Genomic DNA, 55955 nt, shown 5'->3' on the forward strand with positions numbered 1-55955 from the left:
CCGCCCCTGCACACCACAACCGCCCGCAACAGTCGGAATCAACAACAACCGACTCCAGACAGCTTGACATTGAGCGTGGCCCAGGTGGCCGCGTGCCGCGATGCCGCCGACGCTCATATGGCCGTGTGTCGCCGACGCCGCCGACACTCATATGGCTGCGTGCCGCCGACGCCGCTGCCTCCTCACCTCCGGCAAACGCGCGCGCGTTCGTGAAACGCGTGCGGAATAGTGGCGGATACTGGGGCGATTCCGCGCGCATCTGGCAAACGCGCGCGCTTTTGCGGCCTGGCCCAGGTGGCCGCGTGCCGCGATGCCGCCGACGCTCATATGGCTGCGTGCCGCCGACGCCGCCGACGCTCATATGACCGCGTGCCGCCGAAGTGACCGCGTGCCGCCGAAGTGACCGACTGTCTCAGGGTTGGGTCATCCGAAAGGATGATGCAACTGACGACTGTGGGTCGATGTGCGGACGCTGTCGATGGGGGAAGGTTGACCCATGATCGAAGTGACAGGACTGACCAAGCAGTACGGCGCGGTGACGGCGGTCGACAACCTCACCTTCACCATCAAGCCCGGCATCGTGACCGGATTCCTCGGCCCCAACGGCGCAGGCAAATCGACCACGATGCGGATGATTCTCGGTCTCGACCGCCCCACCTCGGGAACGGCGACCATCGAGGGCAAGAGCTACAGCCACCTGAAGCAGCCACTGCGTACCGTCGGCGCTCTGCTCGACGCCAAGTGGGTGCACCCCAATCGCTCGGCGCGTGCGCATCTCGAGTGGATGGCGGCCTCCAACGGCATTCCGAAGTCGCGCGTCGACGAGGTACTGCGCCTGGTGGGCCTGTCCGAGGTCGCGAAGAAGAATGCGGGCGGCTTCTCGCTCGGTATGTCGCAGCGGCTCGGACTCGCGGGCGCATTGCTCGGTGACCCCAAGGTGCTGCTGTTCGACGAGCCGGTCAACGGACTCGATCCCGAGGGCATCGTCTGGATCCGAAAGTTCATGCAGCGCTTGGCAGCCGAGGGCCGCACCGTTCTGGTCTCGAGCCACCTGCTCTCGGAGATGGCGCAGACCGCAGAGCACCTCATCGTCATCGGACGCGGCAAGTTGATCTCCGATTCCACGGTGCAGGAATTCATCGACCATGCTTCCGAAGCATCGGTACGCGTGCGCAGCCCGCAGCTCGACGGACTCCGCCAGGCCCTGACCACCGCCGGTCTCACCGTGCGCGAGCCGGACAAGACAGACGAACTTCAGCCCTCGTTGGTGGTGCTGAACTCCACGACCGACGCGATCGGCGACATCGCCGGTCGAGCTGGAATCACATTGCACGAGTTGGCCTCTCAGCGCGGCTCGCTCGAGGAAGCATTCATGAAACTCACCGGAGACACAGTGCAATATCACGGCGCGGGAGCCGAAAACCCCAACAATCAGCAAGCAATGGGCGGTGCACTCTGATGGGCGTCTTGGCAGCAGAAAGAATCAAGTTCACCTCGACCAAGTCGCCGTGGTGGTGCAGCGCGATCATCGTGGTGCTCGGTCTCGGGTTCGCGGCAATACTGGGGTGGGCTGCACAGTTGGCCACCGACACCGATGCGCCCGAGGGCATTCCGCCCACGACGGCAGCCGACGTCGTAGGACTCGGCGTCGGAACGTTCGGTTCGATGGTGCTGATGATCCTGGCCGCGTTGACCGTGACCAGCGAGTACCGTTTCGGACTCATCCGCACCACGTTCCAGGCCGTGACCAACCGAGGATCGGTGCTGGCGGCCAAGGCCCTGCTGGTCGGTGTCTACGGTGCGATCCTGTCGTTCGTGCTCGCCGTCATCGGGCTCTACCTCGCCAAGGCGCTCGCCGGTGAGCAGGCAGGTGCGCTGCTGGGCTTCGACATCGATGGAACCTGGCGCATCCTGTACGGCACCGCCATCCTGGCGTTCGTCCAGGTGGTTCTGGCCATCGGCGTCGGCGCTCTCATGCGGCAGTCCGCCGGAGCAATTGCCATCCTGCTGCTGTGGCCACTGCTCATCGAGAACCTCGTCGGGGTGATTCCGACGGTCGGCGACAAGATCCAGCCGTTCCTGCCGTTCCTCAATGCCAACCACTTCCTCGGCTCCAGCGGCGGAATCGACTTTCACTGGGGCCCGATCGGCAGCCTGATCTACTTCGTCGTCTTCACCGCGGTGGTTTTCGGCGCAGCAGTGTTGGTCGTCAATCGTCGGGACGCCTGACGCGCGAGGCCTCTCTGGGTATGGTGTCCGCTATGCGGATTTCCTTGCTTGCAGGTAGCGCCGTCACTGTCTTGATTCTGGCCGGTTGCTCGTCCACCTCGGACGAGCAACCGGCCAGAGTTTTCGCGACACCCGACGGGCAGGGCCTGTCTGCCGCGGTCACCGAGGACGCCTTGGTGGGCCACCTTGAAGAGCTCGAGAGCATTGCCGCCGAACACGACGGCAACCGCGCCGCCGGCACCGCCGGATACGACGCGAGCGTCGATTACGTTGTCTCACAACTCGAATCGGCCGGGTTCGAGGTCACCACCCCGGAATTCGAGTTCGAGACCTTCGAGGCGCAGACCCAAACTCTGTCTCTGGCGGGCACCGAGATCCCGGTGTTCGCGCTCAGTTACTCACCCACCACCACCGCCGAGGGGATCACCGCACGCGTCGTCGGTGCTCCCGCCGATGCAGACGGCTGTGAGGCAACCGATTACGCCGGCCTCGACCTGGCCGGAGCCGTTGCGGTGGTTCCGCGCGGCGTGTGCCCGTTCGGGGTGAAGCAAACCGTCGCAGCAGAACTGGGTGCGGCCGCGGCGATCATCGTCAACAACGAACCGGGTCCGCTCGATTCGGGGACGCTCGGTGATGCCGAGACCGCACAGATTCCGACCGGCGGCGTGAGTCAGGAGGACGGTGCGGCCGTTCTCGCCGCACCCGAGGTGACGCTGACCCTGGTGACCGAAACCGACACGACCATGAGCCGCAACATCATTGCGCAGACCACCACCGGGTCGACCGAGAACGTGGTGGTCACCGGCGCGCACCTCGACAGCGTCCCCGAGGGCCCCGGCATCAACGACAACGGCACCGGCACAGCGGCAGTGCTGGAAACCGCACTGCAGATGGGTAGTGCACCCGAGGTCACCAATGCGGTGCGCTTCGCGTTCTGGGGTGCCGAGGAGAACGGTCTCGTCGGTTCCACGAAGTACGTCGAGGGCCTGTCCGACGAGGACAAGCGAAACATCGCGCTGTACTTGAACTTCGACATGATCGGCTCCAACAACGCCGGCTACCTCGCCTACGACGGAGACGATTCCGACCAGGTGGGTGAGCCCGCCGGACCGGCCGGATCCGACGCCATCGAGCGGACCTTCGTCGAGCGACTGGCCGACGAGGGCACCGCCGTCGACGGAACCGATTTCGACGGCCGATCGGATTACGGCCCGTTCATCGAGGTCGGAATCCCGGCCGGTGGCGTCTTCAGTGGCGCGGACGAGAACAAGACTGCCGAGCAGGCCGAGAAGTGGGGCGGCACCGCGGATCAGACGTTCGACGAGAACTACCACACAGACCAGGACACCTTGGCGAACGTCGACCGCGCCGCACTGGCGAAGAACGGCGCGGCGGTTGCCTACGGAATCGGCGTCTACGCGCAGTCGGTGGAGGGCCCCAACGGGGTACCGGTCGGAGCCGAGCGCGAGGCCGCACGTGCCGAAGGATGAGGGTAAGTATGTGTAACCGTGGGTTACGCTCGATGTTGTGAACGCAGTCGTCGATTCGGTGGTGAAGTGGGTCCGCACCACCAACCGAGCGCCCACGGTGGTCGGGGCGGTTCGGCGTGTGCGTCGCGCCTTACCCGGTGACCCCACGTTCGGTGATCCCCTGTCGATCGACGGTCCCGGACGAGCACTGGCCGTGGCCCGCGTCGCAGACAGATTCCTGGCTGCGAACGGACTCGACGACGAACCGGGCGCATCCCGCGAAGTGGGACTCGGGGCTCTGCAGCTGTGGCAGGCGATTCTCGAACGCGCAGGGCGAGGTCGCGGCGAACGCGACGTCACCATCGTCTTCACGGACCTCGTCGGATTCTCGTCGTGGTCGCTCCGCGCGGGGGACACCGCCACACTGACGCTGCTCCGCAGGGTCTCCAAAGCCGTCGAACCCGAGGTCACGGTCCGCGGCGGGCACGTCGTCAAGAGACTGGGCGACGGCATCATGGCAGTCTTCGCCGATTCGGGCAAGGCCGTCGAAGCCGTGTTCGCGGCACGAGAAGCACTGACCGGCGTGAACGTCGACGGCTACACCCCGACGATGCGGGTCGGTATTCACACCGGCAGTCCGCGTCAGGTCGGTTCGGACTGGCTGGGCGTCGACGTCACCGTCGCCGCCCGCGTGATGCAGACCGGCGGGAACGGCAACATCATGATCTCCGCCGCCGCACTGGACGCAGTGTCACCGGAGGTGCTCGACGCGTTGCGCGTGGTCTCCAAGCCCTATCGCCGCAGCTTCTTCGCCCCGAAGATCAAGGGCGCACCCGACGACCTACGCATCCTCCGACTCGTGCAGTCGCCACAGCGGTGACACCGGGCCGTGGCCCGCGCCCAGGTCGTAGGACGCGGCAAGGCATCGGGTGACCCATTCCTTGCCGAACGCCACCGCGTCGGGCATGGAGTATCCGTGTGCCAGCGCCGATGCGATCGATGCGGCCAGGGTGTCGCCGCCGCCGTGATCGTTGCCGGTAGCGATGCGCTCGCTGGTGAACTCGAGGAATGTGTCGCCGTCGAACAGCAGGTCGGTGCTGTGTGTGGATGTTCTCAGGTGACCGCCCTTGACCAGGGCCCACTGCGCGCCCAACCCGTGCAGGGCCTCGGCGGCGCGGCGCGCGGTGGAGTCGTCGACCACGTCGATGCCGGTGATGAGCCGAATCTCGTCGAGGTTGGGGGTCACCAGCGAGGCGATGGGAAACAGGGTGTGGCGGATGGCGTCGAGGGCTTCGGCGTGCAGTAGTGGATCGCCGTGCATCGACGCGCACACCGGATCGACCACCAGAGGGACCGGCTGATCCCGCCCGATGCCCACCTCGGTGCAGACGGCCGTGACCGCCTCGATGATCGCGGTGGAGGCCAGCATTCCGGTCTTCGCTGCGCCGACACCGATATCGGACACCACCGAGCGAACCTGCGCTGCGACGACGTCCGGCGGGATCTCGTGGAAGCCCGTCACGCCGACGGTGTTCTGGACCGTGACCGCGGCGACGGCAACGCACGCGTGGACACCGAGCAGCGCCATCGTCCGACTGTCCGCCTGGATTCCGGCACCGCCGCCGGAGTCGGTTCCGGCGATGGTCAGCGCGCGGACAGGAGTCTCGCCGTTGGGCGTGAGCGGTAGGAACTTCACGAGAGAAGACAGTACCGGCGGGCAGGGGGACGGTGGTCTCGGCAGGTTGATCGGATTGTCGAAGACGTGGAGAAAACATGGGCCGGTCTTGAATGTTGTTGTATCACAACGGCGAACAGGGACGCTTATGATCCGTACCAGCATTCGTGTCGTGTTCGACGGACAAACCTACGCATCCGAAGGTTTGTTGGTAGAAAAGGTGACAGAGCCACCGCGCGCATGTTTAATAGTGGTGCACGTCACATCGATTTCATTCGTTCATCACTCCACACACAGCGAAGGAGGCGTCCCATGCTTGCAAGCTCTCCTAGCGCTGATGTCTCGATCAACAAGGATCAGAACCGTTTCGAACTCCGATTGAACGGCGATCTCGTCGGGATCGTCGGGTTCTACGAGGTGGAGGGAAACGGCACGCGCGCAACGCGCACTCATGTCGTGTCCTTCATGCACACGGTCGTCACCGAGGACTTCGGCCACCAAGGGCTGGCCGGCATTCTGGTGCGTCGCGCACTCGACAGCGCCCGCTCCTACGGCTGGAAGGTCAAGCCGGTCTGCACCTACGTGCAGCGCTTCGCCGCGGCCAATCCGGAGTACAACGACATGCTCGTCGCGCTCTGACATCCCCGACGACATCGCTCGGTCACGAGTAGGGCTGGTTACATCAAGGCTGGTCACATTAAGGCTGGTCACATTAAGGGCACGACTCGGCGACGATCGATGCACTCGTCTCGCGTCACATGGGCAACACTGGTCTCATAAGTGACATGAGTCACATTCTCCCCAGGCGGAACCGTGAGGCGGCGCCGCTCGATCGCCCCGTCGTTCGTATCGAGGACGACGTCGATCACAACAGGTTCGACCTCTTCGTCGACGACGAACTCGTCGGCATTCTCGGTTACCGCTTCGGTGAGGGTGACGACGGCGGCGTGGGCCCCGTTGTCGCGCTCATGCATACCGTCGTCAAGGAGGAGTACGGCGACCGCGGGTGGGCCGGCGTACTGGTGCGGGCGTCGCTGAACACTGCGCGCGATCGACAGTGGCGCATCGTTCCGATCTGCACCTACGTCCGGCGATATGTGGCGCAACACGAGGAATTTCTGGACCTGATCGTCGAATAGAGAGCGGTGCTCTTGCACTGTCGACCCATCGAGTGAATACTGCTTCCTGTAGAGAGCGTCGCTCTCGAAAGGTGTGGTGTCTCCCGATGCGTACAGCCCTGTATCTGTTCGTCGGCGTCATGTTCGCCGCGTATCCCGCACTGCGCCCTTACTCGGACGAGGTGGGCAGCGCGGGGGTCGACGCCTTCGCATCCTCGAACTGGGTGCTCGCCCATACCTTCGCCATGCTCGGATTCATCGCGCTCGGGCTCCTCGTCCTCTACGCGGGTCGACGGTCCGATGTTGCCGTCATGACCACCTGGATCGGCGTCGGGTTGGTACTGCCGTACTACGGAGCGGAAACCTTCGCGCTGCATGCGCTCGGTGTCGACGCCGCGCAGACCTCGAACCCGGGCCTGATCGAGCTGGCCGACCCCATTCGATACTCGCTCGTGCAGTCCGTCATGTTCGGGCTCGGACTCGTGCTGATCGCCGTCGGGCTGGTGGTGTTCGCGCTACGCAACCGCTATGCCATGGTGTTGGCTGCTGGGTTCGTGCTGTTCCTGCCGCAGTTCTACACGCCACCGGCCGTGCGGATAGTGCACGGACTGTTGATTGCGGTCGGGGCGATTCTCGCCGCCAGGTCGGTGGCGGGCAGGTCGGTGGACTCTGCTCAGCCGATCTCCACGATCACCGGAGCGTGATCGCTCGCGCCCTTGCCCTTGCGTTCTTCACGGTCGATCGACGCTCCGGTCACCCGAGCCGCCAGGGCAGGAGAGGTGAGTGCCATGTCGATGCGCAGACCCTGCTTCTTCGGGAACCGCAACTGCGTGTAGTCCCAGTAGGTGTACGTCCTGGGCTCGGGGGTGAACTGCCGCGTCACCTCGGTGAAGCCGGCATCGCCGAACGCGGTGAAGGCGTCTCGCTCGGCCTGTGAGGTGTGGGTCTTGCCCTCGAACAGCGCCGGATCCCAGACGTCGTCGTCGGTGGGCGCGATGTTCCAGTCGCCCACGAGCGCGATCTGCGCCTGCGGATCGGCGGTGACCCACGCCTGCGCATCGGCCTTCAACGCGGCGAGCCACTCGAGCTTGTAGGTGTAGTGCGGATCGGCGAGCTCGCGACCGTTCGGCACGTACAGGCTCCAGACGCGGACCCCGTCGCACGTGGCCCCGATGGCGCGGGCCTCCTGAGCGGGATCGATCTCGGGATCCTTGCTGAACCCGGGCTGATCTTCGAAGCCGACCTGCACGTCGTCCAGGCCGACGCGCGACGCGATCGCGACGCCGTTCCACTGACTCAGCCCGACGTGGGCGACCTCGTACCCGATATCGGTGAACCGCTCGTACGGAAACTGTGCGTCCTTGCACTTGGTTTCCTGCATCGCCAGGACATCGACATCGGATCGCTGCAGCCAATCGACGATTCGATCCTGACGAGAGCGGACGGAGTTCACATTCCAAGTAGCCAAGCGCACGGGAAGGAACCCTATCGAATGCCCCCGACAGGGTTCGGACCGATCGCGTTCTCGGGTCGGGCATAGCGATAGTGATGATGGTCGACGAAACCCAGATCCCGATACAGGGCAACGGCTTCGGTGTTGTCGACGGCCACCTGCAGATAGGCGTGCGTCGCGCCGTGCCCGCGTCCCCAGCGCACCAGTTCTCCGCACATCAGGGTGCCGAGGCCGTTGCGGCGATGCTCGGGAGAGACCCAGAGCGAGGTCAATCCCACCCAGCATCGACCGTCGGGGGCGGTGGTGACGGCTGCGCGACCGACGGCGGCTGCCGACGACGAGCGTGCGCCGATCATGCCGAAACCGAGGGTGCCGCCCCGGATTGCGGATGCCACCTCCGCTGCGCCCTCGGGTGCCTCGCGGCCCTGGTAGCGCAGGGAAGTCAGCCACTCCTCGGTCGGCTGCGCGGTCACATTGATGGCCGATTCGCCTTCTCGCAGAACAAGATTCGAGATATCTGCAGCCATGACGGCGGTTTCGTTGTATGTCCGCCACCCCGCCGGGGCGCTGCCCAGACGGTCGGGGAGAGAGAGCGTCGGGGGCAGTCCACGAGCGGCGTATCGGTCGATGATCTGCGTGAGAGTCTCGGCCGTCATCGACGCTCCGGGCTCGAGCGGTATCGCCGAGTTGGCGCGTCCGGTGAATCCGTGACCGAACCGCAGTTGCCAACCGTCCAGCCATTGCCGCTCGACGCCCGGCCAACCATCGGCAGCGGCAGCCTCGAGGGAGCGAATCTCCGAGGTGCGGATCGGTTTGGGGCCCAGGGGTTTCAGCGCCACGACTCGTTCGGCTGCGACCTGCACCAGTGCGCCGTCCCTACCGCGCACCGAGACTGCATCGGCGTCGGCCGACACCAGTTCGCCGATCACGTCCGTCATCGGGTGGGTGTGGCCGGGTGGCAACCGGTAGCGCAGCATCACCCGCGTACCCACCGGGACGGTCAGTCGTCGTCCTCGTCGTCGTGGCCGAACGGGTCGTCCACCGTGCCGGGCGTCCAGCTGAGCCCGGGCACGCCCCATCCGGCGCGCTTGATGGCCTTCTTCGCGGCCCGTGCATGTCGGCCGATGAGCACGTCGGTGTAGAGGAATCCGTCGAGATGACCCACCTCGTGCTGGAGCATCCGAGCGAAGAAGCCGCGGCCCTCGATGTCCACGGGATCGCCGTTGGCGTCCGTACCGGTCACGCGGGCCCACTCGGCGCGGCCGGTGGGGTGCTGCTCGCCAGGGACGGACAGGCAGCCCTCGTCGTCGTCGTCCGGATCGGGCATCGTCTCCGGAATCTCGGACGTCTCGAGCACCGGGTTGACGACCTCGCCGCGGCGGCGGACGATCTTGCCGTCCTCGCTTTGATCGGGGCAGTCGTAGATGAACAGACGCTTGCCGAGGCCGACCTGATTCGCGGCGAGACCGACGCCGTTCGCGGCGGCCAATGTCTCGTACATGTCGGCGATCAGCTCGGCCAGCTCGGCGGGTGACTCGGTGACGGGAGCGGTTGCGGTGTGCAGCACCGGATCGCCGACGATCCGGATGGGAAGAATTGCCATGGTCGACAAGGATAGTAGGGCGAGGGTGGAGCCTGCGGAACGACCCGAGGGGGTCGAGAGTGGAGCCTGCGGAACGACCCGAGGGGGTCGAGAGTGGAGCCTGCGGAACGACCCGAGGGGGCTGGCAGTGAAGCTTGCGGAACGGTCCGAACACGTGGTGCATGCGGGTCATCGGGTGGAACACGCCACGCGCCGGTAGCTCGCGGGAGCCGTGCTCGAGCCGTCGAGCATGGTTGAATGATGCTCGAAGTACAACTGTGTAATTCGGTCGGTGCTCCTGTGGGTGCCGGCAGTGCTGGGGGAAGCAGATTTCTCCGGGTAGGTGATCGTGCAGACCCTGGAGAGTCGAGATGTCGAGGAGTGGGATGGACAGCGCAGCAGCGCGTGACTCGAACCAGTCTCAGCAACCGGGAAGTTCGGACGGCTCTCAGGATCCGAACGAGGTCGGTGCGGACGGACTGAGTCGACGAGAGCACGACATCCTGTCCTTCGAGCGACAGTGGTGGAAGTACGCCGGGGCGAAGGAAGAGGCCATCAAGGAACTCTTCTCCATGTCGGCAACCCGCTACTACCAGATCTTGAACGCGTTGGTCGATCGTCCCGAGGCGCTCGCCGCGGATCCAATGCTGGTCAAGCGTTTGCGCCGGTTGCGTGCGAGTCGGCAGAAGGCTCGCGCTGCCCGCCGGTTGGGTTTCGACGTCTGAGTAGGTTCCATCGTTCCGTGTTCCGAGTGGCCGTCGACGGTCGGCTAGGGTCGAGTACGTGAGCAGCCCCAACCCGGAACAAACCGGGCCACCACTCCGTGCCCTGGCCATGGTGTTGATCTCGCTCGCGATTCTGTTCGCAGCGATCGGCGCACTGTCGCTGACCGGGTCCGATTCCGACGACGCGGCCGCCGAGACCACCGCCGAGACGACGAGTGCGCCGCCCTCCGTGGCACCGACCGCCCAGGCCCCGGCAGCGCAGGCCCCCGCAGCCGACGCGTCGACCGGCACCGCGGCACCCACCACTACCTCGGGTGCCCCCGCCGACGTCGAGGTGCGAGTACTCAACAACTCCAACGTCTCCGGCCTGGCGGCCGGCACCGCAGACACGTTGACCGCCGAGGGGTGGAACGTCGCCGAGACGGGCAACTTCAGCGCAGACCAGTTCGCGCAGACCGCGGTGTACTACGGCACGTCGGCAGGCGAGGAACAGGCCGCGCAGACGATCGCCACGCAGCTCGGCGTCCCGGCCGAACCCAAGCCGACCTCACTCGAATCCACGGCAGGCGTTGTCGTCATCGTGACCCAGTAGCCCTGCGGCGACCAATTCCACAGCGTCGACCTCCGTGCCCGATTCGGCACGATCGGTCGGCACGTTATCATTTTCGAGCCCGGCGAAACTGCCTGAAAGAGGAGCGATTTCCGATGGACATGTTCAAGCGACGCACTGCTGCGACCCGATCGTTGCGTTACGTGGCCCCGGTCCTCGCGATCGCAGCGCTCGGGCTCTCTGCCTGCAGCAACGGCGAGGTTCCCTCCGACGTCCAGGGCACCGTCCCGCCGGTCTGGACCGGCGAGGCCGACCCGGAGGCAGAAGCCGTAGCAGGTGACAGCCCGGCCGAGTCGGGCTCCGGCGACACCATCGAGGGCACCCTGCGCAACGCCGACGGTGCCGAGGTGGGCACGGTGTCGTTCGCGTCCGAGGGCGACAAGGTCGTCGTCACCGCCGAGGTCGAGGACATGGCCCCCGGCTTCCACGGCTTCCACATTCACACCGTCGCCGCCTGCGAGCCGAACTCCGTGGCACCGACCGGCGGGGAGCCGGGCGCGTTCCTGTCCGCGGGCGGTCACCTGCAGGTCGACGGTCGCACCGAGTACCCGGCCAGCGGTGATCTGACGTCCATTCAGGTCGGCGAGGACGGCACCGGCATGCTCACCACCACCACCGACGCGCTTACGCTCGACGATCTGCGTGCGAATGGTGCCGGAACAGCGGTGATCGTGCACGAAGGTGCCGACAACTTCGCCAACATCCCGCCGCGATACACCCTGCCCGACGGTGCTGCTGTGCCGGACATGACGACGCTGATGACCGGCGATGCCGGCTCGCGGGCGGCATGCGCGGTGCTGCAGTAGTTTGAGCGCTCCGCGGATCGACTTCGCGAGTTCACCGCGCCCGACACTGGGCGTCGAGTGGGAGATCGCACTGGTCGACAAGAACACGCGAGACCTGGTCAATTCCGCCGAGGCGGTCATGGACGGAGTCCACGATCTGGCCGGGGACACCCCGCGGGTGACGAAGGAACTGCTGCGCAACACCGTCGAGCTCGTCACCGGAGTGTGCGAGAACGTCGGGGAGGCGATGGCGGACCTCGGTGAGTCCCTGTCGTTGGTCGAGCGCGCCGCGGATCCACTGGGAATCGATCTGTTCTCGGCGGGCACCCACCCGTTCGCCGAGTGGTCCACTCAGCAGCTCACCAGCTCGCCGAGCTACGACGAGTTGATCGCTCGGACGCAGTGGTGGGGCCGGCAGATGCTGATCTGGGGCGTGCACGTGCACGTGGGAGTGTCGTCCCCCGACAAGGTCTTTCCCATTCTCAATTCACTGCTGCTGCAGTACCCGCACCTGCTGGCACTGTCGGCGTCCTCGCCGATCTGGGCGGGCAACGACACCGGCTACGCCAGTAATCGTGCGCTGATGTTCCAGCAGCTGCCGACGGCCGGTCTGCCGTTCCAGTTCGAGGACTGGTCGCAGTTCGAGGGGTTCGTCCGCGATCAGCTCAAGACCGGCGTCATCGAGCAGCTCGGCGGCATGCACTGGGATATCCGGCCCGCTCCCAAGTGGGGCACGATCGAGGTCCGAGTGTGCGACGGGGCGTCGACCAAGCGGGAACTCGCGGCGCTCGTCGCGTTGACGCACTGCCTCATCGTCCATCTCGACGAGCGGCTGGAGGCGGGGGAGACATTGCCGTCGATTCCTCCGTGGCACGTGCAGGAGAACAAGTGGCGGGCCGCCCGATACGGTCTCGATGCCGAGATCATTCTGGACTCGGACAGCAACGAGCGGCTGGTCACCGACGATCTGAACGACCTACTCGAGAAATTGACGCCGACGGCCGTCCGACTGAATTGCGTCGACGAGCTGGCGGCGGTGGCCGATATCCCTCGGCTGGGGGCGTCGTATCAGCGTCAGCGTGCGGTGGCCGCGAAATCCAACGGTGACCTGCGCGCAGTCGTCGAATCGTTGGTCACCGACCTCCGATCCTGACCCGATACGCTCCGCGCTACTGGTCGGATTCGTTCGGTTCCATCTCGTTGACGATCAACAGTCCGTCGCGGCCGCGCTGCTCTCGGTATGCGACGCGACCGACGGTGTGCGCGATCACCGGTGCGGTCACCAGGGTGAAAATACCGACCAGCACGAGCATCCAGATGTCGACATTGCCGCGCAGGCTGATGATGGCCCCGATCAGCACCATGATCAGCCCGACCACCTGCGGCTTGGTGGCCGCGTGCATCCGCGAGAGAGTATCGGGGAAGCGCACGATGCCCACGGCGGCCGTGAAGGCGAACATCGCTCCCAACAGGATGAAGACGGAGGCTATCCACTGGGCTGCGGTCATCGTTCGGCCCTCACTGTGTCGATCATTCGTCCCTCACTCGGAATCGTGCGATGCTGACCGACCCGACGAAGCTGACCAGTGACAGCGCGACGATCGCCGGCACCAGGGTGGTGTCGCGGCTGTAGACGGCCCAGACGCCGAGACCGCACATCGAGACGGCGAGGATCGTGTCCATGGCGACGAGTCGATCGAGCGTGCTCGGTCCGTCGAGCAGTCGGTAGGCGGTGAGGATCGCGGCACCGATCAGGAGGGCACCGGCTATGGCCAGAACGATGGTCACGACCACTTCCCCTTCCTCTTGTCGTCGGTCTTCTTGTCGTCTCGAGGGGCGTCGCGATCCGCCGATTCCGGATCGTCGCCGAGTACACCGTGGTACTGCTCGTACTCCTGGTAGTGCAGTGGACTCGGCTTCCAGTCGGAGTCTCGCTCGAACGCCGCGATGAACAGTTTCTCGAGGTTCCGCACGTAGGCGTAGAAACCGTCGACGGCCTTCTGGGTGCCCATGTCCAACACGTGCACGTAGAGCAGGCGTCTGGTTCGGTCGATCTCGAGCACCATGGTGCCGGGCACGAGGTTCATCGCGTCGACGAACAGCGTGAGCACCAGATCGGACTTGATCGCGATGCGGCAGCGCAGCACGCCGGTGACCGGCGGAGCCTTGGGCCGGACCGCCAGCCAGGCCACGCTGAGGCTCGATTCCATCGCGTAGTAGAGGAACACGACGGCCAGCTTGACGAGCGAGAACACGTGGATGCGGCCCTCGACCGGTACGCGAGGCAACGGCAGCAGCACCATGATGAGCAGGCCCACTGCGATGCCGCCGAGGATGTTCGCCGCAGAGACGTTGCCCCACAACAGAACCCAGATGGCAGTCAACCACGCGAGAGTCCACAGGCGGAGCAGGAGGGAACGGTTCATCTTCATCGAGTGCCTTCCTGGTTCTCGCGTGCCTGTTCGGCGGCCTGATCACCGACGAATTCCGCACCGCGCACCGCATCGATGTACATCGAGCGATCGCGAAGGTCTGCCGCAGCGCGGTCGCTGATGTCGATGATGGGGCCGGCGAAGACCGTCATGGCCAGGCCGACGGCAACCAGCCCGATGGTGGGGATCAACATGAAGGCAGGCATCCGGCCGACGTCCTCACGATCGCCGAACGCGATGTCCGAGGAATCGTCGAGCAGTGCCGACGGGCTGTTGTCCGCAAGATCGCCCTCGGGAGCGTCGGCGCGGGCCCGCCAGAACGCCTTGGTCCACACACGCGCCACCACGTACAGCGTCAGCAGGCTGGTGACGGTTCCGCCCGCGACGAGCAACCAGGCCAACACACTGCCCTGCTCGCTACCGGCCTGCAGTAGCGCCACCTTGCCGATGAAGCCCGAGAACGGCGGGATACCACCGAGATTGAGGGCGGGCACCAGGAACACGATCGCCAGCACCGGGCTGGCCGCGGCCAGCCCACCGAGGCGCCGGAGCGACGACGAACCGGCCTGTCGTTCGATGAGACCGACGACGAGGAACAGTGTCGTCTGCACCAGAATGTGGTGGGCGACGTAGTAGATCGAGCCCGACAATCCCGATTGTGTCGACAGCGCGACACCGAAGATCATGTAGCCGATGTGGCTGACGAGCGTGAACGACAGCAGTCGCTTGATGTCGCTCTGTGCGATGGAGCCGAGGATGCCGACGAGCATCGTCAGCAGGCCGCAGACCATGAGCACGTTGTCGAGCGAGCCGTCGGGGAACAGCAGGGTGTGGGCGCGGATGATCGCGTACACACCGACTTTCGTCAGCAGGCCGGCGAACACGGCGGTGACCGGTGCCGGGGCGGTGGGGTAGGAGTCGGGCAGCCACGTCGAGAGTGGGAACACCGCGGCCTTGATGCCGAACGCGACCAGGAGGACCGCGAAGATCGCCGTTCTGGTTCCGGGGTTGATGTCGTCCATCCGAACCGCGATGTGAGCCAGGTTCAGTGTCCCGGTCGCGCCGTACACCAGCGCGATGCCGACCAGGAAGATCAGCGAGGAGACCATCGACACCATCACGTACGACACGCCTGCGCGTACCCGGTCCGCGCTCGCACCGAGCGTCAGCAGGACGAACGAGGCAGCGAGCAACACCTCGAAGCCGACGAACAGGTTGAACAGGTCGCCTGCGAGGAACGCGTTGCACACGCCTGCGGTCAACGCGAGATAGGTCGGCAGGAAGATCGAGACGGGCTGGTTCTCGCTGCCGTCGCGGATGCCCTGGCCGATGGAGTACACCATGACCGCGAGCAACACGATGGACGAGACCACGAGCATCATCGCCGACAGACGGTCCACCACGAGGGAAATGCCGAGCGGAGAGTCCCAACCACCGACCTGGAGTGCGCTGACGCCGTCGCGATCGGCGAGGTAGAGCATCATCGACGAGATCGCGACCACAGCGGTCAGCGCGACGAGGGTGATGAACCGCTGAGCGCGGGGTCGTCGCCCCAGCACCAGGGTCAACGCGGCCGCGAGCATCGGAATCAGCACCGGCAGCGGAGTCAGTACATCGATCACTGCGGGGGAGATGGTCATGCGTTGTCTCCCTTCTCGTCCGGTCGGCTGTCGTCCTTCTCGGCGGTGTCGAGTCCGTCCAGCCCGCGCAGCTGCGGGTTGTCGTCGTCGTTGTCGAAGTCGCCGTCGTGCAGGTCCTCGTAGCACTCGAGGTCTTCGAGGTTTCTGATCTCCTCGAGCGGAATGGGGTTGCCCTTCGAGTCGAATGCGTCGCCGCCGAAGCTCGGCTCGCCCGTCACCGGATCGTCCGAGCGGTCACGGTCGGGGGCCTCGGCCATCGAGCGACGCCGGGAGACCTTGGTGTCCTCGGGGTCGTTCTCGACGTCGTCCTTGGTGTTGAGAGTGAACGACCGGTACGCCAGGGCCAGCACGAATGCCGCGATTCCCATCGTGATGACGATTGCCGTGAGGATCACCGCCTGGGCCAGCGGGTCGGCCATCTGCTGGTTGACCGCGTTGTCGCGCCCCACGATGGGTGGGGCACCTGCAGGGCCGCCGACGGTGAGCAACAGCAGGTTGACGCCGTTGCCGAACAGCAGCAGCCCCAGCAGCATCTTGGTGATGCTGCGCTCGAGCAGCAGGTACACCCCCGCTGCGACGAGTACGCCGGTGATGATCAGCATTCCGAGATCTGCGGTCATGGGGCGCTCACCCGGCCTTGGCTCTGCATTTCCACCTGCGCGTCGAGACGGGCACCGAGGCTACGGAGCACGTCGAGTACCAAACCGACCACGATGAGATACACACCGAGGTCGAAGAACAGTGCGGTGACCAACTTGATGTCGCCGAGGATCGGCAACGTCATCTCCAACGTGGCCGAGGACAACGCCGGGGCTCCGAGGAACATCGATGCCACCGCGGTACCGGCCGCGAAGATCAACCCGAGACCGAGGATCTTTCCGGCGTCGATCGGCACTGTCTCGCCGAGCTCGTAGCGGCCACCCGCCAGGTAGCGCAGCACCAGCGCCAGTCCGGCGGTGAGGCCACCGGCGAAACCGCCGCCGGGGGCATTGTGGCCGGAGAAGAAGAAGTAGATCGAGAGCACCATGATCGTCGGGAAGATCAATCGCGTCGTGACCTCGAGGATCAACGAGCGATGCCGAGGATCGATCAGATCGCCGCCGAGCAGCCACGTCGTCTCTGCCGCGAAGTTCGCATCCGAGTTCGACGAGGAGGCGTTCGATGCGGGGGCGTCGGACACCCGCGGAGCGCTGCCGAACCGGCGGTTGCGGAAGACCAGGCTGGCCACGCCCGTCGCCGCGACGAGCAGGACGCAGATCTCGCCGAGGGTGTCCCAGGCTCGGATGTCCACGAGGATCACGTTGATGACGTTCTTGCCGTCGCCGAGTTCGTATGCGGCGTCGGGCAGCAGCAAGGACACCGGGGCGGTGTTTCGGGCGTTCATCGCGAACGCGCCCAGCACACTGACGGTCGCTCCGACGGCGACGGCCAGCACGGCACGGGGTCCGCGCGAGCCCGCCGAGCCGCGGTCGTCGACCTCGGCCGGGAGCTTGCGCAGCACCAGCACGAACACCACGAGGGTGAGGGTTTCGACGAGGAACTGGGTCAGCGCGAGGTCCGGCGCGCCGTGGATGGCGAAGATGACGCCACAGCCGTAGCCGGTGAGTCCGACGAGGATGACGCTGGCCAGGCGGTTGCGCATCACCGTGGCTCCGAGACCGCCCGCGATCATGATCACGCCGATGACCAGCTGCAGCGGGGTGTTCCACAATGTGTAGTCGATGCCGGAATCCTGGCCGACGAGCAACACGATCATCGGCAGCAGCACCAGTGTCAACAGGATGGTGCCCTGAGTGAGGGGGAGCGAACCGCGCTGCGTCGTGCCGGTCAGGCGGATGGACAGTGTGTCCATGGACTTGAGCACGTTGTCGTAGATGCGGTCTGCGTTGCCGAGCGGGGGATGCTCGAACTTGAGCCGGTTGACCACGCGGTGGGCGATGAACAGCCCGACACCGCCGGTGACGACGACGACGGTCAGCGCCAGTGGAAGGTTGAAACCGTGCCACAGGGCCAGGTGGTAGGGCTCCTGGCCGTAGGACGGGAGGGTGCGGGCGTAGGGACTGACGATGCCGTCGACGACCGAGGATCCGAACCCGGCGATCACACCCAGAACGGCGAGGAATGCAGGCGCGGCCAGGAACAACGCGGACGGGGCATGCATCGCCCTGACCGATGGACTCGGACGCTTGAGCTGCTTGCGCGCGAACGCGCCCCACACGAATCGGATGCTGTAGGTGACCGTGAGGATCGAGCCGATCACCAGCCCCGCGACGACGACCGCCGCGACCGTGGGATCGAGCGTCGGAGTGCTGATCACGGCCGACAACGCCGTCTCCTTGCCGACGAACCCGAGCATCGGCGGTAGTCCGGCCATACTGGCCGCGGCCAGCGCCGCGATCGCGGCCAGCCACGGAGCCTTCTTGCCCAGGTGGGCGAGCTTGCGGATGTCTCGGGTGCCGGTGGTGTGGTCGACGATGCCGACGACCATGAACAGTGCCGCTTTGAACATCGCATGCGCGATCACCATCGTCAGGCCGGCGAGCATCGCCTTCTCCGAGCCGATGCCGACCAGCACCATGAGGAAGCCGAGCTGGCTGACGGTGCCGAACGCGAGGATGAGTTTGAGGTCGAATGCGCGGAGGGCTCGCCAGCCGGCCAGGATCATCGACAGCAGTCCCAGGCTGATCACGGTGGCACGCCACGGGCCGGAATCGGCGAACCCCGGTGCCAGGCGCGCCACCAGGTAGATGCCGGCCTTCACCATCGCTGCGGCGTGAAGGTAGCCGCTGACCGGCGTCGGGGCAGCCATGGCTCCGGGGAGCCAGAAGTGCAGAGGCACGATCGCCGACTTGCTCAGTGCGCCGATGAGGACCAGCACGATCGCGACGCCGGGCAACCAGCCGCCGGGTGCGTTCGCAACCAGCTCGGAGAGGTTGTAGGTGCCGGACACCTGGCCGAGGATGATGATGCCGACCAGCATCGCCAGACCGCCCGCGGTGGTGACGAGCAGTGCCTGGGTGGCCGCACGCCTGCTGGAGGCACGCTCGGCGTAGTGGCCGACGAGCAGGAACGACAGGACCGTCGTGATCTCCCAGAAGATGTACAGCACGAGCATGTTGTCGCTGGTGATGAGGCCGAACATCGCACCGGAGAACGCGACCATCTCGGCCGCGAACAGCCCCAGTCGAGGCTCGTCGTTCTCGAAGTAGCGCGCGCAGTACAGGAGGATCAGTGCGCCGATGCCGAGGACCAGCAAGGACATGATGGCGGCCAAGGAGTCGAACCGCATGTCGATGTTCATCGACAGGCCGGGGACCCATTCGATCTTCAGTTTCTGGTCGGTTCCCCAGTTGCCGAACACCCAGACCAGGCTGAGCAGGGGGACGAGCGCGAGGGGGAAGAAGGCAGTGCGACCCCACCACCGGACGAACAGCGGCGCGAGCAGCGCGGCGGCGGCGTGCGCAAGAAGAATGGCGAGCAAAGATCACTCCGTCGTCTCGGTCGCCACCGGCGGTGAAGCCGAGGCGGTGGTCGTAGGGCGGCGATGAGTAGGGTGTGCGAAGTCCGTGTGAGAGTCGATTTGAAGCTTTGAGAAATAACGATCCGGTAGCCGAACGGCAGCCGTGAGTTGTTGTTGTCCACTTTACTTTGCGTGGTCGAGCGCGTGCCATGCGGTACAGAACGGTAGGAGTGGAGCCTGCGGAACGACCTGGGTGGGTAGGAGTGGAGCCTGCGGAATGACCTGGGTGGGTAGGAGTGGCTCGAGCCGAGGGGAAGTGCCGTGACCGTGTCGAGGCTCATTCGGACCGCCGGTCTGGCGTACGTCCGAGATCGTCGAATGATCCAGACGCGGTCGGTCGGCAAGTCTGCGTTCTACATGGCGGGCGGCAAGATCGACCCGGGCGAGACACCCGAGCAGGCGCTGCACCGGGAAATCAGGGAAGAGCTCGATGCGGCCGTGGCGAACGTCCGACTCCTCGGAGTGTTCGAGTGCCAGGCCTGGGGCCACCCGCCAGGTACCCCGCTCGAGATCACCTGCTTCATCGCCGATCTGGCGAACGAGCCGACGCCGACCAGCGAAATTGCAGAGATCAGGTACTTCACTCGCGACGAGTACGCCGCCATGCCCGACGTGGCTCCCGGCTCCCTGATGGTGTTCGACCGAATGCAAGCACTCGATTTGATCGACTGAAGCGGGTACGTTGGGGAACGAGAGAACGTACGTTCTCCACAGCCACCGCGAAGGAGCCTCCATGTCGACCCTGTCCCAGAAAGCCACCACCCTGCTCGAGCTGCACCAGCCGGGTAACCCCGTTGTGTTGCCGACCGTGTGGGACGCCTGGTCCGCCAACCTGGCCGTGTCCGCAGGATTCACCGCCCTGACCGTCGGCAGCCACCCCGTCTCGGACTCCATCGGCAAGCCCGACAACGAGGGCATCACCTTCGACGAGCTTCTCGCCCGCATCTCGCAGATCTCCGGAGCTGTCGACGTGCCGCTGTCGGTCGACATCGAAGCCGGCTACGGCGAGGATCCCAAGCGACTGATCGACGGCCTGATCTCCGCCGGAGCCGTCGGCCTCAACATCGAGGACACCGTGCACAGCGAGGGCGGCCGCCTCCGCGAAGCGCAGGAACACGCCGACTTCGTCGGAGCACTGCGTGCAGCATCCGACGCCACCGACGTCCATGTGGTCATCAACGCCCGCACCGACCTGTTCGTCAAGGCGATCGGTGACGAGAGCGACCGCGTCGAGCGCGCCATCGCACGCCTGAAGTTGGCCGCCGAGGCCGGAGCCGACTCGCTCTACCCCGTCGGCTTCCACAACGACGCCGACTACAAGCGCCTCGCCGAGGAACTCCCACTGCCCATCAACGCCATCGCCAACCCGGCCGAGGGCGACCTGTCGCACTTCGCATCCCTCGGCGTCGGACGCATCAGCTTCGGTCCGATCTTCCAGATGGAATTGGCCAAGCGGGCAGAGGAGATCCTCGGCCGCTGGAAGTGAGAGCGGCTTCGCCGCAGGTGAGCGGAAATTCGTAGCCTGCTACGAATTTGCGCTCACGACCCGTAGGCCTCCAGATGCGCCACCTGCTCGGGATCGAGTGACGGTTTCACCGTCGCCCGAGCAGCGGCGACATCGGCGGCGGTGACGTCGGCTGCATCCATCGACCGACGCATCGCCGTCAACGCGGCCTCGCGCAACAGAGCCGCGCAGTCGGCCGCGGAGTAACCGTCGAGGTCGCGCGCCAGCGACTCGAGATCGACGTCCGAGGCGAGCGGAATGGACTTGCCCGACGCCTTCAGGATGGCCACGCGGGCATCGGAATCCGGCGGCGGCACGAAGACCAAGCGCTCGAGTCGGCCCGGCCGAAGGAGCGCGGGATCGATCAGATCGGGCCGGTTGGTTGCGCCGAGTACGACGACATCGCGCAACGGTTCGACGCCGTCGAGTTCGGTCAGCAGCGCCGCGACGACCCGATCGCCGACGCCGGAATCCGAACTCTGGCCGCGCCGGGGCACCAGGGCGTCCACCTCGTCCAGGAAGATCAGCGAGGGAGCGGAATCGCGGGCGCGCTGAAAGAGTTCTCGGACAGCCTTTTCCGAGGATCCGACCCACTTGTCCATCAACTCCGCGCCCTTGACCGAGTGCACGCTGAGCTGCCCGGAGCTGGCGAGCGCCCGCACGAGGAACGTCTTGCCGCAGCCGGGCGGGCCGTAGAGCAGGACTCCCCGCGGCGGCTCGATTCCCAAGCGCGCGAACGAGTCCGGATGCCGCAGCGGCCACAGTACTGCCTCGGTGAGTGCCTGTTTGGTCTCGACCATGTCGCCGACGTCGTCGAGGGTGAGGCTGCCGATGGCCAGCTCCTCGCTGCCCGATCGTGACAGTGGGCGGATCACCTGGAGTGCGCCCACCAGATCGTCCTGGGTCAACGAGGCCGCGGCGGAATCGTTCGACGCGCGAGCCGCCGCTCGCAGCGCCGCCTCCCGGGTCAGTGCAGCCAGATCGGCGACCACGAAACCCGGTGTTCGTGAGGCTATCTCGCCGAGATCCACATCGCCCTGCGGTACCTTTCGCAGCAGATGCTCCAGCAATCCCTTGCGGCCTGCCGCGTCGGGCAGGGTGAGGGTGAGTTCTCGATCGCACAGGTCCTGACCGCGCAGTCGTGGATCGGTGCCCTCCGGGTGGGCCGTCGTCGCGATCAGAGCCAGACCGGGAGTGTCGACGGCCCGGCGCAGAACGTCGAGGACGAACGTGGACGCCGGTTCGGGATCGGAGGGCAGCAATGCGTCGACGTCGGTGATGAGCAGCACCCCGGATCCCGACAGTTCGTCCACGGCCGCGGTGACCCGCTCCACGCGAGCCGACGCCTCGAGCGCGCCGATCGACGGCCCGTCCAGCACGACACAGGCGCGATCGCCGACGACCGCACGCGCCAACGTGGCCTTGCCCACCCCGCCGGGTCCGGTGATCAGCACCCCCAGGTGCGGTGACGCGCCGAGTGTCGCCAGCAATTCGGACTCGTCCAGCGCCAGCCGCAGCCATTCGGTGAGTTTCGACTGCTGAACGCTCACTCCCACCAGATCTGCCACGCCGACTCGCGGGGCCGCGGTCTTCGGCGCGGGAATCGACGCTGCCGGTGTCTGCGCCGAACCGACGGTGCCCGAGCCCCATCCGACCGCCGAATTGGGCTGCACACTGACCGGGCCACCTGACGGGTCGACGGCCGAGACCGTCAACAGCTCCGTGGTCCACGCCACCCCGAACGTCCTCGACAGCGCCTGCGTCGCCGACGAAGTGGAGGTGCCGGGACCCAGATCGCGGGGGAGGAGTGAGACCGTGTCGCCCACCGTCAGCACCTTGCCGAGCAACGCTTGCCGCAGGGTGGCGTCGGAGATGGAACCGGTGGCGAGTGCGGAACCTGTCACCGTGACGGTCCTGGCTCCGTAGACGGTGGCGGGTCCGACTGCGACAGAGGCGTTTTCGCGCAGCCCGGTATTGGAGAGCGTGACGTCGTCCAGGAGCGCGGTGCCCTGCGGTGATCCCTCGGGTGCCGCGGCAACGACGGCGGCCGTGCGGCGAGAACCGATGAGCGACACCGCATCCCACTCCCGAAGGCCCAGTGCGGCGAGCACCTCCGGGTGTAGTCGCACGACGCCGCGTCGGGCATCTGCCGCGGACGTGTTGAGGCGGGCGGTGAGAACGAGCTCAGGCGTCGTCGAGCGAGATTCGGTCACCACAGCCACACTAATGGTTCGGCTGCGGGTGGATCAGCTACGAGGCCGACGCAGTCCCAGACGTGCCTGCGACCGGCGCGCGTTGCCCGGCGCTCGGCGGATGGCCCGACGCTCGGCCCGACGTTCGGCCGGCTTGGCATCCCAGGTGTACGGGCGCGCGGCCGTCCAGCGCTGCGAGCGCACCGCGAACGGAATGTGCACCAGGTAGGCCAGCACCAACCCCATCAGCAGAATCAGCGGGAAGGTGATAAGCGCTGCGGCGAGCAGAGCGACCAGAACCAACAGCCCCGCGGCCAGCCGCGGAGGTACCGAGACGGTTTTGAGCGCCAACGTGGGGATGCGGCTGACGATCAGACCAGCGGTGATGATCGCCCAGCCGGCGACGACGTAGAACGACGCCCACCAACCGTCGCCGAACTGCTCGAAGCCCGCGATCGGAGCCATGGCGATGAGCGCTCCCGCGGGGGCGGGAACTCCGGTGAAGTACTCGCGCGCGTAGGCAGGAGTGTCGTCCTCGTCGAGCAGAGTGTTGAAGCGCGCGAGGCGGAGCACGATGCTCACCGCGTAGACCAGCGCCACGATCCAGCCTCCGCTGCTGCCCTCGAGCAGTGTCACGTACAGCACCAGCGCCGGGGCGACACCGAACGAGATGGCGTCGGACAGCGAATCCAGTTCGGCGCCGATCTTGCTGGTGGCGTCGAGCAGTCGGGCGATGCGACCGTCCAACGCGTCGAGGATCGCAGCGGCACCGATCATGGCGAGCGCGGTGCCGAGTTGGCCGTCGAGGGCGAACTTGACCGCGGACAGGCCGGAGCACAGCGCGAGAATCGTGACGACGGACGGGAGCAGACGAATGGCAGCAGGTGGCTTGGCGCGTCTGGTGATCATGTCGGTTTCTACTGCGAGAGCTCGGCGAGCACTGTTTCGGCACCGACGGCCCGCTGGCCGCGTTCGACCAGCAGGGTGGTGCCCGCCGGGAAGTAGGTGTCCACGCGGGAACCGAATCGGATCAGTCCGTAGGTGTCGCCGATCGACAAGGTGTCGCCGACCTCGGCGTTGTTGATGATGCGTCGCGCAATGAGGCCGGCGATCTGCACGACGGCGACATCCTGACCGGAAGCGGTTCTGATGTGCATGCTGTTGCGCTCGTTGACCTCGCTGGCCTCGGCGAGGTCGGCGGATTTGAACTGACCGCGACGGTGCACCACTTCCACGACTTTTCCGGCGACGGGAACACGCTGTACGTGGACGTCGAGGACGGAGAGGAAGATGCTGACGCGCGGGACCGGCTCGGAGCCGAGAGCGAGCTCGGCCGGAGGAACGGCAGTGTCGACGAGTGTGACCAGGCCGTCGGCGGGAGCGACGACGACGCCGGGGCGATTCGGCGGCACTCGCGACGGGTGGCGGAAGAAGGTGGCGCAGGCTCCGGCGGCAACGAGGCCGGCGTTGCGGACCCACTTGGAGCGTCGACCGAGAACGGCGACGGCCAGCGGACCGCCGACGAACGGCAGCCCTGCGGGGTGTAGCGGTGGAATCGTTTCACGGACCAAGTCGACGATGTGAGCCGCTCCGGTGCGGGGCGGTTGACCAATCGGGGCGGGACGGCGTGCCACGGTCTCCTCTAACTTTTGTCGGACAGGTGTCGGTAGGTCGTGGTGCTGCGAGCGAATCGTGCGTCAACACGCGACTGCCGGAGCCATCACAGCGTACGTGAGGGCCCCGGCAGTCGAGAGGTGCGAGTGAGATCAGACGCGGCTGCGGCCCGTCACGAGCTTGACCAGGAACAGCAGGATGCACGCGCCGAGCAGGCAGGTGATGAAGCTGAAGATGATTCCGCCGCCCTCGACGTCGAGGAACGTGCTGAGCAGGAAGCCGCCCAGGAGGCCGCCGACGATGCCGACGACGATGTTCAGGATGATGCCCATCTGAGCATCCGTCTTCATGATCTTGCTACCGATCCAGCCGGCGAGTCCGCCAATGATGATCCAGCCTACAAATCCGAGTCCCAACATAGGGTGCCCCCACTTTCCGTTCGTGTTTGTTGCTTGTCGAAACGACGGATGCCCGCGGGAAACAAACCTGAAACATTCCTGAGAAAAGTTATTTCTGGCTGGACTTCTCGCTCTCGGCCTTGATTCGACGCAGGGTCTTGTTCATGCCCTCGACGAGTTCGACGTCGAACTCGTCGATGCCCCCGAGGATGCGCTTGACCAGCAGTGACGACACTGCCGTGGTGCCCGTCGGTGCCTCCCGCTTCTCGACGACGGTTGTTCCGGTCGCGGTGGGAGTGAGCGTGTAGGACCAGATCGTCTTGTTCTCCACGACGCGGAACGCGAGTTCGCGGTTGGGTTCGAAGGTGACGACCTTGGCGGTGGTCGGCCAGACGAGCATCCCCTTGCGGTTGACGTTGAGCGTCTTGGTGCCCTTGCCGACCGGTCCGCCGAAGACCTTCATCTTCTTGCACTGCGGGCTCCACTCGCCCATGCGCTGCAGATCGGACACGATCGACCAGACGGTCTCGGGGCTCGCGGCGATGTCGATCGTGGCTTCGAGAGTCTTGCTCAACGTGGGCCTCCAGGTATGTGTGACTGAACGTTACGACAAATCGGTCACAGCATATGTGTGTCCGAGCTCATAGCGAAACGGGGCGACCGGGAATGTAAGAGAAGTTTGACATCGGAATCGAATGGGGGTGAGATATGTCAAAGAACTCGTACACGCACGGGAGGTTGTCATGAGGGTCGGACTGTCACGAGTGTCCGCAACCGTTCTCGGAACTGCCCTCGCCGCCGGTGTCGGGATCGTCGCCGCATCGGTGCGAGAAGAAGGCGGGTGGCAGGTAGGTCTGGTGTTCGCCGCGGCGGTGGCCCCTGCCCTCGTCGGCGCGATGTGGACATTGGTTCCGCAACGATCACCGAAGATGCCGGAGAATCCGGAGGATTCCGTCGAGTTCCAGTGGTTGCAGCACGCGTCGTCCGGTGCCTTCTTCGACCTGATGATCGCACTCGGCCTCGCGTCGGCTGCCTCGGCGATACTCGACACGGAGTTGGTTCCGGTAGTCGCGTTTCTGGTGTTGGCCATGGCCGACGTGGCCGTGCGGTACCTGGTCGTCTCGCGTACGCAGCGGTGACTTCGAATCACGTGCACCGGCTGCGCACTGCTGCCGGTTTGTCACAACAGCAGTGCGCCGACGCGGTCGGCGTCAGCAGGCAGACGATCATCTCGATCGAGAAGGGCCACTTCGACCCGCGGCTCTCTCTCGCGTTCCGCCTGGCCCGGCTGTTCGAGGTCAGCGTCGACGAGTTGTTCGATCCACGGTGATCGAGCAACCTTCCACAGGTGAACGGAAACTCGTAGCAGGCTACGAAGTTTCGCTCACATGCGAGCGAAGCGAGCCAATACGAAGGCGTAGAGCCCGTAGAGCGCGATGCCCACGCCGGCGAGGATCAACAGGACCTGACCGTACGGCTGCGAGCCGAGAGTCTTGAGAGCACCGTCGATGCCGGTGGCCTTGGACGGATCGGACTGCAGAACTGCCACCACGACGAGGAGTCCGGCTCCGACGAGGGCAGCGCCTTTGGCTGCGTATCCGGCGATGCCGAGTTTGACGACGGCCCCGCTCTGGTGTCCTTCGAGATCGTCGAGGAAGTTCTTCGAGACGCCCTTGTAGACGTGGTATCCGCCGACTCCGATGACGACCAGCGCGACGGCGATGAGCACGAGCTTGCCGCCGCCGGATTCCATCAGTCGGGCCGACCAGCCCGCGTTCTGTTGTCCGCTGGACTTGCCCGAGCCGGTGGCGAAGCCGTAGGTCGAGAAGGCGAACGCGATATAGACGACGGCCAGCGCGCCTGCTTTGAGACGGTCCATGGCACTCCCGGCGCCGGCGTCGGATTTCTTGCCGACGATCGCTTCGACGATGCGCCACAGCGCCAGCGCCACGAAAGCCACCACCGCCACCCAGAGCGCGATCTTTCCGCCGGGCTTCTCGGCCAGTTCGGCGAGTGCGCCGGACTGGTCTGCGTTGCCGGCCTGGCCGAACGCCAACCGGACGGCGATGTATCCGATCAGAATGTGCAGCACTCCGCTGACGAAGTGACCGGCGCGCGCTGCTTTCTCGAATGCTCCGTTGTTCTGCACGGAACTGGCCACAGAATTTCCCGACGTGTTCACGAACGTTCCCCGATCAGTTGATTTGGGCAGCCGTTTACCCCGACCGTAGGCGCAGGAAACTGTCTCGAGCTGCGAAACGCCGCACGAGATCCCACCGAGGCGTTAACACCGGGCGGACACTGATCGATGTAGCAAGCGGAGTGTCGGGACCAACGAAGAAATTGTTCGGAGTGATCCACCGTGAAATTACAGTCGATAATGCGTCGTACCAGCAGTGATCTCCCCCTGTTGAAAACCGCCAGGATGAGTGGGAGCCCACGTACGTGGCCCGCCGAGAAGCTCGAGCGGCTCCTCACCCCGCAGGAACTCGACCTGATTCGACGCGGCCGAATCTGACCCCGCTCTTTCCAGGCCTGCTTGCCTCCCATTCGGGGTGACGCGGTGGCATGCTCATGTCGTTGATGAGCACCAGTTCTGGAGGGTCATGAAACCGGTCATTCTCAGCGTCGACGACGACCCAGGAGTGTCGAGGTCGGTCGCCCGCGACCTACGTCGGCGCTACGGGGAGCAGTACCGCATCGTGCGGGCGGAGTCCGGTGCAGGCGCTCTCGACGCGTTGAAAGAACTCGCGTTGCGCGGTACCCCCGTCGCCATTCTGTTGGCCGACTACCGCATGCCGCAGATGAGCGGCATGGAATTTCTCGAGCAGGCCATGGACATCTTTCCGGCGGCCCGTCGCATTCTTCTCACCGCATACGCGGACACCGACGCCGCGATCGACGCGATCAACGTCGTCGATCTCGACTACTACCTGCTCAAGCCGTGGGATCCGCCCGAGGAAAAGCTCTACCCTGTGCTCGACGCCCAGCTCGAGGCCTGGTGTGCGTACGACCACCGAGCCGTCGAGGACACCAAGATCGTCGGCCACCGCTGGTCGGCGCGCTCGTCGGAGATCCGCGAGTTCCTCGCTCGCAACCAGCTGCCGTATCGCTGGTACATGTCCGACGAGGCCGAGGGCGCGCGGCTGTTGGCCGCGGCGGGCGTGGACGACGGACGGCTGCCGGTGGTCATCACCACCGAGGGCGCCGCGTTGATCGAGCCGTCCGATGCCGAACTCGGTGATCGGCTCGGTCTGACCGTCTCGCCGTCGGAGGAGTTCTACGATCTGGTCGTCATCGGCGGCGGTCCGGCCGGACTCGGAGCCGCGCTGTACGGCGCGTCCGAAGGCCTGCGGACCACCCTGATCGAGCGGACCGCGACGGGCGGTCAGGCCGGACAGAGTTCACGGATCGAGAACTACCTGGGTTTTCCCGACGGGGTCTCGGGAGCCCAGCTCGCCGAGCGGGCTCGTCGTCAGGCACTGAAGTTCGGTGCCGAGGTGGTCACCACTCAGGACGTCGTCGGCCTCGAAGCAAACGGTGCTGCGCGAACAGTGCGATTCGCCGACGGCCGTAGCATCAGCGCGCAGACGATCATCCTGTCCACCGGTGTCGCCTACAGGCGTTTGGACGCACCCGGAATCGACGACTTCACCGGACGCGGCGTGTTCTACGGATCGGCGATGACGGAGGCCGCGCGCTGCGCCGAGCAAGACGTCTACATCGTGGGAGGGGCGAACTCGGCCGGTCAGGCAGCGGTGTATCTCTCGCGCGGGGCCAAGTCGGTCACCATTCTGATCCGGGCCACCTCGCTCGAAGCGTCGATGTCGTACTACCTGATCAAGCAGATCGAAGAGAACCCGAAGATCAGCGTGCGGCCATGCACCGAGGTCGTCGGGGTAGCGGGAGACGGTCACCTCGAGTCGATCACGCTGCACAATCGAGCGACCGAGGAGACGACGACGGTCGACGCGCAGTACCTGTTCCTGTTCATCGGTGCGGCGCCGCGCACCGAGTGGCTCGACGGGGTTCTCGTGCGGGACGACCACGGATTCGTGGTCACCGGGCCGGATCTCGTCGTCGATGGACGCGGGCCTGCCGGGTGGACGCCCGCCCGTCTCCCACACCACCTCGAAACGAGTGTGCCGGGTGTGTTCGCTGCCGGTGACGTGCGATCCGACTCGGCCAAACGCGTCGCGTCGGCGGTGGGAGAGGGAGCGATGGCCGTGATGTTGGTGCACAGATATCTGGCGAACCCATGACCGAGCAGACGCAGAACACGCCCGCTTGTGATCCGGAAGAGTTACGGACGCTGTTCCTGTTCGAGCAGCTCACCGACGCGCAGCTGGCGGAGCTGTGCCGAGACGGGCGCATCGAAACGATCGAGCCGGGACCGGTGTATGCGGAAGGTGATCCGGCGACGTGCTTCTACGTTCTGATGGAGGGGGCCGTCGTCCTCTCGAAGCTTTCCGGTGGCGAGGACCTGGTGGTCAATCGCACCTCGCAACGCGGGGTGTATGCGGGTGCGTGGCAGGCGTACCTGGGCGATCGGGTGCCGCAGACGTACCAGGGTTCGATGCGGGTGACCGAGCCCTCCCGGTTCTTCGTGCTCGACGCCGAGTGCTTCGCGTCCATCGTGCGGGAGTGGTTCCCGATGGCGTTGCATCTGCTCGAGGGATTGTTCTTCGGCAATCAGAACACCAAGCAGATAGTGGAACAACGAGAACGCCTGTTGGCGTTGGGTTCTCTGTCGGCCGGGCTGACGCACGAACTGAACAATCCGGCGGCGGCTGCAGTGCGGGCGACGTCGGCGTTGCGAAATCGGGTGGCGCACATGCGGCAGAAGTTGGCGATGATCGCCGGCGGCACTCTCGATCGCGGCAGCTTGGCGCATCTGGTCGGACTGCAGAACGAGGCCGTGGAACTGGTCGCCAAGGCTCCGAAGCTGACCGCGATGGAGGCGTCGGACCGCGAGGACGAACTGGGAGAGTGGTTCGAGGACAAGGGCATCGGTGACGGCTGGGATCTGGCTCCGACGTTCGTCTCGGCCGGTCTCGACGTGCCGTGGCTCGATCGGGTTTCCGCGACAGTCGACGATCCAGCGTTGCTCGAGGGCGCAATTCGGTGGCTCAACTACACCGTCGAAACCGAGTTGCTGATGAACGAGATCTCCGATTCGACCACGCGCATCTCCACGCTCGTCGGTGCCGCGAAGCAGTATTCGCAGATGGATCGTGCGCCGTATCGAACGGTGGATATGCGCGAACTGCTGGACAGCACCCTGATCATGTTGGGCCGCAAGATCGGTGACGACATCACGGTGGTCAAGGACTACGACCCCACGGTGCCGCCGATCCCGGCCTACGCAGCCGAACTCAACCAGGTGTGGACCAATCTGATCGACAATGCCGTGCAGGCGATGGCGGCTACCCCCGAGGAGAAGGGGGTGCTGACGGTGCGGACGTCGTTGGACGAGGATCAGGTCCAGATCGAGATCTGCGACACCGGACCCGGTGTGCCGCAAGAGATTCGGTCGCGCATTTTCGAGCCCTTCTTCACCACCAAGCCGGTCGGCGAGGGCACGGGGCTCGGCCTGGACATCTCGTGGCGCATCGTGGTGAACAAGCATCAGGGTGAGCTGCGGTTGGTGTCCGAACCCGGTGACACACGATTCGTCGTGCGGTTGCCCGTCGACCCTGCAATCGAGGAGGAACCATGACCATCGAAGGCATCGACCCGAAGATTCCGCCGTCGGGACCGGGTTGTGTGGAGTGCACGCAGACGCAGGGGTGGTGGGTACATCTGCGGCGGTGCGCGCAGTGCGGGCACATCGGATGTTGCGATTCCTCGCCGTCGCAGCATGCCAGCAAACATGCAGAGTCCACCCGGCACCAGTTCGTGCGCAGCTACGAGCCCGGCGAGGAATGGTTCTACAACTACGAGGACGAGCAGATGTACGACGGGCCGGAACTGGCTCCGCCGCAACATCGTCCACTCGATCAGACGGTTCCCGGTCCGCGCGAGCGGGTGCCGTCGAACTGGCAGGCCCTGATCAATTGAACGAGAACCTGACGCGACCCGCCGACGTATCGGCCGAGGATTTCCTAGCGGCTGTGGAGCACCCGGTTCGCCGTGCGGACGGGTTCGCGCTCGCCGAGATCATGGGCCGCGTCACCGGGCAACCGGCGGTGATGTGGGGTCCGACGATGGTGGGTTTCGGAAGCTATCGATACACGACGGGCAGTGGCCGCCGGGGAGAGTATTTCGTCGTCGGGTTCTCCCCACGCAAGGCGAGTCTGTCGGTGTACGGCGCCACGTACGCCCCAGAGTCGGAGAGCTTGCTCGAACAGCTGGGAAAGCACAAGCGAGGAGCGGGTTGCCTGTACGTGAACAAGCTCGCCGATGTGGACATAGCGATTCTCGAACAACTGCTGGCATACAACTACCCGTACATTCTGAGTAGCCTCGCGTCATGACCTTGATCGCGGAGGACCTGCTGTTGCTGTTGCTCGACGACGACTCGGGCAAGCCGCTTGCCGACAGCACGAAGTTGCCACGGGTACTGGCAGGTGCGCTGGTCGTCGAGCTCGCCATGATCGGGTCGCTGCGCATCACCGGCCCGGACGAGCAGATCAAGAAGGATCACGTGGTCGTCGCAGGCTCGAGGCCGGAAGATGAGTTTTTGCGTCGAGTGTTCGATCTGGTCGCGTCGGCGTCGCGGCCGATGAAGCCGCAGAAGGTGATCGAGAAGTCGCAGAAGAATCTGGCGAAGGAACTGGCTGCGCGACTCGTCGCACAGGGTTTCGTCACGGAGAAGAAGGACAAGGTGTTGGGGTTGTTCCCGACGACGACGTGGCCCGCCCAGGACACCTCGCGTGAGAAGGTGCTGCGAGACGCGCTACGCAGCGCACTGGTGGACGGGACGACGCCGTCGCCGCACACGGCTGCGTTGATCTCGTTGATTTCGGCGGTGGATCTGACACACAAGGTGATCGAGGATGCGGACAAGAAGCTGCTGAAGCGGCGCGCGAAGGAGATCGCCGAGGGGGAGTGGGCCGGCGCGGCTGTGCGCAAGGCCGTCTCGGACGTCAATGCCGCAGTGATGGCCGCGGTCATGGTGCCCGTCATCGTCTCCACCACGAGCAGTTGAGGAAGAAAATGACCAGAAGCATTGCCATTCTGTTGTTCGACGATGTCGAGGTACTCGACGCGTGCGGCCCGTTCGAGGTGTTCTCGGTGGCCAACCGGGTGGCCGAACGTGCAGGCAGCGCAGCGCCGTTCGAGGTGACGCTCGTCGGGATCGACGACAGGGCAGCTGTTGCTCGGGGCGGAATGAGAATCGGCGTCGACACCACGATCGACGACCCACGGCCCTACGACCTCGTCTTGGTACCCGGCGGCGTCGTGGACGCAGTCGAGGCGAACGGCAGCGTTCTGCAGTGGCTGCAGGGTCTTCGGCCCACCGCCGAGTTGGTCGCGTCGGTGTGCACCGGTGCGTTCGTGCTCGCGGCTGCGGGACTGCTCGACGGTCGTCCGGTCACCACGCACTGGGAGGACTTGGAACTTCTGCGCGAACGGTGGCCCGCGCTCGTCGTTCACGAGGGTGTTCGGTACATCGATCACGGCGACCTGGCGACGTCGGCTGGTATCAGTGCCGGTCTGGATCTGGCGCTGCATCTGGTCGCGCGGTGGTCGGGAGCCGATCATGCTCTCGCCACCGCGGGCCGGATGGATTACGACTGGTCAGGCGCTGAGCACCCGTAGAACCAGCGCGACGACGGAGAACACGGCCAGTCCGGCGGCGGGTGCGAAGTCTTTGTCCCCGGCGCGCAGGTGCGCGACGACGGCTCCGACGAAGTAGAGGATGACGCCGACGGCGGCAGCGACGCCGATCGGCCAGACAACCAAGCCGACCAGGAGGCCGACGGCACCGAGGATCTCGAGGTAGGCGAGCCACGGGATCTTGTCGGCGGGAACCCCGACCTGCTCGAGCATCGGGACGACGGAGGGATTCTTCGTCAGTTTTCCGATCGCGGAGAACGTGAGTGCGACAGCGAGCAGAACCGAGACGACGAGGGTTGCGATGAACATGTGCCCTGCTTTCATTTCTGAGGCCACTAGTAATTGCGAAGTAGCAAGGCGGACTCTAGCACCTCGGTAGGGTGGAGGCATGGTCTCGAACGAGCAGCCTCACGACCCTCGTGCCTGTGATGGAGCGCTGACCAAAGCATTCGGCTTTCTCGGCAAGAGATGGAACGGCCTGCTGCTGGCGACTCTGATGAACGGGCCGATGGGATTCTCGGACCTCCGCCGCGCCGTCGGCGGGATCAGTGACTCGGTGCTGTCCGAGCGCCTCGGTGAGCTGGGCAGAGCAGGGCTGGTGGCACGGGCTGTCACGGACGGTCCACCCATCTCGGTGGAATACAGCCTGACGCCGTCGGGAGAGGCGCTGCTGCCGTCGCTGGAGGCTCTCACCGACTGGGCTTCGAAAAACCTCTGACCCCCGCGAAAGGTTCGCGAGGGTCAGAGAGTGGTGAAACGGCTCAGCTGGGGTTGTTCTGGTTCTGCCCCTCGGCCGATTCGGCGAACTCCTGAGTGTCGAAGACCTCTCCACCCAGGGGGTCGACCGGAGCGTTGTCGCTCGAGTACTCGACGGCTCCCGTCTCTGGATGGACTTCGAGCTGCTCGGTGGAGACCTCGTGCACTGCGAGTACGACGGTTCCGCCGGAAGCAGCCGAGGTCAACCCCTCCTGCGACGGCGTCAGGCCGGAGAACGTGCTCGAGATACCCGACGTCGCCTTCTTGCGTGGAGTCGGCCGAGCGGGGGCGTCCGTGTCGTCCCCGGTGACCTCCGAGGTGGTGGTCACCCGCACGTACCGCGGAGTGGTGGCGACGTCGTAACGGAACGCCTTGAGCATCGACACACACGCCAGCGCCAACACCACGGAGAACGGCACGGCCGTCGCAATCGACATCGTCTGCAACGCCGTCAGAGAGCTGGTCCCGCCGACGAGCAGCAGCACCGCTGCGGCGATGCCCTGCAGCACGGCCCAGTAGACGCGGGTGATCTTCGGGGTTTCCAGTTGGCCACCCGTCGAGAGAATGTCGATCACCAGCGAGCCCGAGTCCGAGGACGTCACGAAGAAGAACACGATGACCGCGATGGCGATGACACTGGTGATCGCGGCGATCGGGAGGCCGTCGAGCACCTGGAACAGGCTGGTGTTGGTGTTCACTGCCCCTTCGGCGTCGAGCAGGTCTCCCTCGTTGCGCTGCCGCAGGATGCCGGTGTCACCGAAGATGGTGAACCACAGCGACCCGACGATGGTCGGAGCCAGCAGCACGCCGAACACGAATTCACGGATGGTGCGGCCACGGGAGATACGCGCGATGAACATGCCGACGAACGGTGCCCAGCTCATCCACCAGCCCCAGTAGAAGATGGTCCAGCCGCCGGCCCAGCCGTCGTCGGAGAACGGCGAGGTGCGCAGGGCGAGCTCGGGCAGCGCCTGAACGTAGCCGCCGAGGTTCTGCACCCAGGACTGCATCAGGAACAGTGTCGGTCCCAGGAGCAGCACGAACAGGGCGAGCGCAGCCGCCAGACCCATGTTGATGTTCGAGAGCCACTTGAGTCCCTTGGAAACTCCACTGACCACCGAGAAGGTGGCGATGCCGGTGATCACGGCGATGAGCACGATCACGAACAGGTTGGTGGTCTCCACCCAACCGAGGTAGTCGAGGCCGGCCGAGATCTGCTGAACGCCGAAGCCGAGCGAGGTCGCGACACCGAACAGGGTGCCCACGATTGCGACGGTGTCGATGGCGTGGCCGATCGGACCTTCGATGCGCTTGCGGCCGAGCAGCGGCTCGAGCAGCCAGCGGACGGTCAGCGGGCGACCCTTGCGGTAGGTCATGTACGCCATGCCGAGTCCGACGACGACGTAGATGGCCCAGGCGTGCAGGCCCCAGTGGAAGAGGGTGAGCTCCATCGCCTGGCGAGCAGCGGGGTCGGTGCTACCGGGTACGCCGCCCGCCTCGGGTGGCGTCACGTAGTGCGAGAGCGGCTCGGCGACGCCGTAGAACACCAGGCCGATGCCCATGCCGGCGCTGAACAGCATGGCGAACCAGGACAGGACGCCGAACTCGGGCTTCTCGTCGTCGCGGCCGAGGCGGATGTTGCCCACTCGGCTCAGGCCGCAGTACAGGGCGAACAGCACGAAGCCGGTCGCGGCCAGGATGTACCACCAGCCGACGCCTGCGGTGATGGCTTCGTTGAGCGTCTCGAACGAATCCGCCGCCGTGCTCGCATAGACCACGGAGAAGGCGATCATCACGAAGATGATGATCGATGCGGGGATGAAAACCGGCTTGAGCAGGCCACCCCAGGCTTCTTTTATTGCTTTCACTTAACTTGACTTCCTTACAACTCGAGTCACCGTAATCGGCTGACCACTATCGGCTTGCCGTTCTTTTTCTCTTGTTTCGGTCAAGTACCGGTAATCACCATAAACGACATCGGCCCAGGTGGCGAAACGTGCGAGGGCGGCCGAACTGGGAAACGGGCGTGGGTGCGCACTCTGTCGAGTCGCCTCGAACAGTCGAACGGACTACAGTTCTGCCGATGCTGCGGACGTGTCCGATTGTGTCACCCCTCGTATTTCGCGGCGTGAAAAATGTTGTGCAGCAGGTGATTCGGTGACCGGTCGATTGCAGCCGGGTTCGGAGTTCGCCGGATTCCGGGTCCAGCGCCGCCTCGGGGTCGGCGGTATGAGCGAGGTGTATCTGGTTCTCGGCCGGGGCCACGATCGGTACGAGGCCCTCAAGATTCTGGACCGGGAGGCGTCGCGATCTCCGAGGTTGCGCAACAAGTTTCGGATGGAAGCGGCCGTCGCCGCACAGTTGGTGCACCCGAACATCGTGTCGGTGCACGAGCACGGTGAGTTCGAGCACCAGCTGTGGATGTCCATGCACTACGTGGACGGCTACAGTGCTGCGCGGCTCGTCGCCCGCGGACAGATCGCCCTCGACGTCTCTCGGGTGGCGCGCATCGTAGCCGAGGTGGCCAAGGGACTCGACTACGCCCACTCGCAGGGCGTCGTGCATCGAGACGTCAAGCCCGCCAACATTCTCATCTCCACCGACCGATTCGACGGATACGAGCAGGTGTTGTTGTCGGACTGGGGAATTGCGCGCCTATTGGGTGATTCGACTCCGCTCGCTGCAGGCGGGACGGTGTTGGCATCCATCCCGTACGCGGCACCGGAACTGCTTCGCGGGGGAGTGCTGAGCGCGCAGACCGACGTCTACGGCCTGGGGGCGACGCTCGTCGAACTGGCGACCGGCCGCACTCCGTATCCACTGGCCACACCGTTGGCCATCACCGCCGCGCATCTCACGGCCGAGCCGCCGTCGGTGACCCGTCGTCGACGGTCGTTGCCGCGGGGGCTCGACGCGGTGGTCGCGACGGCGTTGGCGAAGGATCCATCGGACCGTTTCCGAACCTGCGTAGAGCTCAGCGACGCCGTCGCGGCTGCAGTGGAAGCAGGAGTTCCGGAACCGCCGCCGCGACGCTCGCCGTTCACGAGGTCGCGGTGGCTCAAGTTTTCTTGACCGATCGTTCTTGACCGATCGGTCATAAATCTGTCATGCTCGACGCATGGGACGTACCAGAAGCTTCGACGAGGCCACCGTCGTCGCGTCGGCCGCCGAGCAGTTTCGATCCAACGGCTACGAAGGAACGTCCCTGGACGATCTGCTGCGCGTCACGGGACTGCATCGCGGCAGTCTCTATCAGGCGTTCGGCAGCAAGCGAGGATTGTTTCTCGCTGCGTTGACCAGTACCCGATGGGACGTGGATCTGCTACTGGTGGCGTTGTTGGAACTTGCGCCGTTCGACGATCATGTCCGCGAAATCTGCGCGAGCAGCCTTGCTTCCGGTGCCACCGAAAACGTCGCGCGCGCCCTCGGCGAACGGTTACTGGTGCGCGCCGGTATCGACTCGACCATTGCAATCGAAGGAGAACTCAGATGAATTCCGTGACCGTCGTCGACGGCACCCTGGTGGTGGAGCCGCAGGGGCTGGACAAGGTGTGGTCGTTCACTCGGAAGCTCGAGATCCCGCTGAGCAGCGTACGCGGAGCTACCCACGATCCGGGAGCAAGCAAGGAGCCCAAAGGAATTCGAGTACCGGGGCTCGGTCTGCCGGGAAAGACCGCGGGCACGTTTCACCGCGACGGCGTCAAGACGTTCTACAACGTCACCGGCAGTGCCGACACGATCGTCATCGAGCTCGAGCAGCAGGAGTATCAGCGGCTGATTCTGACGGTGGAGGATCCGCGTGCGGTGGTGCAGCTGATCAACAACGCCGCCGCGGCCGCGTGACGGGGCACCGGTCTTCGGGCCCCGTCACGCGAATCGGCTACTCCTCCGGTTCGGTCGGGCGGTTGGCCACCACCGGGTACTGGCCGGTGTAGCCGAGGCGTTCCTCTGCCACCGCGAGCACCTTGGTGCGCACCAGGAACCAACCACCGATCAGTGCGGGGACGATGACCACCAGAGTGGCGATGGTCCAGCTGCCGATCGGGGCGTCGAAGGCCATCAGCACCAGCACTCCGAAGAGGAATACCAGCGTCGCGTAGCTGGTGTACGGCGCTCCGAACAGCCGGAACTTGGGCCGCTCCACGATGCCCTTCTGGGACCAGCGGAACAGCTGGATCTGGCACAGCACGATGGTGGCCCAGCTGGCGATGATGCCCAGTGCCGACATGTTCAGCACGATCTCGAAGGCCTCGCCGGGGGCGATGGCGTTGAGCGCGACACCGAACAGCGTGATGAAGCAGGTGAGCAGAATGCCGCCGAACGGAACGCCGCCCTTGGTCATCTTCTTGGTGAACTCCGGCGCACTGCCGTTCATCGCCATCGACCGCAGGATGCGGCCCGTGGAGTACAGGCCGGCGTTGAGGCTCGACAGTGCCGCGGTGAGCACGACGATGTTCATGATGGTGCCCGCGCCGCCGAGGCCGATGCTCGAGAAGAACGTCACGAACGGCGACGTCCCGGACTGGTACGCGGTGTACGGCATCAGTAGGGCGAGCAGCACCAGCGAGCCGACGTAGAACAGTGCGATACGGGCGATGACCGAGTTGATCGCCCGCGGCATGATCTTCTCCGGGTTCTCGGTCTCACCGGCTGCGGTACCCACCAATTCGACTGCTGCATAGGCGAACACGACCCCCGAGATGACGATGACCAGCGGCCATGCGCCGGATGGGAACAAGCCGCCGTTGTCGGTGATGAGACTGATGCCCGGCATCTGGGTGCCGACGGGGATTCGGCCCGCGAGGAACACCACGCCCACGATCAGGAACGTCACCAACGCGATGACCTTGATGATGGCGGCCCAGAATTCCATCTCACCGAACCACTTGACCGACACGAGGTTCAGGCTCATGACGATGACCAGCGCGATCAACGCGATGACCCACTGCGGAATCACCTCGAAACTGCCCCAGTAGTGCATGTACGTCGCAATGGCGGTGACGTCCACGATGGCCGTCATCGCCCAGTTCAGGAAGTACATCCAGCCCGCGACGAAAGCTGCCTTCTCGCCGAAGAACTCGCGCGCGTACGAGACGAAGCTGCCCGACGACGGACGGTGCAGCACCAGTTCGCCGAGGGCCCGCAGGATGAAGAATACGAAAATTCCGCAGAGCGCGTAGGCAAGGAACAGGCCGGGTCCGGCGCTGGCGAGGCGTCCACCCGCGCCGAGGAACAGGCCGGTGCCGATCGCGCCGCCGATCGCGATCATCTGCAACTGCCGAGGTTTCAGGCCCTTGTGGTAGCCCTCCTCCTCGTGGTCCATCGCCGAGTTGTCGTACGAGGTGTCGACCGTATCGGACATGTTTCGATCCTTCTTGTCGTTTTTGTAGGGTTTTGTCCGAATTTTTTGGCGTCGAAGCTGTTGTCGCTCAACGGTATTAGCGCCGATGGTTCGATGCACAGTATTCGGATGTTAACAACGCGTACGGATGTGAACAGTGCGTGAAGGACCCTCGCGAAGGTGAGCATCCGCTCGCGGCTGTCGCCGCGCGGTGGCGTCGGGCATGGGGGTGGCGGTGGTTCGCCCCTCGGCTTGCATGAATGGTCGACCTTGCACTCGCCATGGTCGAGTGCTAGAAATGCAGTTGGCACTCTCGACACGTGAGTGCCAGGTCGGGACACGGTGAGGCCGGGGAATCAACGACACCCCTGGTCGTCCGTCGCGGGCACCGAGCTCGGCCAGCAATGTGTCACCCCCAATCCGGAGGATCACTTCGCAATGGCCAAGATCATCGCGTTCGACGAAGAGGCACGCCGTGGCCTCGAGCGAGGCCTCAATGCCCTCGCCGACGCAGTAAAGGTGACGTTGGGCCCCAAGGGTCGCAACGTCGTACTCGAGAAGAAGTGGGGAGCTCCCACGATCACCAACGATGGTGTTTCCATCGCCAAGGAGATCGAGCTCGAAGATCCCTACGAGAAGATCGGCGCCGAGCTCGTCAAGGAGGTCGCCAAGAAGACCGACGACGTCGCAGGCGACGGCACCACCACCGCTACCGTTCTCGCTCAGGCACTCGTCCGTGAAGGCCTGCGCAACGTCGCAGCCGGCGCGAACCCGCTCGGCCTCAAGCGCGGCATCGAGAAGGCTGTTGCAGCCGTCACCGAAGCCCTGCTCGCGTCCGCCAAGGAGATCGACACCAAGGAGCAGATCGCTGCTACCGCTGGCATCTCCGCAGGCGACCCGTCCATCGGCGAGCTCATCGCCGAGGCAATGGACAAGGTCGGCAAGGAAGGCGTCATCACGGTCGAGGAGTCCAACACCTTCGGCCTGCAGCTCGAGCTCACCGAGGGCATGCGCTTCGACAAGGGCTACATCTCGGCGTACTTCGCCACCGATGCAGAGCGCCAGGAAGCCGTCCTCGAAGACGCGTACATCCTGCTCGTCAGCTCCAAGATCAGCACCGTCAAGGACCTGCTGCCGCTGCTGGAGAAGGTCATCCAGTCCGGCAAGCCGCTCGTCATCATCGCCGAGGACGTCGAGGGCGAAGCTCTCTCCACCCTCGTGGTGAACAAGATCCGTGGCACCTTCAAGTCCGTCGCCGTCAAGGCTCCCGGATTCGGTGACCGTCGCAAGGCGCAGCTCGCCGACATCGCCATCCTCACCGGTGGCGAGGTCATCAGCGAAGAGGTCGGCCTCTCCTTGGAGACCGCCGGACTCGAGCTGCTCGGTCAGGCACGCAAGGTCGTCATCACCAAGGACGAGACCACCATCGTCGAGGGCTCGGGAGATTCCGACGCCATCGCCGGTCGCGTCAACCAGATCCGCGCCGAGATCGAGAACTCCGATTCCGACTACGACCGCGAGAAGCTGCAGGAGCGCCTGGCCAAGCTGGCCGGTGGCGTTGCAGTCATCAAGGCCGGAGCGGCTACCGAGGTCGAGCTCAAGGAGCGCAAGCACCGCATCGAAGATGCCGTGCGCAACGCGAAGGCAGCCGTCGAAGAAGGCATCGTCGCCGGTGGCGGCGTGGCACTGCTCCAGGCAGCGCCCGCACTCGACAACCTCAAGCTCGACGGTGACGAGGCAACCGGCGTGAACATCGTTCGCGTCGCACTGTCCGCCCCGCTCAAGCAGATCGCATTCAACGCCGGCCTCGAGCCTGGCGTCGTTGCGGACAAGGTCTCCAACCTCCCCGCAGGCCACGGCCTCAACGCCGCGACCAACGAGTACGAGGACCTGCTCGCTGCAGGCATCAACGACCCGGTCAAGGTCACCCGCTCGGCACTGCAGAACGCAGCGTCCATTGCGGCTCTGTTCCTCACCACCGAGGCCGTCGTCGCCGACAAGCCCGAAAAGGCCGGAGCGCCCGCTGGCGATCCGACCGGTGGCATGGGCGGCATGGACTTCTGAGTCCGCCCCTGCACTGAAGAAGCCCGACTCCCTTACAAGGGGGTCGGGCTTTTTCGTGTTCGAATCGGCTCGTTGTGGTTAGGGTCGGTCATGACTCGTATTCGCTCGATGACCGTCGCGTTGGCCGTGACCGTGGTCCTCGCGGGTTGCTCCACCTCGGGAACTGCAACGCCGGAGCTCGCACCTCCCGCTACCGCGGCACCGGCTACGACGATGAGCGTCGAGCCGACCGCCACAGCAGCGCCCGAGCCCACCGCGGAGCCGGACGCCGCCGAGCCCTACGTTCTGGGCAGCACCCGCGTCGCCGGATCCACGGGGAATGCGACGTACGACGTGGCCATTCCGCAGCTCAGTGGTGGGGATCCCGCCGTCACAGCGGAGTTCAACGAGTCGATGCGAGCCGCGCTGCAGGATCAGATCGATCGCGACTACGGATACGAGTTCGCTCTCAGCGACGGCTACTCGACGGGGACGACCCACGTGGGGAGCCGCGTGATCAGTGCCGAACAGATCACCGGGTGGATCGCCGTCCCGCCCGGAGCGCATGGCAATTCTCTGATTGCGACCGTGACGATCGACGCCGACACCGCGCAACCGATCTCCCTCGACGATGCGTTCACCGATCTCGACGCAGGTCTGGCTCGGCTCTCCGATCAAGCAGCGAGAATTCTTCCGACCACCCGGGCCGGCGAGAGCTTCGAGCGCTCGGGCATCGAGCCGACCGTGGCCAACTTCGGAAACTGGACGGCGTCACCGGAGGGGATGAACATCCACTTCGGGGACTACCAGGTCGGGTCCTATGGCATCGGCCTCATCACGATCACCGTCCCATGGACGAACCTGTCCGATGTCCTCGCTCCCGGCATGCAGGATGTGCTGAGCAGCTGACCCTTTGCCCGACAATGCGAACATGGACCCATGATGATTCGCGCAGGGGTGCTGGACGTGGCCTACGACCGCCTCGGTGATCCGTCCGGTCGTTCGGTGGTGCTGCTGCACGGGTTTCCGTACGACCCGCGCTGCTACGACGACGTCGCGAGGCTGCTCGCCGATTCCGGCTACGACGTGGTGGTGCCGTACCTGCGCGGTTTCGGTCCTACCCGGTTCGTCGACGCGGCCACGATGCGCTCCGGTGAGCAGGCTGCGATCGGCCATGATCTCCGTGAGCTGATCCTCGCCCTGGAGCTGAACGAGCCCATCGTCGCCGGCTACGACTGGGGTGGGCGAGCGGCCTGCGTCGTTGCCGCGCTGTGGCCGGAGTTGGTGTCGGGCTTGGTGAGCGTTTCCGGCTATCTGATCCAGGACATCGCCGCGGCGGTGTCGACGCCGGTGGCCCCGCACCTGGAGAAGCGGTTCTGGTATCAGTACTACCTGCACTCCGAGCGGGGTCGGGCCGGGCTCGCGGAGTACCGCGCAGAGATCGCACAGACACTGTGGACGGACTGGTCGCCCACCTGGCGGTTCGGGGACTCCGAATTCGCGGCCACCGCACCGTCGTTCGACAACCCCGACTTCGTCGACGTCTCCGTGCATTCCTACCGGCACCGCTACGGCATCGAGGTGGGGGACGCGGCCTACGCAGCGACGCAGGAGTTGCTGACCGAGCAACCGAGGATCACGGTGCCCACGGTCGTGATCGATCCGACCGAGGACACCGTCGCCTCGCTGTACGGCCGCCCGGACCACGCGGCGCACTTCGACGATCTGATCGACGTTCGTCAGGTCGATTGTGGCCACAACCCGCCTCAGGAACTACCTGGGCAGTTCGCCGACGCCATCGTGACGCTGGGCCAGGTGGTCCGGGATCGCGGCTCGAACTAGTCGACCGCGAGCTCGCCCAGTTCGTTCCAGCCGGTGCCGTCCACTTCCTGGCTGATGATCTTCGGCGTCTCCTGCAGGTACGGCGGGAGATCCTTCTGTGCCTGCTTGAAGTGATCCGAATTCACGTGCGTCGCACCGGCATCGGGGTCCTTGAAGGCCTCCACCAGGACGTACTCGGTGGGGTCGTCCAGGGTGCGCGACCAGAAGTACCAGAGGCACCCTTCCTCGGCTTGGCATGCTTCGGTGAAGTCGCGTGAGATCTCGGGCCAGTTGTCGGCGTGCTCGGGCTTGATCTTGAACTTGGCGGTGATGAAGATCAACGGTGCTCCTCGTGGTCGAAGTGATGGTTCTTGCTACTACCCGTTTTCACGGTACGAGAATCGCGCGTCCGCGAACACGTCCGTTGTCGAGGTCGTCGATGGCGCTCTGGAAGTCGTCCAACGCATAGGTCTGCGTATGCAGGTTCACCGCGCCTCGCGCGGCGAGCGACATCAGATCGCACAGGTCGTTGTACGACCCGACGAGGTTGCCGACGATGTTCTTCTCCTCGGAGATCAGGTCGATCGTCGGTACATCGATGTTCTCGCCGTATCCGACGACGTGGTAGTCGCCGGCCCGTCTTGTCATCGCCAATCCTTCTGCGGTGGAACCACCTTCGCCGACGAAGTCGAGCACCACCTCGGCACCGAACCCGCCGGTGAGCTCCATGATCTGGTCCACCTGACTGCCGTCGGCGACCACCGCGTGGTCGGCACCCAAGGTGAGAGCAAGTTTCACGGCATCGGCGTTGCGGTCGATGACGATCAGTTCAGCGGGGGAGAGCGCCTCGAGAACCTGGATGCCGATGTGGCCGAGGCCGCCTGCACCGATGACGACACACTTGTCGCGTGGTGTCAGCCGTCGGGCCGCCTTTGCCGCCGCGTGATAGGCGGTCAGGCCGGCGTCGGCGAGTGCGGCCACCGCGGACGGCTCGAGCGAGTCGTCGATCTTCACCACTGTCCTGGCGTTGGTCCGCAGGTAATCCGCGTACCCACCGTTGGTGTCGATTCCCGGGAAATCGCTTGTCTCGCAGTGCACGTCGTCGCCGGATCGGCAGGCGCGGCACAGTCCACACGTGACCAGCGGATGCAGAATCACCTTGTCGCCCTCGGTGACGTTGGTGACGGCCGATCCCACCGCATGCACCCAGCCAGCGTTCTCGTGGCCGATCGTGTACGGCAATGTGACACCCGACTTTTCGGCCCACTGGCCTTCGAGAATGTGCAGATCGGTGCGGCACACGCCTGCTCCGCCGATCTTCACGATCACGTCCAGGGGACCCTGCACTTCGGGAATCGGGACCTCGGTCATCTCCAGCTTCCGGTGGTAGCCGACAACCTGGACGGCGCGCATCGTGCTCATCGTGAATGCTCCTGTGTAGTGCGTTGTGGGACAGCGACAGTGGTCAGGGGAATGAATGCGCCCTCTGCGCGTGGGACTTGCTGTTCCTCGGCACCGGGGTAGCGGGTCTGCAGCAGTCCGCGGCAGAAGTGCGCGTTGCCGTCGATCGACACGCGGGTGGCGCGGGCTCGCCGCATCACCATCGTCAGGTCCCCGGTGTGCGGGCGGCCGGCGTGATCGACCAGCGCCGAGGCGGCCGGATCCGTGCGAAGTCCGAGTGCCTCACGGCGGCGGAGCAATGCGTTCGACGTTCGGTCGTCCGCAAGATCCCCGAGCACGACCGTCGACAGATCGTTCTCGGTCGCATCGGGATTCGCCCGCAACCATGCTTTGAGCGAGCGTTCCATCGCAGCTACGTACGCCTTGCGGCGGAACGTCGCTCGTAGCTCGTCGAGGTTCTCCTCGGCTTCGTGTCCGAAAGTGCCGCGGTAGCCGGCGTCGGCGGCAAGGCCGGCGTTGATCTTGTCCGAGTCGTGGTGATCGTCGAGCTCGACCAGCACTCGCTCGGTCCATGGCAACGCCGTCAGCACGTCCTTGGAGTCTCCCGCCATCAGATACGCGAAGTTCGGTGAACAGAACGACGTCGGCAGCCGGAGATGAACATGCACGACGCCGTCGTCGACCTCGAGGGATCGGACGAACCCGAGATCGGTGATGGGCTCGTCCAATTCGGGATCGAGGACGAGTCCGAGAGCGGCGAACGCCTCGTCGTGCCTCGACAGGGTTGCAACTACCGACACATCACACCCCCGCGAGGTCGGCGCGTTCGGGTTGACGCGGTCCGGTCTCGGTTTCGTCGGCGTCGGGCAGCTGCAGCTCGGTGGGCACCGGGATGTCGTACATCTTCGCGGCGTTGAGCCCGAGCACCTTCTTCTTCTGCTCGATCGTGATGGGCGCGTATTCGTCGAGGGACTCGTGGATCTGGAAATCGACGAATCCTTCGACCAACCACTTGGGCGTCCACAGCGCGTAGTCGGAGGAGAAGAAGATGCGGTCCTCGCCCAGCCAGTACAGCAGCTCGCCCATGATCTGCCCGAAATACTTCGGACGCGTGTGCATGAACGGAATGGCCACGGCAAGTCCGGCATACACGTTCGGTTCCTGGGTGGCGATCCAGCAGAAGTCCTCGAGCCGCGGCAGTCCGCAGTGCTCGACGACGAAGTTCAGGTCCGTGAAATCGGTGGCCACGTGGTCGACGTCCGCGACGTCGAACGCATCTCTGTCGAGCGGGCGGATGGTCGGGCCCTTGTGTACGTGGATGTTCTTGATGCCGACCTCGCGGCACACTTCGAGGTAGCGCCGCGTCCAGTCGTCGTCGAGCTTGTAGCCGCGGGAATCGCCGTTCCACTCGGCTGTGTAGAGCTTGACGCCTTTCAGCCCGAATCGTTCTGCGTCCGCGCGTAGCTGGTCGAGGCCACGCTCGCCGTTGCGAGGATCGAAGTGGTGGTTGTAGGTCAGCTTGTCCGGGTTGGCCGCAGCCAGTGTCGATGCTTCGTCGGTCTGGCCGAAGCCGCGGTGATAGAACTCGCCGAGGTGGGCCGGCTGGAAGATGGCGTGATCGACGTAGCCGATCTCGAACAGGTCGTGCATCAGCCGCTCACCGCCCTGGTAGAGGTACTCCTCGTAGCTCCACAGCTCGGATTCGGGGGACAGGTTGCGGTGGTAGTCGTAGAAGCAGTCGATGAACTGCTTGCCGTGGATGTTGCGCTGGTTCTCCGCGCGCGCATCCCACAGGGCGATGTGGGCGTCGACGATGAAGTAGTTCTCGCCGTTTTTCGTGTACATGCGGTGGGCCTCCCGAATTGCAGTGCGTGACGTGGGTCACGTTGATCTGTGCACGACGGTAGGGCTGTGGGGCCGCCTCGAGGGCCCCGCGACGTCTCAATTCGAGACGATCGGCGGGGTGAGATTGCGACATGCGAATGTAACGTGGGTCACATGGCTGAACCGGAGGGTCTCGTGCGAGCCCGACTCCACTCCGAGCCCCTCGCTGCCGTCTCCCACCGCCTTCTGGCGTCGTGGCATCGCAGCCAGCGGTACGGGGTCTCGCTCGATGAGGTTGCTCCCGTCTTCTCCGGAACGTACGACGGCGAATCCCTGTTCTATCGCTGCGGCCGGGAGGTGCTCGACGGTCTGCGCGACACGCTGGCGAACGAGCCGGTATCGATGATGCTGACCGACGCCGACGGTCTCGTACTGGATCGCGTCAGCGCGGACCGCGAGTTGCTGGCCGCGCTCGATCGCGTTCACCTGGCACCCGGGTTCTCCTACGCCGAGGATCAGACCGGCACCAACGGACTCGCACTCGCGCTGGCGGATCGGGTACCTGCGGTGGTGAAGGCGGACGAACACTACTCGCTCTCGTTGGCCGGGTACACGTGTGCGGCCGCTCCCGTTCTCGATCCACTGACCGGCCGGGTGGAGGGGTGTGTGAATCTCACGACGTGGTCGCAGTCGTCCTCGGATCTGCTTCTGGCCCTTGCCCAATCGGCGGCCGGAAACACCTCGGCGATGATGCTCGCACGGTCGCAGGGCCAGCAGCCCAGGCCCGCACCGCGCGGTGAGGTCTTCCGGGTCGAGACCGCGCACAGCGGAACAGGATCCGGCATCGTCGACGACCTCTCGCCGGCCTGGCGCAGTGCACTCGGTTCGGCGACATCGGCGCTGGCCGATCACGGTTCGGTACTGATGGTCGGCGAGGCGGGATCAGGACGAGCTACCGTCCTGGCCCGAGCGCTGCGGACATCTCGGCCCCGCGGCCGCATCCTCAGCGCCGGTGCGCCCGCTGCCCGTGACGTCGAGGCCTGGCTCGACCTGTGGACCCCCGAATTGCCGAAACCCGATACCGCCGTGGTCATCCGCGATGTCGACAGGCTGCCCGCCCGTGCGGCAGACACGTTGGCGGAACTGCTTCGTCGTGCAGGGGCAGGTGTGCCGGTGACCGTCACGGCATCGAACTACGACGACGTTCCGCATGCACTCGCCGGATTGCTGCGCACAGTCGTCGAATTGCCTTCCCTGCGACATCGGGCCGACGACATCGCGCCGCTCGCCCTGCACCTCGCGGGCCGGGTACGCGGCCGGGCCGTCAGGCTGACCACCGCCGCCGAGCGGGCGCTGCGGGAGTACGCCTGGCCGGGAAACGTCGCGGAACTGGCGACGGTCATGCATCGGGCCGCGATCCGCGCAGACGTCATCGGCATCGAACACCTGCCGCCGGAGGTGCTGTCGCACACCACCCATCGACTCACCCGCATCGAGACATTCGAGCGGGACGAGATGATTCGCGTGCTCTCGCAGCCCGGCATCACGATGAACGACGCGGCCGAGGAACTCGGCATGAGCCGAGCGACCATCTACCGCAAGCGAGACCGATACGGCATCACGCTGCGTTCGTGATCGCCTACGCTCGATCTCATGGCCAGTAGCTCACCGTCGATCGAGTTGCCGGTCGGCGACCGCATCGTACGAATCTCCAACCCCGATCGGGTGTACTTCCCCGAGAGCGGTGCCACCAAGCTGGATTTGGTGAACTACTACCTGAGCGTGGGCGACGGCATCGTGCGGGCACTGAGGGAGCGGCCCTGCATGATGCACCGCTTCCCCAAGGGTCTCGCCGGAGACAAGGTGCACCAGAAGCGCGTACCCAACGGAGCGCCGCCGTGGCTCGAGACGGTGCAGGTTACCTTCCCCCGCTACAACCGCACTGCCGACGAATTGTGCGTGACGGAGTTGGCGCACGTGGCCTGGGCGGTGCAGATGTCGACCGTCGAGTTCCATCCGTGGAACAGCCGCCGCGCCGACGTGGAGATGCCCGACGAGTGGCGCATCGACCTCGACCCGATGCCCGACTGCCCCTTCGACCGAGTGCGACGCGTCGCCGGGGTCGTTCAGGAGGTGTTGGAAGACCTCGGAGCCGTCGGCTGGCCCAAGACCTCCGGCGGTCATGGACTGCACATCTACGTGCGCATCGACCCGGCCTACGGATTCAAGGATTTACGAAGGGCTGCGCTGGCTTTCGCGCGTGAGGTCGAGCGTCGCGCACCCGAGGACGTGACCACGACGTGGTGGCGCAAGGACCGCGACCCGTCGAAATTGTTCGTCGACTACAACCAGAATGCCCGCGATCACACCATCGCCAGCGCGTATTCGGTGCGCGGAAATCAACAGGCGACGGTCTCGACGCCGATCTCCTGGGACGAGGTCGCGAGCGTCGACCCGCGCGAGTTCACGATGTTCACGGTGCCGGCCAGATTCGCCGAGTTGGGTGACCTGCACGCCGGCATCGACGACGCAGTGTTCGCCATCGACGAGTTACTCGAATGGGCGGAGCGGGACGAGCATCAGGGCTTGGTCGAGCCTGCAGAAGACTGACCCCGCCGAACTCGCAGTTATGTACGGAAATCGGCGGAAATCCCTGCATAACTGCGAGTTCGGGCAGGAGTGGAGCCTGCGGAACGACCCAGTTGCGCAAGCAGTTCTAGTCGGTACCGGACTCGATGGCGGCGTGGTCGAGTGCCGAGGAGTCGACGGAGCTGTCGGGGCCGCTTGCTGCGATGGCGTCGGCTCCGCCTGCGGGCAGTTCGCCGATCAGGTCGCCCCAAGCAGTGAGTTGATTCTGCGCGGCGTATTGCTCGAGTTTGCTGCGTGAATCGGCGATGTCGAGGTTGCGCATGGTGAGCTGACCGATGCGGTCGCCGGGGAAGAATGCCTGGCCCTGGCTGCGCTCCATCGACAGCTTCTCGGGGTGGTAGCTGAAGTTGCTGCCCTGGGTGTCGACGATGGTGAAGTCCTGGCCGCGGCGCAGTCGCAGTGTCACGCTGCCGCTGACGACGTTGCCGACCCACCGCTGCAGGCCCTCACGGAGCATCAGCGCCTGCGGATCGAACCAGCGTCCCTCGTACAGCAGGCGTCCGAGTCGACGGCCCTCGTTGTGGTAAGAGGCGACGGTGTCCTCGTTGTGGACGGCGTTGACGAGGCGTTCGTAGGTGATGTGCAGCAGCGCCATGCCGGGGGCCTCGTAGATGCCGCGACTCTTGGCTTCGATGATGCGGTTCTCGATCTGGTCGCTCATGCCGAGACCATGGCGACCGCCGATGGAGTTGGCCTCCATGACGAGGTCGACAGCGCTGTCGAAGGTCTTGCCGTTGATGCGGACCGGGCGGCCGCGCTCGAACTCGACGGTGACCTCTTCGGCGGCGATCTCCACCTCGGGGTCCCAGAACTTCACGCCCATGATGGGGTTGACGATCTCGAGCGAGGTGTCGAGGTATTCGAGGCTCTTGGCCTCGTGGGTGGCACCCCAGATGTTGGCGTCGGTGGAGTACGCCTTCTCGGCGGAGTCGCGGTAGGGGAGCGTGCGCTGGCTGAGCCACTGCGACATCTCGTGCCGGCCGCCGAGCTCGGCGACGAATGCCTCGTCGAGCCAGGGCTTGTAGATCCGCAGCTGCGGATTGGCGAGCAGGCCGTAGCGGTAGAACCGCTCGATGTCGTTGCCCTTGTACGTCGATCCGTCGCCCCAGATCGAGACGCCGTCTTCCTGCATGGCGCGGACCAGCATCGTGCCGGTGACCGCGCGGCCGAGCGGGGTGGTGTTGAAGTACGTCTGCAGCGACGAACGAATGTGGAATGCGCCGCAGGTCAGTGCAGCCAGGCCCTCCTCGACGAGCGGCTCGCGGCAGTCGATGAGCCGCGCTTGCTCGGCCCCGTAGGCCAGGCCGCGCTCGGGCACATCGGACAGATCCGGCTCGTCGTACTGGCCGATGTCGGCGGTGTACGCATACGGCACTGCGCCGTGCTCGCGCATCCACGCCACGGCCACCGAGGTGTCGAGACCGCCGGAGAATGCAATGCCGATTCGTTCACCGACCGGGAGAGAGTTCAATACCTTCGTCACGGCAGCAGCCTAGTAGGGGTCGTTCCGCGGGCTCCACTCCCGGCCTAGTAGGGGTCGTTCCGCGGGCTCCACTCCCGGCCTAGTAGGGGTCGTTCCGCAGGCTCCACTCCCGGCCTAGTCGTACTACTGATCCGGCCTGTCGGCGAGCGACTCCACTGCACCCCGGACCGCATCGAGATGCACGGTCATGGCGCGGGCTGCCGCGTCGTATTCGCCGGATCGGATGCCGTCGACGATCGCGTCGTGTTCGACGTTGGATTGCTGCTGCCGATGTGCGACGAGGTTGAGGGTCTCCGACTGCCGCGTCAACGCATCCCGAATATCGACGATGATCGCCTCGAATACGCGGTTCTTGCTCGCTCGCGCGATCGCCGTGTGGAACTGCGCGTCCAGCAGTACCCAGGCCTCGTGGTCGTCCTCGGAGCGCATCTCGTCGGCCAGACCGGCGAGCATGGTCAACTCCTCGTCGGTGCGACGCTCCGCGGCCCAGCCGGCAGCGGGAATCTCCACGTGAGGGCGGGCCTCCATGAGTTCGCGGGCGGCGTAGTTGCCGATGTCGAGGTCGTTTCCGACGCGGTCGCGAACGACGAAAGTGCCCAGGCCCGTTTTGGTTTCGGTCAGGCCGAGGGCATGGCAGGAACGCAGCGCCTCACGGATGACCGAGCGGCTGACGCTGTGCCGGGTGGCGAGCGCGGCCTCGGAAGGCAACTTCTGCCCGACCGGGAGATCGCCCGACGCGATCGCCGAGCGGAGGTCGGCGAACACCGCCTCGGCTGCGCTCATGCGGGCATTCGTGGGCGCACTGACTGCCCAGCTGTCCGACAGGTCATGACGCAATCCTAGCCTGGGGTTGACCGATGAGGTGTTCTGCGCCACACTCTACCTGTCAGACAGCCGGACAGCTGGACACCCCATCAAGGAGCGCAACCGTGGCCGATACCCGCATCGAGAAGGATCTTCTCGGCGAACGCGACATCCCGACGACTGCGTACTGGGGGATCCACACCCTGCGCGCTCTCGAGAACTTCCCCATCACCGGGCGACCGATCTCCACCAATGCGCACCTCGTTCGCGGACTCGCAGCGGTGAAGTGGGCGGCTGCGTCGGCCAATCAGGATCTCGGAATTCTCGACGCCACCCGCGGGGAAGCAATCCGCACGGCGTGCCAGGAAATCCTCGACGGCCAGTGGCACGAGGAGTTCGTCGTCGACGTCATCCAGGGCGGTGCGGGCACCTCGACCAACATGAACGCCAACGAGGTCATCGCCAACCGTGCGCTGGAAATCCTCGGGCACGCCCACGGCGAGTACAGCATGCTGCACCCCAACGAGCACGTGAACGCGTCGCAGTCCACCAACGACGTGTACCCGACGTCGGTGAACATCGCGACCATCTTCGCGGTGCACGAGCTCATCGCCTCGATGAAGGTGCTGCGAGATTCGTTCGGCCGCAAAGCAAGCGAATTCGCCACCGTCGTCAAGATGGGCCGCACACAGCTGCAGGACGCGGTGCCGATGACTCTCGGTCAGGAGTTCGGCACCTACGCGATCATGATCGACGAGGACTGCTCGCGGCTCGAAGAAGCAGCACTGCTGGTGCACGAGATCAACCTCGGAGCCACCGCCATCGGCACCGGACTCAACGCTCCTGCCGGATACACCGAATCGGCCGTCGCGCATCTGCGGACCATCACCGGTCTGCCGCTGGTGACGGCAACGGACCTGATCGAGGCAACGCAGGACGTCGGCCAGTTCGTCCACCTGTCCGGTGTGCTCAAGCGGGTTGCGGTGAAACTGTCGAAGATCTGCAACGATCTGCGGCTGCTGTCGTCCGGTCCGCGGGCAGGCTTCAACGAGATCAATCTGCCTCCGATGCAAGCGGGTTCGTCGATCATGCCCGGCAAGGTCAACCCCGTCATCCCCGAGGTGCTCAATCAGGTCGCCTACGAGGTGATCGGGCACGACGTCACGATCACGATGGCAGCCGAGGCAGGACAGTTGCAGCTCAACGCATTCGAGCCGATCATCGTCAAGTCCCTGTCCGACGGTATGGCGCATCTGAGTGCCGCGTGCCGCACCGTCGCGCATCGCTGCGTGGACGGCATCACCGCAAACGTCGATCTGCTGCGTGAGCGCGTCGAGAACTCCATCGGCCTGATCACCGCGCTGAGCCCGTATCTCGGATACGTCGAATCGACTGCGATTGCCCAGGAAGCGTTGGTCAGTGGGCGCAATGTGGTCGACCTCGTACTCGAGAAGGGGCTGCTGGCCCGGGACGAGCTCGATCGGCTCCTGAGTCCCGAGCACCTCGCCAACCTTCGAGTGGCACCGGTCGAGCATGCAGATGCTCCCGAGACGTCGACGAGGTGACGCGATGAGCACCGAGAACAGGAGTGTCGATACCCGCAAGGCCTTCACCGAGGAAGACCCCGGTTATCGAAAAGAGCTGGCACCACGTCAGATTCAGATGATCGCCATCGGCGGTGCCATCGGGACCGGGCTGTTCATGGGAGCCGGTGGCCGCCTCCGCGACGCAGGTCCGGCGCTGGTACTGGTGTATGCGCTGTGCGGATTCTTCGCCTTCCTGATCCTGCGCGCTCTGGGTGAACTGGTGATGCACCGGCCGACCTCGGGCTCGTTCGTCTCGTACTCGCGCGAATTCTTCGGCGAGAAGGTCGCTTTCGCGGCCGGCTGGCTGTACTGGATGAACTGGGCGATGACGGCGGTCGTCGACGTGACGGCCGTGGCGTTGTACATGAACTTCTTCAAGAAGTACTGGGCCCCGCTCGGCGACATCGACCAGTGGGTGTTCGCACTCGGGGGCCTGCTGCTCGTTCTCGGTCTGAACCTGGTGTCGGTGAAGGTGTTCGGTGAGCTCGAGTTCTGGTTCGCGCTCATCAAAGTAGTTGCACTGGTGACGTTCCTGTTGATCGGTACCTACTTCGTCATCTTCGGAACGCCCATCGACGGTCAGGAGCCGGGGTTGAGTGTGCTGACCGACAACGGCGGACTGATCCCCAACGGGCTGCTGCCTGCAATCGTGGTGATCCAGGGCGTGGTGTTCGCGTACGCCTCGATCGAGCTGGTCGGTACCGCTGCCGGCGAGACGCAGAACCCCGAGAAGGTCATCCCCAAGGCGATCAACACCGTCATCATCCGTATCGTCGTGTTCTACGTCGGCTCGGTGCTGCTGCTCTCGTTGTTGTTGCCGTACACCAGCTATCAGGCCGGTGAGAGTCCGTTCGTGACGTTCTTCGGAGCCATCGACGTCGAGGGTGCCGACGCGATCATGAACCTCGTGGTCCTCACTGCAGCTTTGTCCTCGCTCAACGCCGGCCTCTACTCCACCGGACGCATCCTGCATTCGATGGCGATCGCCGGTTCGGCTCCCGCATTCGCTGCGCGGATGAACAAGTCGGGGGTGCCGTACGGCGGCATCGCACTGACGTCGGTGGTGACGCTGCTCGGCGTCGTGCTCAACGCAGTGGTCCCGGCGCAGGCATTCGAGATCGTCCTCAACCTCGCCGCTCTCGGCATCATCAGCGCCTGGGCCGTCATCGTGGCGTGTCAGCTGAAGTTCTGGTCGCTGTCCAAGACCGGTGCGGTCACTCGACCTGCGTTCCGATTGTTCGGTGCCCCGTACACCGGATACGCAACGCTAGGCTTCCTGGCGTGTGTACTCGTGCTGATGGCCTTCGACAAACCGGTCGGTACCTGGACGGTGGCGTCGATCCTGCTCATCGCGCCGATGCTCATCGGTGGTTGGTTCCTGTGCCGCAAACGAATCCGAGAGGTGGCGGCGCGCAGTGAGTAAGTTTGTCGCCCTGTTGACCACCGGTGGGACGATTGCCAGTAGTCGCGACGAGCACGGTGTCTCTCGTCCGGTCGCCGGTGTCGGGGTGGATGTCGACGGTGTCGCGGTGCGTGAAGTGATGTCGAAGGACAGCTCGGCCTTGGACTTCGCGGATCTCGACACCATCCGTACGGCGGTGGCGGACGCGCTCGCCGAGGACGGATGCGTCGGAGTGGTGGTGCTGCACGGGACGGACACCATGGAGGAGTCGGCGTTGTACGTCGATCTGTTCCACGACGACGAGCGTCCGGTGGTGTTCACCGGCGCTCAGCGCACTGCCGATCATGCCGATCCGGACGGCCCCGGCAACATTGCCGCGGCAGTGGCAGCAGCGCAGTCCGAGCGGGGTGTATTGATCGCCTTCGGTGGGCGCTTGCTGCCCGCGCGTGGTGCGATCAAGAAACACACCACCGAGCTCGACGCGTTCCGCTCCGCCGCATTGCCGCGACCGAAACCGTTGCCGTGGAAGCCCATTGCCGGGGTCCGCGTGGACATCGTCGCGCTGTATCCCGGTGCCGACGGCCTGCAGATCGATGCGTGCCGTCAGGCGGGGGCGTTGGGCATCGTGCTTCAGGCTCTCGGCTCGGGCAACACCAACGCCGGCGTGGTGCATGCGGTGAAAGAAGCGGTGGCGGCTGGGGTACACGTGGTCGTCACGACGCGGGTGCCGTTCGGTGAGACCTCGCCGACGTACGGCGGCGGCGGGGGTGGACACGATCTGGTCGATGCAGGTGCGGTGTTCTCCCGGGAATTGCGGGCAGGGCAGGCACGGATCCAGTTGGCGGCGCTGATAGCAGCGGAAGCAAGTGCGATGGTTGTCCACAATTCGTTCTCGTAGACGGAAAGCCGTCTGCGAACGCACAGAGTGGACAATCATCGCGAGCTACAGCTCCGACTCTCCCCAACTCTCGACGCGTAGTTCGTCGCCCACGGTCACCGTGCCGTTCTGCAGCACGGAGAATTTCGATCCGAAAGCAACGCCCTTCTGTCGGCCGCGGCGGTAGTCACCCAGGGTGCGCAGCGGCTCGGGGCCGGTGCGCTCACCGGTTGTCTGCTCGACGGTGGTGACGGCGCACCGGATCGCCAGCTTGGTGTACGCGAGACGCGTGGGTCCGATGGTCACTTCCCGCACCTCGTCTTCCCGATGCGGTTCGTCCCAGCCGTCGACGACGATATTGGGACGAAATCGATTCATCGGCAATGCGGCGTCGAGTCGGGAATTGAGCCCGGCGAGCGTGGCGGTCGAGAGAATGTGGACTGCCGCACTGTCGGCGAATTGTGCTGAGCCGGGCGATATTCCGTCGGTGATCCGGCCGAGGTCGCGCGGCGCGGCGACGAGCCTCGACGGTTCTCCGATCACCTCGGTCAGCCAGCCCGCGACCTCGTCGCCCTGATCGATGCCCCGCATCGGCGCGCGGAACATGGTGATGTCGCGCGACTCGGAGTCGCGGTCGATGGCCACGGTCACCGAACCGATCGATGCGTGGTCGAGCGTCAGCGACCCGTCCGTCACCGAGCATCGAACGACCGCGAGGCCGGGGTCGCTCCGTTGACTGCGAAATGCGCCGTCGGCGTCGACGATCATGAATGCGCGATCGTGCTCGAGGCCGGTAGCGCTCACGTGGGCAGAATCCAACGCTGCACCTGCGCATCCCTTGACTGGGTAGGTCAGCAGAGACGACACGCGCACTCGTCGAGGATACTGGGATCCATGACTCGTGCGCTGTTGGTTGTGGATGTGCAGAACGATTTCACCGAGGGCGGCGCGCTGGCGGTGGCCGGCGGTGCGGAGGTCGCGCGCAGGATCAGCGCGTACCTGGCGCGCCAGGGCGACGACTACGACCTCGTGGTGTCCTCGCGGGATTGGCACGACGCGGAGGGCGACAACGGCGGGCATTTCGCCACCGATGCCGCACCGGATTTCGTCACCACGTGGCCGGTGCATTGCGTGGCAGGCACGGTCGGTGCCGAATACCACCCCGATTACGCGACCGGTTCGGTGGACGTGCACGTCTACAAGGGGCAGGGCAAGCCGTCGTACTCGGCGTTCGAGGGCG

60 protein-coding genes (1 of these 60 running past the window's edge) are annotated in these 55955 nt (G+C 65.2%); 34 read left to right on the forward strand and 26 right to left on the reverse strand.

Annotated elements, in window-relative coordinates; all coding sequences use genetic code 11:
- Window positions 1-496 precede the first annotated feature (496 nt).
- The 4 genes from R3P93_RS15090 to R3P93_RS15105 are packed head-to-tail and all read left to right on the forward strand — an operon-like array spanning window position 497 to window position 4578.
- The gene (locus R3P93_RS15090) at window positions 497-1459 is read left to right on the forward strand and encodes an ABC transporter ATP-binding protein (protein WP_094640986.1); all 963 of its coding nucleotides are present in this window, start codon (window positions 497-499) and stop codon (window positions 1457-1459) included.
- Window positions 1459-2229 carry an ABC transporter permease gene (locus tag R3P93_RS15095; protein WP_317533372.1) on the forward strand — a complete coding sequence of 257 codons (771 nt, stop codon included), beginning with the start codon at window positions 1459-1461 and terminating at the stop codon, window positions 2227-2229. Before R3P93_RS15090 ends, R3P93_RS15095 begins: the two co-directional genes overlap by 1 nt.
- A gap of 32 nt (window positions 2230-2261) precedes the next feature.
- The gene (locus tag R3P93_RS15100) at window positions 2262-3719 is read left to right on the forward strand and encodes a M20/M25/M40 family metallo-hydrolase (protein WP_317533373.1); all 1458 of its coding nucleotides are present in this window, start codon (window positions 2262-2264) and stop codon (window positions 3717-3719) included.
- Between the two features lie 37 nt (window positions 3720-3756).
- On the forward strand, window positions 3757-4578 hold the full coding sequence (locus R3P93_RS15105) for an adenylate/guanylate cyclase domain-containing protein (protein WP_149406561.1): 822 nt from the start codon (window positions 3757-3759) through the stop codon (window positions 4576-4578).
- Here the strand turns inward: R3P93_RS15105 and thiD are convergent.
- A complete protein-coding gene (gene thiD / locus R3P93_RS15110) occupies window positions 4540-5394 on the reverse strand; it encodes a bifunctional hydroxymethylpyrimidine kinase/phosphomethylpyrimidine kinase (protein ID WP_149406562.1) in 855 nt (284 codons plus the stop codon). The two genes, R3P93_RS15105 and thiD, sit on opposite strands and share 39 nt — an antisense overlap.
- Before the next feature lie 291 nt (window positions 5395-5685).
- Here thiD and R3P93_RS15115 point away from each other — a divergent pair, with 291 nt between their 5' ends.
- From R3P93_RS15115 to R3P93_RS15125, 3 genes are all read left to right on the forward strand, one after another.
- Entirely contained in the window at window positions 5686-6012 is a 327-nt protein-coding gene (locus R3P93_RS15115; RefSeq protein ID WP_068048077.1) for a GNAT family N-acetyltransferase, read from the forward strand.
- A 146-nt stretch (window positions 6013-6158) separates the two neighbouring features.
- Window positions 6159-6512, forward strand: a complete 354-nt coding sequence (locus R3P93_RS15120) for a GNAT family N-acetyltransferase (protein WP_149406563.1) — start codon at window positions 6159-6161, stop codon at window positions 6510-6512.
- Between the two features lie 86 nt (window positions 6513-6598).
- Entirely contained in the window at window positions 6599-7195 is a 597-nt protein-coding gene (locus tag R3P93_RS15125; protein ID WP_149406564.1) for a hypothetical protein, read from the forward strand.
- On the opposite strand, the gene R3P93_RS15130 is transcribed toward R3P93_RS15125, so the two are convergent.
- From R3P93_RS15130 to R3P93_RS15140, 3 genes are read right to left on the reverse strand one after another with little or no spacing between them, the layout of a single operon-like run.
- Window positions 7165-7965 (reverse strand): exodeoxyribonuclease III, encoded by an 801-nt coding sequence (locus R3P93_RS15130; RefSeq protein WP_149406565.1) that lies wholly within the window; start codon window positions 7963-7965, stop codon window positions 7165-7167. The genes R3P93_RS15125 and R3P93_RS15130 overlap by 31 nt on opposite strands.
- Window positions 7966-7976: 11 nt before the next feature.
- On the reverse strand, window positions 7977-8948 hold the full coding sequence (locus tag R3P93_RS15135) for an N-acetylglutamate synthase, CG3035 family (protein ID WP_449619215.1): 972 nt from the start codon (window positions 8946-8948) through the stop codon (window positions 7977-7979).
- Complete coding sequence (locus R3P93_RS15140; RefSeq protein ID WP_223145651.1) at window positions 8945-9547, reverse strand: peptide deformylase; 603 nt, start codon at window positions 9545-9547, stop codon at window positions 8945-8947. The genes R3P93_RS15135 and R3P93_RS15140 overlap by 4 nt, the downstream gene beginning before the upstream one ends.
- A gap of 365 nt (window positions 9548-9912) precedes the next feature.
- On the opposite strand from R3P93_RS15140, the gene R3P93_RS15145 reads away from it, so the two are divergent.
- The 4 genes from R3P93_RS15145 (at window position 9913) to R3P93_RS15160 (ending at window position 12799) form a co-directional block, all read left to right on the forward strand.
- Window positions 9913-10251 (forward strand): DUF3263 domain-containing protein, encoded by a 339-nt coding sequence (locus tag R3P93_RS15145; protein WP_149406568.1) that lies wholly within the window; start codon window positions 9913-9915, stop codon window positions 10249-10251.
- 58 nt (window positions 10252-10309) lie between these two features.
- Window positions 10310-10843, forward strand: coding sequence for a LytR C-terminal domain-containing protein (locus R3P93_RS15150; RefSeq protein ID WP_188078696.1), 534 nt, complete (start codon window positions 10310-10312; stop codon window positions 10841-10843).
- Window positions 10844-10956: 113 nt separating this feature from the next.
- Window positions 10957-11667 (forward strand): superoxide dismutase[Cu-Zn], encoded by a 711-nt coding sequence (sodC, locus tag R3P93_RS15155; RefSeq protein ID WP_149406569.1) that lies wholly within the window; start codon window positions 10957-10959, stop codon window positions 11665-11667.
- On the forward strand, window positions 11630-12799 hold the full coding sequence (locus R3P93_RS15160; protein ID WP_128646446.1) for a glutamate--cysteine ligase: 1170 nt from the start codon (window positions 11630-11632) through the stop codon (window positions 12797-12799). Before sodC ends, R3P93_RS15160 begins: the two co-directional genes overlap by 38 nt.
- Window positions 12800-12815: 16 nt before the next feature.
- Here R3P93_RS15160 and mnhG read toward each other — a convergent pair whose 3' ends face one another.
- The 6 genes from mnhG to R3P93_RS15190 are packed head-to-tail and all read right to left on the reverse strand — an operon-like array spanning window position 12816 to window position 19199.
- On the reverse strand, window positions 12816-13154 hold the full coding sequence (gene mnhG / locus R3P93_RS15165) for a monovalent cation/H(+) antiporter subunit G (protein ID WP_128646447.1): 339 nt from the start codon (window positions 13152-13154) through the stop codon (window positions 12816-12818).
- Between the two features lie 22 nt (window positions 13155-13176).
- Window positions 13177-13434 carry a monovalent cation/H+ antiporter complex subunit F gene (locus R3P93_RS15170; RefSeq protein WP_128646448.1) on the reverse strand — a complete coding sequence of 86 codons (258 nt, stop codon included), beginning with the start codon at window positions 13432-13434 and terminating at the stop codon, window positions 13177-13179.
- On the reverse strand, window positions 13431-14072 hold the full coding sequence (locus R3P93_RS15175; RefSeq protein ID WP_262498439.1) for a Na+/H+ antiporter subunit E: 642 nt from the start codon (window positions 14070-14072) through the stop codon (window positions 13431-13433). Before R3P93_RS15175 ends, R3P93_RS15170 begins: the two co-directional genes overlap by 4 nt.
- 2 nt (window positions 14073-14074) lie before the next feature.
- Window positions 14075-15718, reverse strand: coding sequence for a Na+/H+ antiporter subunit D (locus R3P93_RS15180; protein WP_149406570.1), 1644 nt, complete (start codon window positions 15716-15718; stop codon window positions 14075-14077).
- Complete coding sequence (locus tag R3P93_RS15185; protein WP_149406571.1) at window positions 15715-16338, reverse strand: Na(+)/H(+) antiporter subunit C; 624 nt, start codon at window positions 16336-16338, stop codon at window positions 15715-15717. The genes R3P93_RS15180 and R3P93_RS15185 overlap by 4 nt, the downstream gene beginning before the upstream one ends.
- Complete coding sequence (locus R3P93_RS15190) at window positions 16335-19199, reverse strand: Na+/H+ antiporter subunit A (protein ID WP_149406572.1); 2865 nt, start codon at window positions 19197-19199, stop codon at window positions 16335-16337. Before R3P93_RS15190 ends, R3P93_RS15185 begins: the two co-directional genes overlap by 4 nt.
- A gap of 300 nt (window positions 19200-19499) precedes the next feature.
- Between R3P93_RS15190 and R3P93_RS15195 the strand changes: the two genes are divergently transcribed.
- The gene (locus R3P93_RS15195; protein WP_394855310.1) at window positions 19500-19910 is read left to right on the forward strand and encodes an NUDIX hydrolase; all 411 of its coding nucleotides are present in this window, start codon (window positions 19500-19502) and stop codon (window positions 19908-19910) included.
- 61 nt (window positions 19911-19971) lie between these two features.
- On the forward strand, window positions 19972-20724 hold the full coding sequence (locus tag R3P93_RS15200) for an isocitrate lyase/PEP mutase family protein (protein WP_149406573.1): 753 nt from the start codon (window positions 19972-19974) through the stop codon (window positions 20722-20724).
- A gap of 53 nt (window positions 20725-20777) precedes the next feature.
- Here R3P93_RS15200 and R3P93_RS15205 read toward each other — a convergent pair whose 3' ends face one another.
- From R3P93_RS15205 to R3P93_RS15225, 5 genes are all read right to left on the reverse strand, one after another.
- Window positions 20778-22955 carry an AAA family ATPase gene (locus R3P93_RS15205; RefSeq protein WP_149406574.1) on the reverse strand — a complete coding sequence of 726 codons (2178 nt, stop codon included), beginning with the start codon at window positions 22953-22955 and terminating at the stop codon, window positions 20778-20780.
- Between the two features lie 33 nt (window positions 22956-22988).
- Window positions 22989-23843 (reverse strand): CDP-diacylglycerol--serine O-phosphatidyltransferase, encoded by an 855-nt coding sequence (gene pssA / locus R3P93_RS15210; RefSeq protein WP_149406575.1) that lies wholly within the window; start codon window positions 23841-23843, stop codon window positions 22989-22991.
- 8 nt (window positions 23844-23851) lie between these two features.
- Window positions 23852-24568, reverse strand: coding sequence for a phosphatidylserine decarboxylase (locus R3P93_RS15215; RefSeq protein ID WP_149406576.1), 717 nt, complete (start codon window positions 24566-24568; stop codon window positions 23852-23854).
- Between the two features lie 132 nt (window positions 24569-24700).
- Window positions 24701-24967, reverse strand: coding sequence for a GlsB/YeaQ/YmgE family stress response membrane protein (locus R3P93_RS15220; protein ID WP_068048126.1), 267 nt, complete (start codon window positions 24965-24967; stop codon window positions 24701-24703).
- An 88-nt stretch (window positions 24968-25055) separates the two neighbouring features.
- Complete coding sequence (locus tag R3P93_RS15225) at window positions 25056-25520, reverse strand: SRPBCC family protein (RefSeq protein WP_068048129.1); 465 nt, start codon at window positions 25518-25520, stop codon at window positions 25056-25058.
- 169 nt (window positions 25521-25689) lie between these two features.
- Here R3P93_RS15225 and R3P93_RS15230 point away from each other — a divergent pair, with 169 nt between their 5' ends.
- The gene (locus R3P93_RS15230; RefSeq protein ID WP_141215320.1) at window positions 25690-26085 is read left to right on the forward strand and encodes a hypothetical protein; all 396 of its coding nucleotides are present in this window, start codon (window positions 25690-25692) and stop codon (window positions 26083-26085) included.
- Window positions 26082-26276: a helix-turn-helix transcriptional regulator gene (locus tag R3P93_RS15235; RefSeq protein ID WP_068048135.1), complete on the forward strand. Its 195-nt coding sequence runs from the start codon at window positions 26082-26084 to the stop codon at window positions 26274-26276. Before R3P93_RS15230 ends, R3P93_RS15235 begins: the two co-directional genes overlap by 4 nt.
- Before the next feature lie 54 nt (window positions 26277-26330).
- Here the strand turns inward: R3P93_RS15235 and R3P93_RS15240 are convergent, their stop codons facing one another.
- Entirely contained in the window at window positions 26331-27128 is a 798-nt protein-coding gene (locus R3P93_RS15240) for a DUF1206 domain-containing protein (RefSeq protein ID WP_149406577.1), read from the reverse strand.
- 424 nt (window positions 27129-27552) lie between these two features.
- Between R3P93_RS15240 and R3P93_RS15245 the strand changes: the two genes are divergently transcribed.
- From R3P93_RS15245 to R3P93_RS15270, 6 genes are read left to right on the forward strand one after another with little or no spacing between them, the layout of a single operon-like run.
- Window positions 27553-29208, forward strand: coding sequence for an FAD-dependent oxidoreductase (locus R3P93_RS15245; RefSeq protein ID WP_149406578.1), 1656 nt, complete (start codon window positions 27553-27555; stop codon window positions 29206-29208).
- Entirely contained in the window at window positions 29205-30665 is a 1461-nt protein-coding gene (locus tag R3P93_RS15250; RefSeq protein WP_149406579.1) for an ATP-binding protein, read from the forward strand. The genes R3P93_RS15245 and R3P93_RS15250 overlap by 4 nt, the downstream gene beginning before the upstream one ends.
- Window positions 30662-31006, forward strand: a complete 345-nt coding sequence (locus tag R3P93_RS15255) for a UBP-type zinc finger domain-containing protein (protein WP_094641005.1) — start codon at window positions 30662-30664, stop codon at window positions 31004-31006. The genes R3P93_RS15250 and R3P93_RS15255 overlap by 4 nt, the downstream gene beginning before the upstream one ends.
- Window positions 31003-31422 carry a DUF1801 domain-containing protein gene (locus R3P93_RS15260; RefSeq protein ID WP_149406580.1) on the forward strand — a complete coding sequence of 140 codons (420 nt, stop codon included), beginning with the start codon at window positions 31003-31005 and terminating at the stop codon, window positions 31420-31422. Before R3P93_RS15255 ends, R3P93_RS15260 begins: the two co-directional genes overlap by 4 nt.
- Window positions 31419-32096: a GOLPH3/VPS74 family protein gene (locus tag R3P93_RS15265; protein WP_317533374.1), complete on the forward strand. Its 678-nt coding sequence runs from the start codon at window positions 31419-31421 to the stop codon at window positions 32094-32096. The genes R3P93_RS15260 and R3P93_RS15265 overlap by 4 nt, the downstream gene beginning before the upstream one ends.
- 8 nt (window positions 32097-32104) lie before the next feature.
- Entirely contained in the window at window positions 32105-32710 is a 606-nt protein-coding gene (locus tag R3P93_RS15270; RefSeq protein WP_149406582.1) for a DJ-1/PfpI family protein, read from the forward strand.
- Here R3P93_RS15270 and R3P93_RS15275 read toward each other — a convergent pair.
- A complete protein-coding gene (locus tag R3P93_RS15275; RefSeq protein WP_094641008.1) occupies window positions 32690-33037 on the reverse strand; it encodes a DoxX family protein in 348 nt (115 codons plus the stop codon). The genes R3P93_RS15270 and R3P93_RS15275 overlap by 21 nt on opposite strands.
- Before the next feature lie 79 nt (window positions 33038-33116).
- Between R3P93_RS15275 and R3P93_RS15280 the strand changes: the two genes are divergently transcribed.
- The gene (locus R3P93_RS15280) at window positions 33117-33446 is read left to right on the forward strand and encodes a winged helix-turn-helix transcriptional regulator (protein WP_149406583.1); all 330 of its coding nucleotides are present in this window, start codon (window positions 33117-33119) and stop codon (window positions 33444-33446) included.
- Window positions 33447-33489: 43 nt separating this feature from the next.
- Here the strand turns inward: R3P93_RS15280 and R3P93_RS15285 are convergent, their stop codons facing one another.
- Window positions 33490-35352: a BCCT family transporter gene (locus tag R3P93_RS15285; protein ID WP_188078697.1), complete on the reverse strand. Its 1863-nt coding sequence runs from the start codon at window positions 35350-35352 to the stop codon at window positions 33490-33492.
- A 289-nt stretch (window positions 35353-35641) separates the two neighbouring features.
- Here R3P93_RS15285 and R3P93_RS15290 point away from each other — a divergent pair, with 289 nt between their 5' ends.
- From R3P93_RS15290 to R3P93_RS15300, 3 genes are read left to right on the forward strand one after another with little or no spacing between them, the layout of a single operon-like run.
- On the forward strand, window positions 35642-36556 hold the full coding sequence (locus R3P93_RS15290) for a serine/threonine-protein kinase (protein ID WP_149406584.1): 915 nt from the start codon (window positions 35642-35644) through the stop codon (window positions 36554-36556).
- Window positions 36557-36602: 46 nt separating this feature from the next.
- Window positions 36603-36977 carry a TetR/AcrR family transcriptional regulator gene (locus tag R3P93_RS15295; RefSeq protein ID WP_149406585.1) on the forward strand — a complete coding sequence of 125 codons (375 nt, stop codon included), beginning with the start codon at window positions 36603-36605 and terminating at the stop codon, window positions 36975-36977.
- The gene (locus tag R3P93_RS15300) at window positions 36974-37327 is read left to right on the forward strand and encodes a PH domain-containing protein (RefSeq protein WP_149406586.1); all 354 of its coding nucleotides are present in this window, start codon (window positions 36974-36976) and stop codon (window positions 37325-37327) included. The genes R3P93_RS15295 and R3P93_RS15300 overlap by 4 nt, the downstream gene beginning before the upstream one ends.
- A gap of 37 nt (window positions 37328-37364) precedes the next feature.
- Here R3P93_RS15300 and R3P93_RS15305 read toward each other — a convergent pair whose 3' ends face one another.
- On the reverse strand, window positions 37365-38846 hold the full coding sequence (locus R3P93_RS15305; protein ID WP_068048170.1) for an amino acid permease: 1482 nt from the start codon (window positions 38844-38846) through the stop codon (window positions 37365-37367).
- Window positions 38847-39263: 417 nt separating this feature from the next.
- On the opposite strand from R3P93_RS15305, the gene groL reads away from it, so the two are divergent.
- The 3 genes from groL to R3P93_RS15320 all read left to right on the forward strand — a co-directional run bounded on the left by groL (window position 39264) and on the right by R3P93_RS15320 (window position 42710).
- Entirely contained in the window at window positions 39264-40889 is a 1626-nt protein-coding gene (gene groL, locus R3P93_RS15310) for a chaperonin GroEL (RefSeq protein WP_094641012.1), read from the forward strand.
- A 90-nt stretch (window positions 40890-40979) separates the two neighbouring features.
- Window positions 40980-41777 carry an RsiV family protein gene (locus tag R3P93_RS15315; protein WP_149406587.1) on the forward strand — a complete coding sequence of 266 codons (798 nt, stop codon included), beginning with the start codon at window positions 40980-40982 and terminating at the stop codon, window positions 41775-41777.
- 30 nt (window positions 41778-41807) lie between these two features.
- Entirely contained in the window at window positions 41808-42710 is a 903-nt protein-coding gene (locus R3P93_RS15320; protein WP_149406588.1) for an alpha/beta fold hydrolase, read from the forward strand.
- Here the strand turns inward: R3P93_RS15320 and R3P93_RS15325 are convergent.
- The 4 genes from R3P93_RS15325 to R3P93_RS15340 are packed head-to-tail and all read right to left on the reverse strand — an operon-like array spanning window position 42707 to window position 45935.
- Complete coding sequence (locus R3P93_RS15325) at window positions 42707-43030, reverse strand: putative quinol monooxygenase (RefSeq protein ID WP_149406589.1); 324 nt, start codon at window positions 43028-43030, stop codon at window positions 42707-42709. The two genes, R3P93_RS15320 and R3P93_RS15325, sit on opposite strands and share 4 nt — an antisense overlap.
- Before the next feature lie 46 nt (window positions 43031-43076).
- Window positions 43077-44102, reverse strand: a complete 1026-nt coding sequence (locus R3P93_RS15330; RefSeq protein WP_094641432.1) for an NAD(P)-dependent alcohol dehydrogenase — start codon at window positions 44100-44102, stop codon at window positions 43077-43079.
- A gap of 5 nt (window positions 44103-44107) precedes the next feature.
- Entirely contained in the window at window positions 44108-44890 is a 783-nt protein-coding gene (locus R3P93_RS15335) for an iron-sulfur cluster assembly protein (RefSeq protein ID WP_262498440.1), read from the reverse strand.
- Window position 44891: 1 nt separating this feature from the next.
- Entirely contained in the window at window positions 44892-45935 is a 1044-nt protein-coding gene (locus R3P93_RS15340; protein ID WP_149406590.1) for an amidohydrolase family protein, read from the reverse strand.
- A 153-nt stretch (window positions 45936-46088) separates the two neighbouring features.
- On the opposite strand from R3P93_RS15340, the gene R3P93_RS15345 reads away from it, so the two are divergent.
- Window positions 46089-47549 carry a helix-turn-helix domain-containing protein gene (locus R3P93_RS15345; protein ID WP_149406591.1) on the forward strand — a complete coding sequence of 487 codons (1461 nt, stop codon included), beginning with the start codon at window positions 46089-46091 and terminating at the stop codon, window positions 47547-47549.
- An 18-nt stretch (window positions 47550-47567) separates the two neighbouring features.
- Window positions 47568-48524 (forward strand): non-homologous end-joining DNA ligase, encoded by a 957-nt coding sequence (gene ligD / locus R3P93_RS15350; RefSeq protein ID WP_094641014.1) that lies wholly within the window; start codon window positions 47568-47570, stop codon window positions 48522-48524.
- A gap of 106 nt (window positions 48525-48630) precedes the next feature.
- Here ligD and argG read toward each other — a convergent pair whose 3' ends face one another.
- Entirely contained in the window at window positions 48631-50046 is a 1416-nt protein-coding gene (gene argG / locus R3P93_RS15355; RefSeq protein ID WP_068048189.1) for an argininosuccinate synthase, read from the reverse strand.
- 123 nt (window positions 50047-50169) lie between these two features.
- A complete protein-coding gene (locus R3P93_RS15360) occupies window positions 50170-50829 on the reverse strand; it encodes a FadR/GntR family transcriptional regulator (protein WP_317533375.1) in 660 nt (219 codons plus the stop codon).
- A gap of 146 nt (window positions 50830-50975) precedes the next feature.
- Between R3P93_RS15360 and aspA the strand changes: the two genes are divergently transcribed.
- Genes aspA through R3P93_RS15375 form a run of 3 tightly spaced genes read left to right on the forward strand, consistent with a single transcriptional unit; the run spans window position 50976 to window position 54736 of the window.
- Window positions 50976-52415 (forward strand): aspartate ammonia-lyase, encoded by a 1440-nt coding sequence (aspA, locus tag R3P93_RS15365; protein WP_149406593.1) that lies wholly within the window; start codon window positions 50976-50978, stop codon window positions 52413-52415.
- A 4-nt stretch (window positions 52416-52419) separates the two neighbouring features.
- On the forward strand, window positions 52420-53859 hold the full coding sequence (locus R3P93_RS15370; RefSeq protein ID WP_149406594.1) for an amino acid permease: 1440 nt from the start codon (window positions 52420-52422) through the stop codon (window positions 53857-53859).
- The gene (locus R3P93_RS15375; RefSeq protein WP_149406595.1) at window positions 53852-54736 is read left to right on the forward strand and encodes an asparaginase; all 885 of its coding nucleotides are present in this window, start codon (window positions 53852-53854) and stop codon (window positions 54734-54736) included. Before R3P93_RS15370 ends, R3P93_RS15375 begins: the two co-directional genes overlap by 8 nt.
- Window positions 54737-54781: 45 nt before the next feature.
- Here R3P93_RS15375 and R3P93_RS15380 read toward each other — a convergent pair whose 3' ends face one another.
- Complete coding sequence (locus R3P93_RS15380; RefSeq protein ID WP_149406596.1) at window positions 54782-55588, reverse strand: MOSC domain-containing protein; 807 nt, start codon at window positions 55586-55588, stop codon at window positions 54782-54784.
- Window positions 55589-55609: 21 nt separating this feature from the next.
- Here R3P93_RS15380 and R3P93_RS15385 point away from each other — a divergent pair, with 21 nt between their 5' ends.
- Window positions 55610-55955: the 5' portion of an isochorismatase family protein gene (locus R3P93_RS15385; protein WP_068048205.1), read on the forward strand. 227 nt of this gene lie beyond the right edge of the window; only the first 346 of its 573 coding nucleotides appear in the window; its start codon is at window positions 55610-55612; its stop codon lies off the right edge, out of view.

It is taken from the genome of Rhodococcus cerastii (assembly GCF_033042195.1).
Lineage (GTDB): Bacteria > Actinomycetota > Actinomycetes > Mycobacteriales > Mycobacteriaceae > Rhodococcoides.

Bases quoted from the DNA above. Each gene is read 5' to 3' on its own strand.
- R3P93_RS15090 (WP_094640986.1), top strand. From the start codon at position 497: ATGATCGAAGTGACAGGACTGACCAAGCAGTACGGCGCGGTGACGGCG.
- R3P93_RS15095 (WP_317533372.1), top strand. From the start codon at position 1,459: ATGGGCGTCTTGGCAGCAGAAAGAATCAAGTTCACCTCGACCAAGTCG.
- R3P93_RS15100 (WP_317533373.1), top strand. From the start codon at position 2,262: ATGCGGATTTCCTTGCTTGCAGGTAGCGCCGTCACTGTCTTGATTCTG.
- R3P93_RS15115 (WP_068048077.1), top strand. From the start codon at position 5,686: ATGCTTGCAAGCTCTCCTAGCGCTGATGTCTCGATCAACAAGGATCAG.
- R3P93_RS15120 (WP_149406563.1), top strand. From the start codon at position 6,159: ATGAGTCACATTCTCCCCAGGCGGAACCGTGAGGCGGCGCCGCTCGAT.
- R3P93_RS15125 (WP_149406564.1), top strand. From the start codon at position 6,599: ATGCGTACAGCCCTGTATCTGTTCGTCGGCGTCATGTTCGCCGCGTAT.
- R3P93_RS15140 (WP_223145651.1), bottom strand. From the start codon at position 9,547: ATGGCAATTCTTCCCATCCGGATCGTCGGCGATCCGGTGCTGCACACC.
- R3P93_RS15145 (WP_149406568.1), top strand. From the start codon at position 9,913: ATGGACAGCGCAGCAGCGCGTGACTCGAACCAGTCTCAGCAACCGGGA.
- sodC (WP_149406569.1), top strand. From the start codon at position 10,957: ATGGACATGTTCAAGCGACGCACTGCTGCGACCCGATCGTTGCGTTAC.
- R3P93_RS15160 (WP_128646446.1), top strand. From the start codon at position 11,630: ATGCCGGCTCGCGGGCGGCATGCGCGGTGCTGCAGTAGTTTGAGCGCT.
- mnhG (WP_128646447.1), bottom strand. From the start codon at position 13,154: ATGACCGCAGCCCAGTGGATAGCCTCCGTCTTCATCCTGTTGGGAGCG.
- R3P93_RS15175 (WP_262498439.1), bottom strand. From the start codon at position 14,072: ATGAACCGTTCCCTCCTGCTCCGCCTGTGGACTCTCGCGTGGTTGACT.
- R3P93_RS15180 (WP_149406570.1), bottom strand. From the start codon at position 15,718: ATGACCATCTCCCCCGCAGTGATCGATGTACTGACTCCGCTGCCGGTG.
- R3P93_RS15185 (WP_149406571.1), bottom strand. From the start codon at position 16,338: ATGACCGCAGATCTCGGAATGCTGATCATCACCGGCGTACTCGTCGCA.
- R3P93_RS15200 (WP_149406573.1), top strand. From the start codon at position 19,972: ATGTCGACCCTGTCCCAGAAAGCCACCACCCTGCTCGAGCTGCACCAG.
- pssA (WP_149406575.1), bottom strand. From the start codon at position 23,843: ATGATCACCAGACGCGCCAAGCCACCTGCTGCCATTCGTCTGCTCCCG.
- R3P93_RS15220 (WP_068048126.1), bottom strand. From the start codon at position 24,967: ATGTTGGGACTCGGATTTGTAGGCTGGATCATCATTGGCGGACTCGCC.
- R3P93_RS15230 (WP_141215320.1), top strand. From the start codon at position 25,690: ATGAGGGTCGGACTGTCACGAGTGTCCGCAACCGTTCTCGGAACTGCC.
- R3P93_RS15245 (WP_149406578.1), top strand. From the start codon at position 27,553: ATGAAACCGGTCATTCTCAGCGTCGACGACGACCCAGGAGTGTCGAGG.
- R3P93_RS15250 (WP_149406579.1), top strand. From the start codon at position 29,205: ATGACCGAGCAGACGCAGAACACGCCCGCTTGTGATCCGGAAGAGTTA.
- R3P93_RS15255 (WP_094641005.1), top strand. From the start codon at position 30,662: ATGACCATCGAAGGCATCGACCCGAAGATTCCGCCGTCGGGACCGGGT.
- R3P93_RS15265 (WP_317533374.1), top strand. From the start codon at position 31,419: ATGACCTTGATCGCGGAGGACCTGCTGTTGCTGTTGCTCGACGACGAC.
- R3P93_RS15270 (WP_149406582.1), top strand. From the start codon at position 32,105: ATGACCAGAAGCATTGCCATTCTGTTGTTCGACGATGTCGAGGTACTC.
- R3P93_RS15275 (WP_094641008.1), bottom strand. From the start codon at position 33,037: ATGTTCATCGCAACCCTCGTCGTCTCGGTTCTGCTCGCTGTCGCACTC.
- R3P93_RS15280 (WP_149406583.1), top strand. From the start codon at position 33,117: ATGGTCTCGAACGAGCAGCCTCACGACCCTCGTGCCTGTGATGGAGCG.
- R3P93_RS15295 (WP_149406585.1), top strand. From the start codon at position 36,603: ATGGGACGTACCAGAAGCTTCGACGAGGCCACCGTCGTCGCGTCGGCC.
- R3P93_RS15300 (WP_149406586.1), top strand. From the start codon at position 36,974: ATGAATTCCGTGACCGTCGTCGACGGCACCCTGGTGGTGGAGCCGCAG.
- R3P93_RS15305 (WP_068048170.1), bottom strand. From the start codon at position 38,846: ATGTCCGATACGGTCGACACCTCGTACGACAACTCGGCGATGGACCAC.
- groL (WP_094641012.1), top strand. From the start codon at position 39,264: ATGGCCAAGATCATCGCGTTCGACGAAGAGGCACGCCGTGGCCTCGAG.
- R3P93_RS15315 (WP_149406587.1), top strand. From the start codon at position 40,980: ATGACTCGTATTCGCTCGATGACCGTCGCGTTGGCCGTGACCGTGGTC.
- R3P93_RS15320 (WP_149406588.1), top strand. From the start codon at position 41,808: ATGATGATTCGCGCAGGGGTGCTGGACGTGGCCTACGACCGCCTCGGT.
- R3P93_RS15330 (WP_094641432.1), bottom strand. From the start codon at position 44,102: ATGCGCGCCGTCCAGGTTGTCGGCTACCACCGGAAGCTGGAGATGACC.
- R3P93_RS15340 (WP_149406590.1), bottom strand. From the start codon at position 45,935: ATGTACACGAAAAACGGCGAGAACTACTTCATCGTCGACGCCCACATC.
- R3P93_RS15345 (WP_149406591.1), top strand. From the start codon at position 46,089: ATGGCTGAACCGGAGGGTCTCGTGCGAGCCCGACTCCACTCCGAGCCC.
- ligD (WP_094641014.1), top strand. From the start codon at position 47,568: ATGGCCAGTAGCTCACCGTCGATCGAGTTGCCGGTCGGCGACCGCATC.
- R3P93_RS15360 (WP_317533375.1), bottom strand. From the start codon at position 50,829: ATGAGCGCAGCCGAGGCGGTGTTCGCCGACCTCCGCTCGGCGATCGCG.
- R3P93_RS15370 (WP_149406594.1), top strand. From the start codon at position 52,420: ATGAGCACCGAGAACAGGAGTGTCGATACCCGCAAGGCCTTCACCGAG.